Raw genomic sequence first — 51,746 nt, 5'->3', positions numbered from 1 at the left:
GTCACTTCCGCTACATCCAGTTCATCAAGATCTACGATGAGGTGGCTCCGACCATCGACGCGGACGAGCCTGCTGACTGTTTCGCCGGAACTTCTGTAACTTGTACTGCTGAGGTTGAACTGACCTTCACGGCACTTGACGAGTGTTCTGACGCTAACGTTCAGATCGAACTGGACGCTAACTACGTTGCTGCTAACGGCTTCAACGCTGACAACCCCGCCGCTCTTGGTGTAGGTGTTTCCCTGAGCAATGACGGCATGGGTGGTTTCACCATCAACGCTACCAACGTACCAGTAGGTAATCACGCTATCCGCGTTCGCGCATCTGACGGCTGTGGTAACTTCGACGTTGAGATCATCGAATTCTGCGTAACGGGCGACAAAGCTCCAACGCCAATCTGTATCCAGACACTGACCGTTACGCTGATGCCTGACGGCCAGGGTGGTGGTATGGCTGCTATCTGGGCATCTGACTTCATCGCTTCTGATGTTGAAGACTGCTTCGGTAACATCATCGACAAGTACAGCATCTACACGGAAGAAGAAGCTGGCGTTGCTGGTTTCGCTCCTGCTGCTGGTCGCCTCGGTATCGACCTTGACTGTGATGACTTCGGTAACGATGTTCCAGTACGGGTTTACGCCATTGATGATCAGGGAAGCGCTGACTACTGTAGCGTAATCGTTGAAGTACAGGCTTTCCAGGACGGACTATGTGAAGGCACGGGTGGAAACCTGGCTGGTAACATTGCTACGCAGGACAATGACGAAATGGAAGGTGTTGAGGTTAACCTGACTGGTGCCAACGACATGGACGAGATGGTAACGACTGCTGCTAACGGCGGTTACTCCTTCACGAACCTACCACTTGGTCAAGACTTCACGGTTGAGGCTAACTACTCTCCTGAAGTTGACCTGTCACAGGTTAAAGTATCTGACGTAGTGAAGATCGGTAGCGTAATCCTGGGTACGAGTACCTTCGATAATGGTTACGACTTCGTTGCTGGTGATGTTGATCAGGACGGTTCACTCTCTATCTTCGATATGGTAGCGATCCAGCGGGTAATCCTCGGCCGTGACGAAACCTTCACGACTGGTGATACCTGGCGCTTCGTTACTGAAGAGTACGACCTGACGACTTCTAACTGGGCATCTGTCTTCCCAGAAGTTTACAACGTAAACAACCTGGCAGGTGTACTGTCTAACGTAGACTTTGTAGCCATTGAGATGGGTAACGTTGTCCGCGAAGGTGGTCGTTCTGCTCTGAACCTGGAAACTGAAGAGGCTAGCCTTGAGGCTGGTCAGACGCACACGATGACCATCACTGCTGCCAACATGCTTGGCTTCCAGGGTACGATCGAGCTGGCTGCTGGCCTGGAACTCGTTGACGTAACCTACGAAGGTGAAGGTGGTCTTAACCTTGACCAGTCTGGTGAGGGTATGATCGGTGTTCTCCTCCGCGACGCTGCCAGCCTGACGCTGGAAGTACGCGCTACGGAAGCTGGCCTGCTCAGCGAGCTGGTAAGCCTGACCGACGCAGTAGTACTAACCGAAGGTGTTGACCTGAATGGTGCCAGCACCGGCCTTGGTCTTGCTTTCAACGGTACTTCTATCGCAACTGCACAGAACACTCTGCTGCAGAACACGCCGAACCCAGTTGTAGAAGCTACAACGATCCGTTTCGAACTGGCTACTGCTGGTGCTGCTACGCTTAGCGTACAGGACGCTGCTGGCCGGGTAGTTATGGTTCGTGAGCTGGACGCTGTTGCCGGTATGAACCGCGTTGACCTTACGGCTCAGGACCTCGGCGCTGCCGGTGTACTGACTTACACGCTGACTTCTGGTGACTTCGTTGCCACCAAGAAGATGGTTGTTGTTCGCTAAACTGAACCTCCGACAATAGTTGGAGAACTTAAAAGCCCCGTCGTTTCATCCTTGAAACGGCGGGGCTTTTTGATTTCCTATGAATGCCGCCTGACGACAGCGTGGAGCAATGGCAATGAACATAGGACATACATTGAACTGTTCCTAGAGAAATATATACTATGAAGACTAACCATATTTTAGTCCCTTTTCTGTTTTTATTGATGGTTTTCTCTTGTGGAAGGTATAAGGCTTCAGATAGCTTTCCTCCAGAAGGGTATAATGGACCAACACCTATTGAGCTGAGTCAGGAGATTTTGAGGACGCTTAAAGCCGGACAGGACGCCACACCTCTGGTTGATCAATTAGCTGTTTTTGAGCCGCAAGACCTTGTGGCCGCGCTTGACACCAGAAATAAGCAATTGGCTTTCTGGGTCAATACCTACAATGGGATGGTACAATATCTGCTGACCCGTAACCCTGAACTATTTGATGACAGCAGTTCTTTTTTTAGCACTCCCTCTTATACCGTGGCGGGGCATACTTTTAGCCCTAATGAGATGGAACACGGGATTATCCGTGGAGGGGAGAACAGGTTTGGCCTCGGATTTATCCCACAGTTTTTTCCTAATAAGACGGAGCGAACCTTTAAGATTAAGGGAGGAGACTCCCGCGTTCATTTTGCGTTAAATTGTGGCGCGGCGGATTGCCCGCCAGTAGAGATTTACCGGCCAGAGAGCTTTGATGCTCAGGTGAATAACCGCGTGCGGAAGTACCTGGAGAAGCACAGCGAAATCAATGAGGTCGACGGAAAATCCGTAATAACCACGACACCACTTTTTTCCTGGTTTCGTGGAGATTTCCGTGATCATGACGGAATTGACGACTTTCTCGTGGAGTACGGTATTCTAACGGAGGAAAACAAGAATATCAAGCGGGAGTATAAAAGCTACGATTGGACGCTAAAGACAGGTATCTGGGCGGAGGACACGATTTGAGTCGTTATTTCGCACGTTGACTTGAAGTTACTTTGTTAAGTACAGGTATATACCTATGGAAGCGTCAAATTAGTACCTTTGCAACTCTGTGGTCTATCCACGATGTTTTACTGCAACAACTTGACAAACTACCCCATGGCGAATATTCCCGAAGCTGATAATTTCATCGAAGAATTCATTGTCGAAGACCTTCAGAATGGTAAGCATGATGGCCGGATCCATACCCGCTTTCCTCCGGAGCCGAACGGATATCTGCACATTGGCCATGCTAAGGCGATTGTAATCAACTTTGAGATTGGAAAGAAGTTTGGCGGCCGGACTAATCTCCGGATGGATGACACCAATCCTACTACTGAAGAGACCCACTTCGTTACCAACATCGAAAACGACATCAAGTGGTTGGGGTATGAATGGCATGGAGATACAGTGTATGCCTCTGATTATTTCGGAGAGCTTTACGCCCTGGCTCTCAAGCTAATTGATAAAGGGCTGGCCTTTGTTGATGATTCCACCGTTGAAGAGATTGCTGAGCAGAAAGGAGATATTGATGAGCCTGGCACGAACAGCCCTTTCCGCGATCGTTCTATCGCTGAAAACCGGGACCTGTTTGAAAGAATGAAAGCGGGAGAGTTTGCTGATGGGAGTAAAGTGTTGCGTGCGAAGATTGATATGGCGCACCCCAACCTGCTGCTGCGGGATCCGGTTTTATACCGTATCAAGCACGAAACTCATCACCGGACGGGTGATGACTGGTGTATTTACCCGCTATATGACTTTGCCCACGGGCAGAGTGATTCCATCGAAAAAATAACGCACTCTCTTTGCAGTCTTGAGTTTCGGCATCACCGGGACTTATATAACTGGTTGATTGAAGCTCTGGAGATTTTCCCCAGTCGGCAGATTGAGTTTGCACGGATGAACGTAGACTACCTCATCACCAGCAAGCGAAGGCTGAAAAAGCTGGTAGAGGAAGGCGTTGTTACCGGATGGGATGATCCACGAATGGGAACACTTGCCGGTATGCGAAGAAAAGGCTACCCCGCCGAGGCCCTGCGGAACTTCTGTATGCGAACGGGGGTAACTAAGCGCGATAACCAGCAGGAGTTTGACTTTCTCGAGCATTGTGTACGGGAAGTACTCAATACCTCGTCAGATCGCTTCATGGCGGTCCTGAACCCGGTAAAGCTGGTCATTACGAATTATCCGGAAGGAGAGACTGAGATTTTCACTACGGACAATAACCCTGAAGACCCCAGCAGAGGGAGTCGGGAAATTCCCTTTAGCCGAGAAATCTGGGTAGAGCGGGAGGATTTCCGTAAGGAGCCACAGAATCGGAAGTATTTCAGGTTAGCTCCTGGTAAAGATGTACGTCTGAAATCGGCCTATATCATTCACGTCGAAGGGCATGAAGAGGATGCTGATGGCAACGTCACCCAGATTAACGCAAGTTATTACCCGGAATCCCGCTCAGGAAATGATACGTCTGGTATAAAGGCGAAGGGCACCATCCACTGGGTGGCCGTTGGCGAAGGTTTGGACATTGAAGTAAGGCAGTACGACAAGCTGTTCTCCGATCCAACACCAATGGACCATGAAGATGAGGGTAAGGACTTTATGGACTTTATCAATCCGGAAAGTCTGAAAGTCTTGTCAGCAAAGGGAGAGCCCGCTCTGGCCACGACCAAAGCCGGAGATACTTTCCAGTTGCTACGGAAAGGTTACTATACGGTAGACGAGGACAGTACTTCGGATAAAGTCGTACTTAATCTTACCTGTGGCCTGAAGTCCAGCTGGAAAGGGTAGGGGGTCTTGTAGTCCCGCTAGTCTTGTATTCAGGCTATCCTCCGGATTTTTTTACGGACTGGTAGCCTTCTGCCAGAAGGATTTCGAGGATTTTATCTCGCTTGTTTCCCTGAATGATGATTTCCCAGTCTTTGGCGGAGCCACCAACACCACAGCGGGTTTTCAGGAGTTTGGCCAGGGCCTGCATTTGTGCGTTAGTGCCGGAAAATCCTTTGATGATGGTGGCTTCCTTGCCCCTGCGATGCTTGCGATCGAGGTGAACACGAAGAGGCATCTTTGCCTTCAACGAACTCCCCACTGCACCTGCGTCCGCGCCCTTGGATTCTTTCACAGGAAGATTGACAGGTGGTGGCGGAAGTTCTTTACCTAAGCCTTTCAGTGCGGCAAAAGGATTGTCCGCTGCTCCACCATCATCGGTAGAGAAGTCAAATCCTTTCTTGTTTTTTTTCTTGGCCATTGTGCGATTAGTTTTGGCTGGTTGATTTTGGCTCCGGTACGGAAAGCGTACCCTTGTCTACCGCTTCGGTTGCTTCGGGGTGGTACTTAGTGACCAGATGAAAGTAGGCAGATCGGGAAAAACGGAACCACCAGACGAATAAGAGACCAACCACCACCAATAATGCAGCAAAAGATGCTGCGGTGGACCAACCCCAAACCCAGTGCAAAAGCATTACAAAGCCCAGGCAAAAGAAGGCTGAACCAATGTAAGAAAGAAACATCGCTCCGTAGTAAAACCCTGGTTCGGGAAAGTAGTTCTGCCCGCATTTAGGGCAATGTTCATACTGCTCAAAGGGCTTGTTGAAGGTGAAAGAGCCGGTCGGGAAAAGGTCTCCCCGTCTGCAGTTTGGGCACCGAAACCCAAATAAGGAAGACAGAATAGAAGGTTTGGCGGGCATATATGGCGATTTGTGTTGCCCAGGGGGCGATGTTATTTATTGGAAACGACCCTGATTCCTCAAGGTTGACGAAGAAGAAGATTCAGAGCAGGATAAATTTCCTCCGTTTACGGGGGAATTTGCATCCACAAAAAGTATTTTTGGGACTCACTTTCTAATTTGGGTTGGGCAGAAGCCCATAAAGTGGAAAAGGAAAAAATGGTCGTTTGTGCAGCGTTAACTGGCTGTCCAACGTCCTTAAAGGGCCGGTTCGTCGATAAAGGCTGGTCTTACATCCAGTCATTTCGGCCTGGTGGCCTCGGAGCGAGAAACTTTTTCTATATTAGGAGGTATTTATCAGTAAAGAGTTCAGATTTTGTAAAGGATCAACCCCATGCGTCAACTAAAGATCAGTAATAAAATTACCTCCCGCGAGAGCATCGCGCTGGAGAAGTATTTGTCCGATATTGGAAAGATCGACCTGTTGACGCCAGAGGATGAAGCTGCACTGGCAGCTAAGATCCGGGAAGGCGATCAGCTGGCCCTGGAACGATTGACCAAGGCCAATCTTCGCTTCGTTGTTTCCGTCGCTAAGCAATATCAGAACCAGGGCTTAAGCCTGGCCGACCTGATTAATGAAGGAAACGTAGGCCTGATCAAAGCCGCTAAGCGTTTTGATGAAACCAGAGGCTTCAAGTTCATTTCCTATGCCGTCTGGTGGATCCGGCAGAGTATCATGCAAGCCATTGTGGAATACAGCCGCCTGGTACGGATGCCAAACAATAAAGCTGCCGGCTACACGAAGGTGAGTCAGGCCATTGCTAGCTTTCAACAAGAGTTTGAGCGCGATCCCGAGCCGGAAGAATTAGCCGATTTGCTCAATGTCTCTTTATCAGACATAGAGCGGGCGCTCCGTGGGCGTATGCGCCATCTCTCCTTTGATGCCCCGGTGGCCGGAGATGATTCCGACATCACGATGCTGGACACCATGGCTACTGACGGGAGCAATCCCGATAAGAAGATCATGGGGGAGTCTCTCTCAAAAGAAGTTACGGCAAACCTTAATATGCTGGCTCCGCGCGAACGAACGGTACTGGCCTGCTACTTTGGCCTGGACGGAGAACAACAGCTCAACCTGGAAGAGATCGGCGAACGCTTTGACCTGACCCGCGAACGGGTCCGGCAGATCAAAGAGCGGGCCATCCGGCGGCTGCGCCGCAGCCGGAATAAGCATTTGTTGAAGAGCTATTTGGGGTGATGGGCTCCCTCAACGGCTGGCGCCGTTTCGGTCGGCCATCGCTACGGTAGACGTTCCTCCGGGACTGGCCGTTATTCTGAAACAACCACCCTTAAGCCCAGGGCATTTATGTTCTGTAGTGGATTCTCGCGTGTATTTTGCTCTACCGTCAGGGAGTAGGCACCTGGTGATTGGAACCGGGCTTTCTGTAAAATAGGAATGGAGAGCTCACAGGTCCCTCCACCACAATCCCCGTACCACTGGCCGAAGTTGTCGGCCATCTGGAGGCTAAGTTGTTGGCTGCTCCGTTGCCCGGAGGGGAAGCGGGTGTGCAGGTTTACGTAGAAGTTTTGGTGGGGGAAATCGGCACTGTGCGTGAGGTCCAGCAGATACTCGTAGGTAAGAGTAGTGTCTTCAATGGTGAAATTGAAGGATAGGCTATCCGCATACGTCCAGCCGGACTCCTCGATGTCATATTCCTGTTCGTAGACGACGGTCGGCCCACAAGAGGTAAGCAGCAGGCAAAAAAAGACAGAAGCTATGAGCAGACGCATAGACGGTAAAATTGATGTGTCAGAATAAGACGAAAAGCCGTCGCTGATATTGGATGAATGAGCGGAGTAGCGTTATTTTTTGCAACCTGCAACCTGTCCCGCAGTACTGCGGGACAACCTGCCCCTAACTAAAATACTCCTTCATCCGCTCAAAGAATCCTTTATCTCCCTTTTCGTTCTGGGGTTTAAAGTTATCCATGTCGCGCATTCGTTCAAGCAACTCTGTTTCCTCCTTGGTCAGTTTTTTGGGTGTCCAGAGGTTAACGTGGATGAGTTGATCTCCGGTGCCATAGCCTTGCAGTGCGGGTAGTCCTTTACCACGGAGGCGGAAGATTTTGCCGGATTGGGTTCCCGGGGGAACCTTGATTTTTACCGTTCCGCTGATGGTGGGCACTTCTACAGAGGTACCCAGAGCTGCATCGGCGAAGTTCAGAAACAGGTCGTAGATCAACTTCTGTCCGTCCCGCTGCAGGAATTCGTGCGGTTTTTCGGTAATGTTGATGAGCAGGTCTCCGGCGGGGCCACCACGGCGGCCGGCATTCCCCTTGCCGCGCATGCTGAGCTGCTGCCCTTCTTCCACTCCGGCGGGGATGTTCACCTCGATGGTGTCTTCGCCATACTCCCGGCCTTCTCCCTTACAGTTGGAGCAGGTGGATTTGATCTGCGTTCCGGTACCGGAACAGGTCGGACAGGTCGTTGTGGTCGCCATCTGCCCCAGGAAGGTGGAGCGTACCTGACGAACCACGCCAGCCCCGCCACAGGTGGAACAGGTGCTTACACTGCTGGCGTCTTTGGCGCCGTTGCCGTTACAGACTTTACAGGTTTTCTGCCGCTTTACTTTGATGCGCTTGGTAACGCCAGCAGCAATTTCTTCCAGCGTGAGGCTTACCTTGATGCGGAGGTTGGAACCCCGCTCTCCGCGGGCCTGCCGGCGGGCTCCGCCACCGCCGCCACCGAAGAAGGTGCCACCGCCGCCGCCGAACATGTCACCGAACTGAGACATGATGTCTTCCATCGTCATCCCGCCGGGGCCGCCGCTAAAGCCGCCCTGCTGGCCCATGCCAGCGTGACCAAACTGGTCGTAACGCGCTTTTTTATTGGGGTCACTCAATACGTCGTAGGCCTCAGCGGCTTCCTTGAACTTTTCTTCTGCGGCCTTATCATCCGGGTTCTTATCCGGGTGGTATTTCATGGCCAGCTTGCGGTAGGCTTTCTTCAGGGCCTTTTCATCGGCACCTTTGTCTACACCCAGTACCTCGTAATAATCTCTCTTTGCCATCTTGTTGTTGCTCAATATTGTAAAACGATCCGTCAATAGCGGATACTGGGGTTACTTGCCGACCACTACCTTGGCGTGACGGATGATCTTACCGTTCAGGTAGTATCCCTTTTCGGTGGTGTCTACGACTTTCCCTGCCATCTCCGGATGAGGGATTTCGGTAATGGCTTCGTGCAGGTCCGCATCAAAAGCTTCTCCGTTAGAGGCCATCGGCTTCAGCCCCTGACCTTCGAGCGATTTGTACAGTTTTTTAACGATAAGGCCGACGCCGCTGTCCCAGACTTGTTTGGTGGCCTCGTCACTTTCTGCTTGTTTCTGAGCACGGTCAAAATCATCGAGTACGGGTAAGAGGGCCATCATGGTCTTACGACCGGCAGTTTCCATCAGGTCCAGTTTCTCCCGTTGGTTACGACGCTTATAGTTCTCAAACTCTGCATAGAGACGCAGATGGCGATCATCTTTTTCGGCAAGCTGCTTTTCCAGATCGGCAACGATGTTCTCCTGTTCCGTATCCGCATTTCCTTCTGCCTGTGCTTCGAGTTCCTCCTCTACGGGGTCCGCAAGGGTATGCTCTTCGGGCTCTGCACCAGTGGTTTCCAGCAACTCGTCGTCGACGATTGGTTCGTTGGCTTTCTTCTTGGACATTCTAAATAGATTTTTCATTGGTATAAGGGTCCTGCAAATGTAGGGCCATTGGGGCAGAAAGCCACTTTGTCAGGTCGGATTGGCAAAAGCTGACAGGGTGGGGAAGTAGTAGTGTAGTTTTGTAGTAATGTAGGGGAAAAGGAGGAGTGTTTTGGGCGCGGGGCCGCAGGTGCAAGGGGCGTTTTTTTAAGAGCAGGGTGTAGGGGCTATCCTCATCTTATCGACTGTCCCCGGATGAGGAGCTCAGCTCCGAAAACCTGCTGCGTAGCAGCTGTCCTGTAGTTGATTTTCCGAGGTAGGCGGTTGGAGCTTGGATGATAATTAGGCTAGATCCCCCACCCACCCACCCGGACGCTTTCAGGTCGCTTCGCGACGCTAAAAGGTCCTTGATCGAAGGTGTCCTTGAGGATCTTTTTCGATTAAAATTTAAACTCTTGAAAAAGAGCATTTACCTCCTAAAGGAGAACGTTAACATCCTGATTCAAGATAATAAAGGCCTGCAAAAAATGTTTAAAGAGCCAAACAAACTAAACGGCTATTTGGAAGTCCGAAAATTTTTCTGCTATCTTTAAGCCAAACGTTGTACTAACTTTATTCACCCTTCCTATTAACAAATAATATGTTTTCTAATACCCCCCCCCCATTTACGTGTCCTAACGTCTACTTTTCTCTTTCTGCTGCTTTTGGTGGTGGGGAGTTGTGAGAAGGAGGAGTTGGTCTTACTCGAGGATAACAACCTTGTCGAAACGGAAGTAGTACTTCCAGAAAGCGAAATAGAATCTTACACAGATTTTGTCTCACCCGAAAGAGATGCGGCTATCCGAAATTATTTTTCTGATGGCAAAAAAAGCGAGAAGGGAATTGCGGCAATTATCGATTCCATTTTACTTAACCCGGCGAAATTCGTCAGAGACCCATCAAATAATCATGATGTAGTGACCTACCTCGTGGATGGAAAAGACAGCACCAAGCTACACAATCTTGTACTTTCCTTCTCGGGGGATACACTCAAAGAGGCATTACATTATGCTTATGACCTTGGGGCGGAATTCGTGATGGAATTATGATAGATGGAGTCTTGACAAAATTTAATAAGTTGAAAATCGATATTGTCATTCCTGAGGGAGCTACCTCAAGTGATATTGCAGCGAAAATTCAAAAATTTTATACTAGAGTTGCTCGAAGAATCGAGTTGAATGAATCTAGGTATCCCGGAATTGATTACAGGAATATAGAGTCTGTTTTGGACGTTAAAATTGACTTTGGCTATGACTAATTTCATTAAAAGTTTAATCCCCTGGCAATACTCTCTTTCCAAAAAGAGGTTCGCCATAGAATGTTCTTTCCGAACGTCACCTGGTCTATTATTGACTAAGGACGTCCGTAAAATCATTGAAGAAAATTTGATGCTCTTTTTGCAGGAGGGAGGAAAATTTGATGGAGGGCGTATGGTAAGAACGGGAAAGGAACTCTATGATGCAATAGAGGCAGACGTTGCCAATACATTAGGACAGTTCATTGATTTTCCTTTTCGAAGGAATGAAACACGTAAATTCTTCTCCGTCGCAACTAGCGAACATCGAGAATTCGATTCGATAGCTCTAAGAGCCGCCAATAAAGATTTTTCGCTGATAAATCTGGAGTCTATTCTTGCAAGTGTAGATAGTCGTCATTTTCATTCGAGCTATTTTGCAGATGCCGAATATTTAGAATTACAAAAGCAAAATAGCCTCAAACGATATAAATACACCAAAGGGCTAAAACTAAAGGCTAATGCCATTGGAAATGATTGGGTAGACACATCCGGACGCCCGGGTAAGGGAGGCATGCTGCCTGATCGAAGCGGTGGCTTAGAGACGGGAGGAGCTCACTATTGGTTCGGAGACTTAATTTACGACTCAATCTCCAAAGAACGAATTCTAAGTTTTGATCAAGCCCACGATATCCAAGTTTTGGATAATGGTATTATTTATGTTAACCTCTACGAAGGAACTTTCAATGGGCATTTACCAGAAAACCAGGCTAAGCAGCTGGCTTTCAGAGATCATTTGGGCTTGATACAGAGTTGATGATGGCTGGAACTCAGTCCTATAAAAAATCGCCCTAACCAGCTGAAAGCGAGGTTAGGGCGATTTTTATGGGACCGGACTCTAGTAACGAAAATCAGGGATGACTCCTATTTAGTATTGATTAAGTAGCTAGGCGAGAAGCCTGATTCCGACCACTCAGAGCCAGACACCGAGCCTACTTCCCATCCCCCGCCTCAGATTCGGGTACTTCACAGTTCCCTTCGTTGTATTCGGTGACGGCGGCGGCGATGTCATCGATGTTACGGCGGAACTCGCCGGCGGCGACGCGTTGTTCCAGCCCCGCGCAGCCTTCAAAGACCTTGGCAAAGGCTTTCTTCCAGTTCAGCCAGTGGGCGTTGGTGACGGAGAGGGAGATTAGATCACCGTCTTTGGGCTTAAGGAACTCGACTTCCAGTCCGCCGGCATCGGGGTAGGAGGGGATGTATTCGAGGTACTGCATCCGGGGGCCGTCCAGGAGGACGCGCATGAAGTTCGGCCGTCCCTGCAGGCCGCCTTTATCGGCGTATTTCTCAACGATGTAGTGCAGCCCGCCGAAGCCGAAGCCGTCTACCGTGTTGACGGTAATGGCGACTTCCTGTTGGTTGCCATCGATGAAGGTGAAATTGGGCTTGCCCATCAGCTTCACGTCGATGTTTTCCTGGATGATAACGGTGCCGGCCTTGGTCTGTCCGCCGGTCGTGATGTAAGCCGTCAGGGTGTCGAAGACCGGCTTGAAGGGCTCGGGCATACCGTAGGTGACACCGGCGGGGCCGGTGGCCTGGGAGACGTCCCGAAGGGCGAAGTGACGGGTCTGATTAGGGTAGGCGGGGAGCTCTTTACTCAGGGTCTCAGCGGCCCGGCTTAGGGAGCGACTACGGCTTTTGTTCCACTTTACGTTGTCGACCAGGCGCTTGCTGAAATCCATCGCAACGCCAGGGGTTTCCATCAGCATCTGCGCGGTGGCCAGATTGTAGGCGGCGCAGTGGTGGTAGCGTTGGGTCTTTTTGTTGTCAGCCGGGTAAGCAGCCATCTGCTCTCGCCAGAAGGCTAGGTAGGGCTCCAGGGCAGTAGCCAGGTAGGCTTTGGGGAGCTCGGCGTTTGAGTCGATGGTGTCCAGCACGGCCATAGCCGCCGTAGCGTTTTCCAGCCACAGTTCGGCGTTTTCGGCCTTTTTTCCTTTCGGATATTCAAAGTAGTAGTAGTCCTTTTTTTCCTGGACATCAATCTGGTCACGTAGCTGGGCATTCAGGGAGTTGACGTAGGCTAACAGCTGCTTTTTCTGCAGATCGAGGTAGGTTTTGGAGCGTTTTTCGTACCACTCTTTGGTGAGCGCACTGCGGCTGCTGTAAGTCCGGCTACCGGAGGGGTAGCGGATCACGGCGTCATCGACGCCGACGACGGATTCGAAGATGATGCCGCCATCGGGGTCCAGCACTTCCATCACAACGGGAAAGGTGTAGGTGCCTTCTACCCAGTAGACGGTCTTTTTTTCTACGGTGCCGTCTTTTTTCTTGCTCTCGGTAGTTTTGGAGCGAGTCTTGACGTCGTTGGTACGGAAACGGTCAACCTTATAAGATACGAGTAAGTGCCCGCCGGAGGCCAGCTCGCGGAAATTACGCATGGTAAGTTCGCTTTTCAGCCCAAGCTTAGTGTAGCCCGCCCGGCTCACCATGCGGTAGGGATCGGATACCCGGGTGGAATAAGTCGTGAAGGCCGCCGGCAGCTCCTGCGCCGGCATGACCTGATGGGGAACGGCGAAACGAAGATCACCAATACGTTGGGCAGAAAGAAAAACAGTGACGTTGAGGCATAGAAATGCCAGTAGTAGAGTAAATCTCTTCATGGAAGGGTGTTTGAGAAATAGAGTGGTTAGAAAAGTAGAGTAGGTGTTTATCTCTGTTACATCAAGATACGACAAATTTGCATATTATCCAAATTTTGATTACAAAACACCTGTATGTAATTAAAAAGGTTACAAGTTGTTTTTTCGCTGACCCAACTAAGTAGACAGGTTGTTGACAGGCTTTAGTGGGCGCCTCGCGCAGGTGCAAAGGACGGTTGCAGAGAGCAGGGGGATGGGCATCCTCTGCGGTAGTCAGTATTTCTCAAAGCGTACGATATCTATTTAGACTGGTCGTTTGGAAGACATGAGGCTTTCACAAATGCAAAAAAAGCGACCCTGGGGATTTCCCCAAAGCCGCTCTTTCGTGTCCCCTTAGCAGGAAGGAAGAGTTTATCTACTGCAATGTGCCTTTGTGATCCACACCCAGGTTTTTATCTGGATTTCAGGAATGAGGTCGTTGTTGTGTTTCCGCCATTCTCCATTCGCAAAAAGTATTGCCCTTCAGGAAGATCACGGGTGTTTATTACATGATTCCCCACATAAGGAGTTGCTGGAATTACTTGTTGCCCGTTTACGTTGAATACGGCAAATAGTCCCTGTCCTCCTTCAATATGTACTTCATTTTTTGCCAGCGTAGGGAAAATTTTAACGGGGCTTTCATTCAGGTCTTTGATCGTTATGGTAACGATCTGACTGTAGTTAAAAGCACCATCATAATCGACCTGCTTCAGTCGATAATAACGGATTCCCTCCCTTATTTCCGGATCGGTATATTCGTAATGCTGTGTTTCCTGGGTAGTGCCTGCGCCCGCCACAAAATCAAGTGTTTGCCAACTCACTCCATTCTCACTACGCTGTATTTCAAATCCTGCATTTTTTTCTTCGTTAGCAGTTTGCCATTGCAGGTCTACTCCTTTATTGGATAGCTTGCCTTCAAACAACGTCCAGCTAACGGGTAATGCTGGGTCGATAAAAGTACCGGCCCGAACATATTTCAGGTCACTGTTGGTGAAGTCCTGATAAGAAATGGCAGGATGACCATCAATAATGGCCATGCTCAAGGTATTCCCCATCGCCGTAGAACCGTCGTCTATTAGGGTTGGGGGCCACCAGGAAGATCCGGTAGAATTGGTGGCGTAAACATATCGCAAGTCCTGGTCTCCAAAACCGGTGTAATAGCCTATGGCTGGCTGTCCGTCAACGGCCAATAAGTTGATGGACTCACCTAAGGTAGTAGCCGCGGCAACCGGTGTACCCCAACTAGATCCCGTAGAATTGGTAGCCCGTACGTACATCAGATCTTTATTAGTGAAATCTCCATAAGCAATGGCGGGAAAGCCATCAATAATCTCCATAGAAGTATGGAGGCCTACAATACCGGCAGAGGCGACCGTAATGGGCGTCGCCCAACTGTTCCCATTAGTTCTGGTAGCTCGAACATATTTCAAATCTCCATTAGTGACATCCTGATAAGAGATGGCCGGTTGTCCGTCGACTATTTCCATACTTAACCAGTCGCCAACGTTTCCCTGGGAATCGACCAATACTGGTGTTCCCCAGGTGTTTCCGTTAGCATCATTGGCACGAACGAAATAAAGATTCTCATCAATGGTGTTGTAATAAGCTATGGCGGGGTGGCCGTTAACCATTTTTAGGTTCACTATTGGTTTTTGATTGGATGGAGGGGAGATTCCTGTAACCACCGTGACCGTAGAATTCCAGGTAGTTCCGGAGGCATTACCGGCCCTGGTGTAATTAATGTACCCTTCCTCAGTTTGGCTGACAACCACACTAGTAATGGCAGGATTTCCATTTATGATGGTCATTTCTACACCGATTAAGCCCGCAAAAACGGTGGGGTCTACCGTATAAACATTCGAACTGCCGTTAGGCCAGTTCATTCCTTTGGAATCAGATGAAGTGCGGAATTTGATGGAATAGTTCGCATTCCCATCAGTATAGGCCATCGCGGGAGTGCCGTTGACCTCCAATAGCGTACTATTGAGAAATGACGCTCCAGCACTGCTGATGATGGCTGGCCCGGGGTCATCCCAGGTTGCCTGGGCATGTAGGGTAATTAGAGGGAGTAGTAGTAGTGGCAGGACAAACAGTAGGACAGTTAGCCGCGATGTTTTCAGGGTAGATTTCTTTCTCATCCAGGAATGGGTTTTTGAAGTTGAGGTTAATGGTGAGGGCAAAGCTAGATGGGAGGAATCCTCAAAAGTTCCGATTTATCGATCCGGACAGGTTGGGATTTATATTTATTTCTAATCAATTTGTATTGAACTGAAAACAAGTTTATTGGGCCGCTTATGGCATCTTGCGAAAAGACTATAGCAGGTTGGTTTCAAATGTCCTTATTTATAAATGCGGACGCGGAACCTCCCGGACTCCCTGAAGTTCCAACCTCTCGACTGGACGTTTGGAGCCGGTCTTAGTATCTACTATTTATCCAAAGCCTCAGGTTTCATTCTCTCATACTTTTCCTCCTGTTATCTCCGTCACGGACGCGGATATCTTGTTGATATTCCAGCCCGCCGGCATTAGGGTAGGAGGATTGGTATTTGAGAAGCATTTTTGCTCATTACCCCTCCTTGCACCTGCGCGTCGCGCCCTGATCAGCCGGTCTGCAATACCACCATCCGCAACTTTTTACACCGGCATTGAAATTTACTATCTGACTATCTGACTCCCTTACTGTTTGACTATTATCTTCGCGCCTTCTAAAGACACAAGGACATGATCCACCGCCAGGAAATCACCGAACTACTCAAATCGCCCCCCATCGGGGAGGACGTCACCGTAATGGGCTGGGTCCGCGCCTGGCGCGGCAACCGTTTTATGGTACTGAATGATGGCTCCGGTGCGGAGACGCTGCAGGTAGTCGTCAACGGTGAAGACTTTCCGGAGGAAACGATTCGGGCTATCGGCTTCCACGCCTGTGTGGGAGTGACCGGTGAACTGATCGAAAGTCAGGGGGCCGGACAAGCCGTTGAAGTGATCGCCAAAGAGATCACCATTTACGGCGGAACGGACCTGAGCGAATACCCGCTACAGGCCAAGTCTCAGACGATGGAATTTTTGCGGGAGAACGCTCAGTTCCGGATGCGGACGAACACTTTCTCGGCAGTTTTCCGTCTGCGGCACGCGCTGGCTTATGCCATCAACAAATACTTCCACGATCGGAACTTTTACTATCTCCACACGCCCATCATTACGGGCAACGACGCCGAAGGCGCCGGGGAGATGTTTCGCGTTACGACGCTCGACCCCGCCGATCCGCCCCGGACGGAAGAGGGGGCTGTGGATTACAGCCAGGACTTTTTCGGGAAGAGTACCCACCTGACCGTTTCCGGTCAGCTGCAAGCCGAGATTGGTGCGCTGGCGATGGGCAAGGTCTACACCTTTGGCCCCACCTTCCGGGCGGAGAACAGCCATACGAGCCGCCACCTGAGCGAGTTCTGGATGATTGAGCCGGAGATCGCCTTTGCAGATATCGACAACGATCAGGACCTGGCCGAGGACTTCCTGAAGTACCTCATCAACTACTGTCTGGACAACTACCGCGCTGACCTCGAGTTCCTCGACGCCCGCATCAAGCAGGCGGAGAAGAACATGAAGGCCGAGCTGCGCCGCCCGATGGGACTCATCGAAATGCTGGAGTTTACGGTTAAAGATGACTTTGCCCGTATTACCTATACGGAGGCGATTAACTTGATCCAACGCAGTAAGCCTTACAAGAAAAAGAAATTCGAATTCCCGGTAGAGTGGGGTACGGACCTGCAGGCCGAGCACGAACGCTGGCTGGTGGAGAAGCACTTCAAGAAGCCAGTCATTGTGCGCGATTATCCCAAGAGCTTCAAGGCTTTTTACATGCGCCTCAACGACGACAACGAAACCGTTGCCGCCATGGACATTCTGTTCCCATACATCGGCGAGATGGTCGGTGGCTCTCAGCGGGAAGAACGGGAAGACGTACTTCGCACCCGAATGAAGGAGATGGACGTTCACGAAGACGAACTCGCCTGGTACCTCCAACTGCGCACCTTCGGTGGCTGCCCACACGCCGGTTTCGGTCTGGGCTTTGAGCGGATGGTGATGTACGTAACGGGGATGAGCAACATCCGGGACGTGATTCCTTTCCCACGGGCGCCTAAGACGGCTGATTTCTAGACGCAGAAGTCGCTTCGCTCTTCTGCTTTGTAGACGCGCTCCGCGCTTGCAGACGAAAAACGCGCTTCGCTTGTTTTTCTTTTAGACGGCCTTCGGCCTTTTAGAATTTACCAATTACCATTCAGGATGTACTATTTTGGATTGGCTGTCAGGCGGTAAATACTAAATTGTAAATGTTGAATTGCAAATTGTAAATCCTTATGATCATCGGCACAAGAGGCTCCCGCCTCGCCCTCTGGCAAGCTCACTTCGTTCAGGCGCAACTCAAGGAATTGGGCATTGAGTCTGAGCTGAAAATTATTAAGACGCAGGGCGATAAAATCCAGCATCTCGGCTTTGATAAGCTGGAGGGCAAGGGCTTTTTCACAAAGGAGATCGAAGATCACCTGTTGGCCGGCGACATTGATATGGCTGTACACAGCCTGAAGGATATGCCGACCGAACAGCCGGAGGGACTGACCCTGGCCGCCCTCAGTTACCGGGCGGACGTGCGGGACCTCATCCTCATTAATAAGGACAAGGCGGTGGAAGGCAAACCCTTCAAACTGGCGGATGGGGCAACCATCGGCACCAGCTCTAATCGGCGCAAGGCGCAGCTGAAGGAATTACACCCGGGCCTGGTAACGGTTGATATTCGTGGCAACGTTCCTACAAGGTTAGAAAAAGCCCGCAGTGGTGAACTGGACGCGGTCATGTTAGCCGCCGCTGGCCTGGAGCGGCTGGAGCTTGACCTGTCGGACATGGTCGTGGTATATCCGCACCAGAAGGAGTTCGTCCCGGCCCCCGGCCAGGGCGTCATGGCGATCCAGACCCGCAAGGATGCGATGGAGGTGCGCAAGCAACTCATTCCCCTGCACAACGTCACGGTAGGCGAGTGCACCAACGTCGAACGCTCCATCCTCAACCTGATGGAAGGCGGTTGTTCGATGCCGCTGGGCGTCTACTGTGAGCAGGATCAGGTAGGCAATTACCATGTCTGGGCGGCTTATGCCGACTCGGCAGAAAGCCCGGTCAAGCGGGTACAGATGAGCCGGAGTACGCGGGCGGGGCTGGCGGAAGAAGTGGTGGAAGCGCTGCGCGCTTCTTAGACGCCTTCGGCTTTTAGATGAAAAACGCGTTCGCTTGTTTTTCTATCAGACGGCCATCGGCCTTGTAGATGCTGAGCATTTATTCCTTCACTGGCCGCTATTTATGCTAGCCCAATTGGGGCAGTGGGAGAAAATGTTAAAAACACTGTACTAGTACTTTACTTCTTCTCCCCGACGCCGTCGCTCCAGCTCCTGCTGAATGATGCACCGCAGGCGTTTCGCCCGGCTGAGGCTGGAGAAATGCCGGCTTATGTAAGCCTGGGCAATGGCCAGAACGAGCAAGCACATTGGAATGGCCAGTAAGCAGATGCCTACCAATGGTCGCCAACTCGCCAGCGCACAAGCGCAGGCGGCAAACATGAGGAAGGGAATGGCGAGTCCGATGCGAAACATCGAGTCCCGTAGTCGACGCAATTGCTGCCCCTGAATGCGCAGTCGGCGAAGCAGGAGGTGTAGCTCATGGGTAGCAAAGGCTGCTGCCCCACCCGTCAGGATGAGGAGGAAGTCGTCATTGCCGGCCTGTTCCAGGCGGGCAATCTGTCGTTCGAATTTTCGGTTACCCATATTTCAGTCCTCCAAAGTTAGCGAAGGGAAAGGGAGAGGGCCAAGAATTTGAGTAGGAGTTTTTTGTCTTTTGCTGACACCTGACAATAGCTTGAAGCAAGCCCGTAAATTTGCGACATGATAGATGTCATGATTACCGGTGCGGGCTCCGTGGGCTTATCGACTGCACTTCGCTTGCAGAAAGAACGGCCGGACTGGTTCGTTGTTGTGGTGGACAAGGAAGCTCGGGTGGCTGCTCATCAGACCGGGCATAACAGTGGAGTGATTCACTCCGGCGTGTACTATGAACCGGGTAAAACGCGTGCGGTCATCTGTCGGGAAGGGTACCGCCTGCTCTTAGAATTTTGCGAAGAGGAAAGTGTGCCCTATAAACTGACGGGTAAGTTTGTTGTCGCCGTGAAGGAATCCGAGCTACCTGGTCTGGAGAAGATTCAGCAGCGTGGCATTGCGAACGGGTTGGAGGGCTTACAATGGATGAGTGGTGATGAAATGCGGGAGCGGAGCCCGTATACCGGAGGGGTGGCGGCCCTTTGGGTGCCGCAGGCGGGCATTGTGGATTACGCGGCGGTAGCCCGCGCCTACCGGGCAAAAATTGAACGGCAGGGTGGGGAGGTTCGCCTGAATACGGAAGTGTTGGGCTACGAATGGAGTGGAGATCACTTTGCTGTGCAGACTTCACGTGGCATCCTGCGGGCGCGCCACCTGATTAATTGCGCCGGACTGCAATCGGATCGCCTGGCGGCCATGTCCGGAAAAAAGCCGGAGGTGCAAATTCTGCCTTTTCGGGGGGAGTATTATCAACTGTCTCCCGCTGCGGCATCGCGTGTACAGCACCTTATTTATCCCGTGCCAGACCCTGCATTCCCTTTTCTGGGCGTTCACCTTACCCCAACCATTGACGGCAGGGTGGAGGCCGGACCGAACGCCGTACTGGCTTTCGCCCGGGAGGGCTACGACAACCGGACCGTCAACTGGCGGGAACTCCGCGAGACGATTCGCTTCCCCGGCTTTCAGACACTGGCCCGGAATTACTGGCGGAAGGGAGCCGGAGAACTGCAGCGAAGCTTCAGCAAACGGGCTTTCCACCGATCGCTATTGCCACTGATGCCGGACCTCCGGCTGGAAGAACTCGAACCCGGTGGTGCGGGGGTGCGGGCCATGGCCGTTCGCCCTTCCGGCGAAATGGTCGACGACTTTTTATTTTCGGGTACGGACGGACTGATCAACGTCACGAATGCCCCCAGCCCGGCGGCTACTGCAGGCCTGGGAATTGGTGGCCGGGTAGCGGCGATAGTACTCCGGAAAGAGAAAGATTAATAAGTAATTGATTACTCTTGTGCAGTATTAAAAACTACCGTAACTTTGCACGCTCAACCGACAAAACCGGCCGTCCCTTCCCGGGAGGAAACCGGTACTAACTAATCAAGATAATTTGTCATTATGCCAGTTCGTCTTCGTCTTCAGCGCCACGGTCGGCGCAAACGTCCTTTCTACCACATCGTTGCTGCTGATGCACGCGCACCCCGCGACGGTAAGTTCATCGAGAAACTCGGTACTTACAACCCAATGACCAAGCCCGCCACTATCGATCTCGATCGTATGGCCGCTTACAAGTGGATCATGAAGGGCGCTCAGCCATCTGATACCGTTCGTGCTATCCTCCGCTTCAAAGGGGTGATGTACTACAAGCACCTTATGCGGGGCGTTACCAAAGGTGCGCTCACTCAGGAGCAAGCCAGCGAAAAATGGTCTGCCTGGATCGAAGCAAAAGAAGGATCTGTTGAAGCTCGCCGCCAGGAAGAAGCTCAGCGGATTGCTAACTTCCACGTAGCTGTTTCCGGTACTGCACCTGAAATCAAGGAGCCAGAACCAGAGCCCGTAGTGGAGGAAGCCGCTGCTGAAGCTGCACCCGAAGCTGCTGCTGAAGCTGCACCCGAAGCTGCTGCTGAAGTAGTGGAAGAAGCTGCTGCAGCCGTTGAGGAAGTTCCTGAAGCTGCCGCCGAAGTAGCCGGAGAAGCCGTTGCTGAAGCAGAAGCTGCTGAAGCTGCCGGTGATGCTCTCGAAGCTGCCAGCGAAGCAACACCTGATGGTGCTTCTGACGTAGTGAAGGACGCTTAATTAGCGCCTCTCCACTAAACAACATAACAAAGGGAACGCCCCGCTGACTTCGGTTGGTGGGGCGTTTTTTGTTGAGCAGGGAGGAGAGTCAAAGAGTCAGATAGTCAAAGAGTCAGGTAGTCAAATAGTGGCTGCCGCGAGGGGGAGGGCACGCTGCTTCGCAGCTGGGGGGGAAGTAGTCTGGTAGTATTGTAGTCTGGTAGAGCTACCGCGAGGGGGAGGGCACGCTGCTTCGCAGCTGGAGGGGAAGTAGTCTGGTAGTATTGTAGTCTGGTAGAGCTACCGCGAGGGGGAGAGCACGCTGCTTCGCAGCTGGAGGGGAAGTAGTCTGGTAGTATTGTAGTCTGGTAGAGCTACCGCGAGGGGGAGGGCACGCTGCTTCGCAGCTGGGGGGAAGTAGTTTGGTAGTATTGTAGTCTGGTAGAGCTGCCGCGAGGGGGAGGGCACGCTGCTTCGCAGCTGGAGGGAAGTAGTCGGGTAGTATTGTAGTCTGGTAGAGCTGCCGCGAGGGGGAGGGCACGCTGCTTCGCAGCTGGGGGAACTTGTAGCTTACCGGATGGACCTGCAAGTAACCCGAATGCATCCGTCGTTGAAGAATCCTTACCCGAGAGACAGCAGAAAAGCGAGGGTGTCCACTCCGTCCGCATAATCAGCGAGACCCGGCTGTTGTGCTTCGCCGAAGGCGAAGGTGGGAAGGTCTGTTTCCAGAAAACCCGGACGGGCAGCAACCAGCTGGATCTCTTCCCGGCGGGCACTTAGTTCTGCCTCCAGGGCAGCCTTATCATCGTAGTACTCAAAATGCAGCGTAGCGATGCGGGAGGTGATGGCTTTGTCTTCAAACAACATCAGCGGACCGGTCAGGTGGAAACTGACTTTATTGAGGGTGGCCAGGGCGTAATTGTAGTCGAAGTTGTTCTTCCACTTTGTGTGGTTTTGTATCTGTTTCCACTCGTGGAAGATTTCGAGCATCGGCTGGAAGTCGTAACCGGCCGGGGCGTAGAGCTTAGAGACATTGCGGCAGCCGAGGCCGAAATACTGAAAGACATCGCTGCCAAGGGCCCGTAGCTCCTCTTCTGTTTCCTTGCCGGAGAGTACCGCCACGGCGTTTCGGTTCTTTCGGATGATATGGGGCACTTTGCCGAAGTACTGCTCGAAGTAGCGAGCCGAATTATTGGAGCCTGTGGCGATAACGGCGTCGTAGCCTTTTAGGTTGCCGACGATGTCGAAGTAGTCCGCAGCGCGTTCATCGAATCTGGCCAGGAGCTTAAGCAGGTAGGGCAGGATGAATTCATCCTTGCTACTCAGCTTGATCTGTGCCCGGTGGCCAGCGACGTAGACGCAGAGAATATCGTGAAAACCGACGAGGGGGATGTTTCCGGCCAGTACCAGGCCGACGGTTTTCTGACCTTCTCCGTTGGGGCCGGGCTGGGGGATAAAGCCGGGGCCGGCGATGGGGATGATCTTGTAGGCGTTGAGCCAGGCGGAGAGTTTGTCTTCCGCAAGAAATTCCTCGGTGATGGCCTTTAGGGAGGCTTGTTGCTTCTCCAGTGTGAACCAGCCATTGTTGAACTCCGTACGCGTTTGTAGTGCGGTGAGGAACTCGTCTTCAAGGCCACTGAGATGAGCGGCTAGTTGGTGGAGGGTGGCGAGGCGGTCTTTTAGCGTCATGGGCATAAGGGTGCGAAGATAGTGCCTTCCTTAGGAAATACCCGGTATAGGGAGTACTTACTCAGTAGCATGAAATAGTTGGTGCGTCCATGCATTTTGTGGCGATGAGACTTAGGTCTCTTTCACCCAAACAACTCCCGCATCCGATGTACGTTTCGCTCCGGAATACCTTCCACATCGGGGTATGCGGCTACGGCTGCGGCAACGCTGCCCACCCGCAAAAGCTGCAGGGTAGGGTAGGGCGCGCGGTTAGTGAGGTTGCCGGGGTCATCCTCAGCAACGCCGCCAAAGGTGTAGTCGGGGTGAAAGTGGGCCAGCTGGACGAGTTGGTTTGCCCCGGCTTCAAGGAGGGTGTCCTCGAAGGTGTGGACGAAGTCGAGAAAGGTGTCAAAATCAGCCAGCGCATGGGAGAAAACCAGCAGGGTGGTTTCTACACTTTGCTCCTCCAACAAGCTTTGCACCTGCGCCAGCGCCGCCATAAAGCAAGCCTCCAGGTCTTCACTTTCTACTTCGAGAAAAAGCACGTTTCCGTCCTGGAAAGGCTTGGCTGCAAAGGGGCAAAGAGCGTGGCGGATGACAAAATCAGCTACCCATTGCCGGGTGGTTTCGGCCGGACTCATGGGTGAGGATCGCTTTGTTTCCGGTTCTGGATGTAGTTGCGCCAGCGGTCGAGCATACTGGCCATATCATCGGGTAGTTCGCTGTCAAATTTCATGCGCTCCCCCGTGACCGGGTGGGTAAAGGCGATGCTTTTAGCGTGCAGCGCCTGCCGCGGGCAGAGGTCAAAACAGCGCTCGGCGAAGATGCGGAACTTGCTGTAGACGGTTCCCTTCAAAATCCGGTTGCCGCCGTAGCGGGCGTCGTTGAAAAGGGGGTGGCCGATGTGCTTCATGTGCACACGGATCTGGTGCGTCCGTCCGGTTTCGAGCTTCAGCTCCAGCAGGCTGACGTAGTAAAGCGCCTCCAGCGTTTTGTAGTGTGTGATGGCGTGTTTGTGGCCTTCCTCAGGTTCTTCATACACGCGGTATTTCTGGCGATTTCGGGCATCGCGGCCAATGTGCGCATCAATGGTACCCGCCATCGGGTCGGGCTCACTCCAGCAAATGGCCTGGTAGGTCCGCTCAATGCTGTGATCAAAAAACTGCTTCGCCAGGTGGGTCATCGCTTCATCGGTTTTAGCGATGATGAGTAGTCCGGAGGTGTCTTTGTCGATCCGGTGAACGAGGCCCACGCGGCTGTCGTCATTACCCGCCAGGGTGGGTAGCTCCTCTTTATTCAGATAGAAGGTGAGAGCGTTGACGAGGGTCCCGTCGCGGTGCCCGACGGCGGGGTGAACGACCATGCCCGGGGGCTTATGAATCACCATGACGGCATCGTCTTCGTAGCGAATGTCGAGCGGGATATCCTGCGGAATCGGCGTTCCGTCCTCGTCTTCCGGCCGGTAGCGCGGAATCTCGATGGTGATCAATTCACCGGGGCTCAATTTATGGTTCACCTTCACCTCCTTGCCGTCCACCAGGATGGTGCCCTTCTTGATGCCATTCTGCACCCGGTTGCGGCTCACTTTCGGAAGCTTATCGGTGAGGAACTTGTCGATACGGACTGGTTGCTGACCAGGATCAACGCGAATCTCCTGAGTTTCGATGTGATCGACGGGGTATTTTTCGGACATTCTGCAAAGATAAGGGTTAGGGGGTTGGTTCTTTGGTCTTTTGGAATTTTGGTCTTTTGGGGCTGCCGCGTTTTATAGGGGGAGGTCCACTGTTTAGCATGTTATTCACGCATTCTATCATTTTCCCATTCGTTTTTGGGCGCGGACGCGGGTGCAAGGGGGAGGTTTTTAAAATAGCAGGGTTTTGCGAGCAAAGGTTTTCTGGTGAGGTGCTGGTCCGGGCGCAAAATTGAGATGAGGAATTAGCTTTCAGCTTCGACCCGCTCCGGGCGGTCGGTTAAAAGCAAAAAATGACGATCTTGCGACTTGCGGCCGCCTCCTGATTGAGGCTGGCGCCAAAAGACCAACGAACCAAAATACCAAGCTCAGTGACCATAGAATCCCTATCTGTCCGTGACCCTCAAGTTCCCAATTTCAACCCGCCGCACCAAGTGCCCCTGGTAGCTGCTTCGAGCTTCATTTTTGACTCCATTGAAGAAGGGATGGATATCTTTGACGGTAAGAAAAAGGGCCACATCTACGGGCGCTTCGGGAACCCAACCATAGATGCCGCTGCGAATAAGATTGCGGAGCTGGAAGGATTTGGTTTGAAAGAAAAGCCGGGCGGTCTCTTCTGCAGTTCTGGTATGGCGGCGATTGCCACCGTTTTTCTGGGGCTTTGCGAACCGGGGGAAACGGTGCTGACGCAGGCAGATCTTTACGGAGGGACGACCAGTCTGCTGGAGCAACTCCACAAGCGAGGCATCCATACGGAAACCTGTGACCTGCGGGATAAGCGGGCCATCAAAGCTGCCATTAAGCGCAATGACCGCATCCGGATGATCTACGTGGAAACGCCGAGTAACCCAACCCTGCGGGTAACGGACCTGAAGCTGCTGGCTAAAATTGCCCATAAGAACAAAGCTTTGCTGGTGGCGGATAATACCTTCGCAACGCCCTTCATGCAGCGGCCACTGGCCTTTGGGGCGGATGTGGTCGTGCATTCCACCACCAAGTTTATCAACGGTCATGGTACGGGCATTGCCGGGGCCATCGTCTGTCGGGATGCTGAGCTGATGGCGGAGAAACTCGTTCCCGTCTATCGTCTTTACGGCGGAAGCGGTAACCCCTGGGATGCCTGGCTGGTGCTGAACGGACTAAAGACGCTGCCCCTCCGTATGGAGCGGCACTCCGCTAACGCGCTTGCCGTGGCGAAGTACCTCCGGAAGCATCCGAAAGTAACTCAGGTGAATTACCCCGGGCTGAAAGATCACCCCGACCGTAAGACGATTAAGGAGCAGATGAGCCTTCACGGAGGTATGCTCAGTTTCGAGCTCAAAGGAGGGACGAAGAAAGGGATGCGATTTATGAACCGGATCAAGTTCTGTACGCTGACACCAACGCTCGGGGATGTGGACACCTTAGTGCTGCACCCGGCAACGATGAGCCACCGGGGCGTGGACCCGGCCGTGCGCGCTGCGCACGGCATCAGCGACGGGCTCATCCGCCTCAACGTGGGTATTGAGCGCGTGGAGGATATCATTGCTGATCTCAAACAAGCGATTGGGTAGGCCTGGCGTAAGCGCCACTCCGCGCGCGACCGGCCAAAGCAGCTCCCAGCTGCGCTAAAGGAAAAAAACGAAGCGAGGTACGCCTATCTGACGTTAAAGAAATAGATTGCTCTGATTCCGACGGTTTAGCGTTCAATTCAGTTACTGGAAAGTTATAGTATCACCAACGCAAGGTTCCTTTTCGCCGTCTTACGGTGAAACAGATACTTATGCGTTACCTATACCTTTATTTAATCGCCATGCTGCTGGGACTATCCGTTGGTCTTTTTGCCCAGGCGGATCACTTTCGCGTCTCCGTCGGTGGCGGGCCAACCGCTTTTATGGAGGCTAACCGCGGCACCGGATTAGCCGGTGCGCTTACCCTTAATTACCATGTGGTCATAGGGGAGAAAACCTCTTTCTTCTTCGGAGCTGGTCTGCAGTATGGAGCAATACAGAGTGCATCTGCATCCGGCGATCCGGTTCCATGTAATTTCCCTCTTGGCCTAAAGGTGGCCACCTTTTTTCAGTCAGAGACCTATACGACGCATAGCCTTTTGTATACCAATCAACTGGGGCTGGAGAGGCGTTTGGGAAAGTTTGCGCTTCAACTGAGTTTTTTACCCAGCTATCGCCTCCGGGACCGGATTGACTACTCTGAGATCATCTCCTTTGACAGAACCGGGCAACCAGACCAGCGATCCGAAATCAGCATAAAGCCGGGGGAAAGAATTGCCGATGATGCTACGGAATGGACGATTGACTATTCAACGAAATTTCATATTCAGGGAGGCGTGGAAGTCACTTATCAACTCGCCGATCGATTGGCCATCGGCCTCGGCTATCGCCGTGGATTAACGGAATACAGGCTGGTCAATAAGACGGTTTCCGTCTGCGGAGTCGCTGGCTGCGAGGAGGTGGATTTTGAGCGGAGCAGCTTTGATATTCGCTCGGGGAGTGGATTTTTGATGATGCGGTTTAAGCTTTGAGACGGGCACAAGAGAAGTGAATGACCTTGTTGCAAAATACCTGAAAAGAACATAGCTTTGCAATACAAAGCACTTTATGTCTAATTACATCGCTAACCCGATAAATGATCTTAGGGAAATCCGTTCGCTCATGGAGCGCTCGAGTTATTTCATTGGTCTGAGCGGACTTTCGGGAATTGGAGCCGGTCTGTTTGCTTTGAGTGGTGTAGCACTGACCATACTCTATCAATGGGCGGGTGGGCATGACCTGGTGTTCATTCACCGCTCTTTAGGCCTCGCCTCTCACCCCTGGGGAATTGCGCCCTTACCTTTTTTGGTTATGATGGCAGGCTTCGTGTTTACCGGAGCGATGGCATCTGGCTATTACTTTACCGTGCGGCGGGCCAAACGGATGGGACAGAAGCTGCTGGACAAGAAGACTTATAAGCTGGCTTTTCACCTGGCTGTTCCGCTGGTGGTGGGCGGCATTTTCAGCCTGGCCCTGATCTACCATGAACACGGAGGGTTCATTGGCCCGACGACCCTGATCTTCTACGGTCTGGCCTTGCTCAACGGTAGCGGGTACGCCCGCGAAGAACTGAGTTATCTCGGCTATCTGGAGATTGTGCTTGGGCTGATCTCTTGTTTCTTTATCGGTTACGGCCTGATTTTCTGGGCCCTTGGCTTTGGTGTATTGCACATTGGTTACGGCCTGTGGATGTACCGCAAATATGATCGCGCATGAAAGACGTACTAAAAGCAACGGGTAAAATTTCAATCGGAGGGCTGAACAAGCTCTTCAACCACCGTACCCGAATGGGGATCATGGCCATTCTGATGGTCAATGACTGGATAGACTTCGTTACACTGCGAGACACCCTGGAACTAACGGATGGTAGCCTGGCCAGCCACCTCAAAGCACTCGTGAAGGAGAAGCAGGTGGAGGTGGAGAAAAGGTTCGTCAATGATAAACCCAAAACCAGTTACCGGGTAACCAAGGGCGGGAAAAAGGCCTTTGAAGCACACCTGACGGAGTTAGAAGCTTTTATCAAGCTGGTGGATAATTAGATAGATGTAGCCTTTGGTAATGAGCCAACTATAGCTCGTCAGTGAACGGATAGTGAAAACGGCCAGCCATTTTTTACGCAATAAAACTTTGAAAAACAAAGAACTATTAAAAACTTAACAATGAATAACCACCACAAAAAAACCATTGCAATATTAGTGTTGGCTGTAGCCTATGCTGTCCTTTTCTATAAGGGGCAGATGGGCGTCAACCTCCTGATCTTTGACGGACTTTTGCTTACGCTTACTCTCTGGCTACGGCCAGAGTTGGGAAAACATCGTCCATTCGTCTGGTCCGTTGCGGGCCTGTTGTTCTCTGCGGTTAGTGTAGTAATTGTGAATACGGACTTTAGCCTGTTGGCGCACCATGCGACCTACCTGCTCGTCCTGGGCTTCGCCCAGGCGCGCGAGCTCCGGTTTATCTGGTTTGGGCTGTTACTGGGAGGAGTGAGTCTCTTCGCCGGGCCACTGCGCTGGTGGCGCAGTCAGCGGGCCTCAAGGGCCCAACTACAGAATACCCCCAATGGCACACTGTCTCCCTGGCTTAAGCAAGTCGCACTACCGCTGCTGGTTGCGGTACCATTTCTTTTTTTTTACCTGACGGGAAATGGCCAGTTTAGCAAGTTGGTCAGTGGCTTTTTCGGCTTATTCAGTGAGTTTAATATTAGCCCCACCACCTTCTGGGTAATCCTGTTGATGCTGGTGGCCGGCTTTCTGTCGGCGGGCCTTTTATTTCCGACAACGAGGGAGTTCAGACTGATTAAGCTACAATCAGCATTTCGGGATGATATGATTCGGAGCCGGCCTGAACGACAGGCGGTTCCACCTCAGGCAGAGAAGAATTACTACTCCCGTCCTTCATCCACCCCAAACCCAATGGCATTACGCTATGAGTATCGTCAATCCGTCATCACTTTTGGTCTGCTGAATGTGCTGCTGGCAGCAGTTAACCTTACGGACCTCCGCTACGTCTGGCTCAACGCCAGCGAGTTGAGCGCTTCTACACTGAGTCACTACGTCCACGTGGGCACCTGGAACCTTGTTATCTCGATTTTTCTCGCGATGGCCGTGGTGCTTTTTTATTTTCGGGGCAACCTCAATTTTCTCAAAGAGGCTACCGCCCTGCCGCCACTTGCCCGATTGTGGTTGGCGCAGAATTCCATCCTGGCCATTTCGGTAGGGGTGCGGAACTGGCATTATATTGATGCCTACGGCCTGGCCATGGGGCGGGTGTATGTTTTCTTCGTGCTCTTGCTTATGCTGTTCGGCCTCTTCACGCTTTGGCGTAAAGTAGGTCATCGTCTGACGATCAGTTACCTCTTTCAGGCCAACGGGATGGCCCTCTGGCTGGCGCTGATTGTGTTGGGAGCCGTAAACTGGACTAATGGTATCACCCGTTATAACCTGGCGACTCAGGAGTGGGAAGAAGTCGATTGGTACTACCTGGTTAATGTGCTTCCCGCCAGTAATGCTTTTCTGATTGAGGCTTACGATGAGGCACATCCCGGCGAAACCTCAAAAGGGGAAATGCACCGGAAAATGCTGCCGAATACACATCGGATAGCCGACTGGCGTTCCTGGAATTATGCGGACTGGAGGAACTGGCGGGAGTTGCGGTAGAAGGGGAACGGTTGTAGACCATTACCGTCTAAATATTCACCCCAAAGAGGTAACCCACCAGAGCCGTCAGCCCCATTGCTGCCGTACCCCAGAAGGTGATACGGAGAATGGGGCGCCAGATACTGGCGCCGCCCGTTCGGGCGGACAGGAAACCGAGCAGAGCGAGGGCAAGGATGCCAAACACATACTGTGCCGGAACCATGGAACTCAGCGGAACGAAAAGGGATACGAGCACAGGCATTGCACCACCTACGGTGAAGGCGGCCCCGGAGGCAAGGGCTGCCTGCAGCGGATCGGCTTCGGTCATGTCACTGATGCCGAGTTCGTCGCGGGCATGGGCGAGCAGGGCATCGTGTTCGGTCATTTGTCGGGCGACTTCGAGGGCTGTGTCCGGGCGGAGGCCACGGCCTTCGTAGATGGCGGCGAGTTCGCGGAGTTCCTCTTCGGGGGTGTCCGCAAGTTCTTTCCGTTCCCGTTCGAGATCAGCTTTTTCGAGATCGGATTGAGAGCTGACGGAGACGTATTCTCCGGCAGCCATGGATAAGGCCCCGGCAACCAAAGCGGCTACGGAAGCCAGCACGATGGGCTCCCGGCCCACGCTGGCTGCCGCCACGCCAATGGCAACACTGGCCACACTCAGGATACCGTCATTGGCACCCAATACGGCGGCACGGAGCCAGTTGCTGCGGTTGATCAAATGGTCTTCGGGCGTCATAAGCATTGCTGTTTGAGAAGCGGCCATTGCATCCTGCGGCCCCGCCTGAGCCTGCCGAAGAGCTCCGGCGCCCCTAAGGTAGTCAGGACCGATTGATCTCCAGCCCGGCGAGCGGGTTTTTCTAAAGCCCTAAAACCGGTAGCTCAAATACATTCCCTGCCCCATGGGAGAAATCGTCATGCCACGGGGAAGAATGGGCTTTTTGTGTAAAGTAGGTACGAGATAACCAATGGAGGCGCCGAGGGCATACCCCACCAGTACGTCGCTGGGGAAATGCCTGGCGGCCCGAATGCGCAGATAGCCAGTCACCGCCGGAATGGTGGCGGCCAGCCCCCAGACGTAGGGTTTCAACCTGCTGTCAGGATGATAGTCGGCAAACACCCGAGCGAAGAAGAAGGACCCGGCGGCCGAGAGAGACGTATGGCCCGAAAGAAAAGAGGCCCGGTCACCGCTTTTCAGCGGTTGGTTGGGGTCCCAGTCTGGCGCATAAACGTAGGGCCTTACGCGTAGAAAGCCTGCTTTGGTGATACTGGTGATGCCACCGGTAATGGCCATCGTTTCGGCATAGAGCAAAGCAATCTTGGGGAAGTCAGACCGGCTTTTTCTGCTGAGGAGGACCAGTGCCGGCAAGCCGGAGCCCACATTTAGCCCCAGGTCGCTTAGTTTGCGGGGACGATCCCTTCCAATGTGGCTGCCCAGACGGTCAAAACTGTTGATCTGGTCATATTTCTGCAGGCGAAGATCAGTGGCGGTCGGCTCCCCCGCCCGGTTCTGGAGCCAGGTACCCGTTCCGAGGCTTAAGGCCCCCAGGCCACCGAACACCAGTTCCCGCTTCAGGGAAAGATGATAGGGGCTGACCGTCGGAGTGTACTGCGCAAATAAGCCTGCATTTAGCAGAAGGCACAGCAGTAGGGTGAAGAAATTTTGTAGCAAAATAAGTGGCATTTAGTGGATGATGCCGGGGACCTGGTTATCTGTCAATGCTGTTCAAGAACGTACTTTTTTGGCGATTTAGTGAAACCTGACCGGAATTATTTTGCAAAGTGGCCGGCTGGCCGGCGGTCAGATAAAGACAATCTGCCCGTAGTTAATGGGCAACCCTATCCACTTTTACGGGTTTACATCGACTTACTTCAAGGAATTTTTTCTAATGACAACATTAATGAGCTGGCTCTCCGGAAGCTGGCACTGGTCCGTCTCCGGGGCCATGATTGCCGCAACGATGTTCCTGCTGCTCTACGCCGGGCGCACCTTCGGTTTTTCTTCTAATCTGCGGACGATGTGCTCCATCGCAGGCGCTGGCAAACGCCACGCTTTCTTTGATTTTGACTGGAAGGCGCAGCGCTGGAATCTGGTCTTTGCCGCCGGGGCCATCATCGGTGGCTATCTGGCTTTTTTCGTGTTCCCAAATCCGGAACCCGTCGAAATTTCAGCTTCCACCATTAATTGGCTGGCCGGTATGGGCATCACCGCTCCGGCGGATACGGGGAGCTCGTCCAGTTACGTCCCGCCAGAGCTGTACGCAACGGATCAGATATTCACCCTGCGGGGGCTGGTGGCGCTGGTTGGTGGCGGTTTCCTGATCGGCTTTGGCACCCGCTGGGCGGGTGGCTGTACCTCAGGGCACGCCATCACGGGCTTGTCCAATCTCCAACTACCATCCCTCATTGCGGTCATCGGTTTTTTTGCCGGCGGACTGTTGATGACCTGGCTGTTCCTTCCTTTCATCCTCGCAATCTGACCCGACATGAGAATCTTATATTACCTCTTTCTGGGCATCGTTTTTGGTTTTGTGATGACCAAGTCTGAAGCCATTTCCTGGTATCGTATTCAGGAAATGTTCCGCTTTGAGAGCTTCCATATGTACGGCATCATCGGTACGGCCGTCGTGCTGGGGGTCATTGGTATTGCCCTGATGAAACGCTTCGACGTGAAGACCTACAAAGGCAGCGAACTCAACCTGAAAAACAAGGACTGGAGTGTGCCACGCTACCTTTTTGGCGGCACCATTTTTGGGCTCGGATGGGCACTTACCGGCGCTTGCCCGGGACCATTGTTTACGCTCCTGGGGCAGGGCATCTGGGCGATCGGGGTGGTCATTCTGAGCGCGATGCTGGGGACTTATGTGTACGGGGCGGTACGCAGCAAATTGCCGCATTAGTGTAGTGTAATATTAGTTTTTACCTATTTGTATTGAGGCCCTCGGCGCACTTCTCGGCTGGCTTCTCCTTCGAGCGAGCTATGCGAGCCGAGGGATACGTTCGGCAAGCTCAGTGGGGGCAGCACCGAGGGGCCAACAGAATATTCATAAACTTATGTCACACTGTAATAGAAGCGTGGATGAATAAGTGTTATTCCTTGCTGCTTAGCTAAAAACAATAAATGTCCTTCATCGGCTGCAAAACCTCCCGGCCATAAGTCGTGAAGTAGTGATGGTCCTTCAGGAATTTCCGATTTTCCGATTCCCAGGCCTCGTCCGTGTAGGCTTTACCAAGCACCAGGTTCCATTCTTCACGTAAGAGCTCCTGAGACTGCTCGTAGGTAGGCAGTGCCAGGTGGTACATGTCTGCATCGCAGATGATTTCTTCGAGCAGGTCGGTAGGTTCCTGAGGCATCTGAGTGGCCAGAATGCAGCGTTCAACGGTGGTGATCTTAGCGTCCGGAAAATCCTGCGTCAGTAAATATTTTCGGGCAATATCCATGCTGGCAAGTTCGTGTCCGCTGTAAATTTTTACGTGGCCACAGTCATGAAACCAGGCCGCCAACTGCAGGATTTCCATTTCCTCCGGACTCACGCCTTCGGCCCTGCCAATGACCAGCACGCCCTGCAGAACATTTATCGTATGATGAAGATTGTGGTAGAGGCGATCGCGGGGAAGCTCCGTGATCAAGAGTCGGGCTACATAGCGGCCTGCCCGGTAAGAAAGAGAAGAGGGACGTTGGGTCATTGGCGGCTGGCTTAGACTCGTAAAGTACGCAGAGTTCAGCGGTTGTTCATCCTGGCCCGTCGTTCTGGTACCCATTTCTTATGGCAGAACGGGGCGCGGGACCGCAGGTGCAGGGGGAGGTGTAATAGCAGGGGGCGTAACGACTCGTTCTACTTGGTGGGGTAAAACTCCAGCAGACGCTTACTCGTCCGGTGAGCATAAAAGCGGGGTTCTACGCCATAAGCATTGATGTGTATGTGGGGGTGGTCGGAGTCGTCGACGTATTTCGACAGTCTTTCCGGGTCAATCCCCTCCGGCAGCTGTTTTAAAATGGCAGCTTTAGCGACGGACCATTCCGCCCCGATATGTCTGCGCAGCAGCCGGATGAAGATGATGTCAGTTTCGTCGGGAATGTATTTGGGCATGATTCGGCTTAGTTACAGGTTAGGAGGGGAAGGTAGGGAAATTGTAGGCTACTTTTCTCAATCCCCGATCGAGCTACACACAAAGTCCGGCAAAATGCCGGAGGAGCGAATCTCCAGCTCCGCCGTTTCCGGTTGGGTGTTTCCGCTAAGGACGAGCGCCGTGGATACGCCAAAGGTATTGCCCCCGAGAATGTCTGTATGCAGGGTGTCGCCCACCATCAAAATGTCAGCGGGAGTAAGGTCGGGGGCCTGGCCGGCCATACTGTCTATGGCGAACTGGAACATCTGGCTGGCGGGTTTGCCGAAGGAGACAAAGCGGCGCCCCAGTACATATTCCGCCAGCCGGGCGATGCTTCCCGTGGCCAGGGCTACATCGTTAGCGGAGACGGGGTAGAGCAGATCCGTATTTGCCACCACTACCGGCACCTGGCAGCGGCGCAGCAGATTGATGAGTTTGTTCAGGTCGTGGTTCATGTCATAGCCCTCATCATCGAGAAAGGCAACGGCTTTGATCTCGTCCAGGCGGGCCATGTCCACATCCGCAACGGCTACGGCTTCCAGGCCGGCGCTGAAGATGTATTCAGCGGATTGAGGGGTGCCGAGGTAGGCTACCTTTCCCGCCTGAATCTTATGGGTAAGGAAGTGGCGGGTCGTTGCACCGGAGGTGATGATTTCCTCCGCAGGGATGCCGTGCAGGCCATATTTAACGAGGTTCTTCGCCGCCGCTTCCGGAGAACGGGCGGCGTTGTTGGTGAGCACGCGGATAACTTTTCCTTCTTTCCGTAAGCGCTCTACGGTCTCTACCACACCGGGGATGAGGCCCCGGTGGTTACGTAACACCCCGTAGCTGTCCAGCAGGATGGCTTTGTAAGGTGCGGAGATGGCGGAAAACTTTTGGGTGGTCATGTCGGGGAATTTCTGGACGATAGGAGAGGAATATCGGACAATGGGTCAGAACTAAGGCATTGTCTAGAGGCGAAGAGCCGCCAGAAGCCGCTCCGTGTCGATCTTTTCATCGAGCGTAATGAGATGCTCGTTGAGGACTTCGCGCGCCAGCTTTTTAGCAAACTTTGGCCGGAAAAAATAGCGCCCTAACCGCAATACGTAGTTGAGCAGAAAGAAACGATAGGCTTCTTTGATGAAGAGTACCTCCTGGCGGGAAAGAGGGAAAACCTTGTGGTAAGCTTTGAGGAATTCAATAAAGCGGGGCTCCATGAGTCGGTCCGCTTCGTAGGTGAAAACGGTTTTATCGCCCACCTTGGAAACTACCCGGCTGAGGAAATAGAAGTCGGCCACCCGGGTTGACATCCGGAACCAGTCGTAGTCCCACCGGCTGGTCATCATGCCGTCTCCGTCAATGGAGAAATTGCCGATATTCCAGTCCACAAAAATGGGAATTTTCTTAAAGCCGTGAACGTTGATCCGGAAGGTGTTTTCCAGGAAGAGCTGGCAGTGTTTGGCGATCAGCGGATAGTGCTTCGGGTAGTCTTCGCGGGCGCTTACCAGTAGTGCGTTGACGTCGGTGGTCATGTCCCGGCCGGACTGCGGCAGGGTGTTGGACACCAGCGTGCAGTCTTTATGGAAGCGGGCCATCTCGCGGCCAAACTGCCGGACCTGCTTGAGCTTCAGCTTTTTTGGCGGGTTCTCCACGATGTGGATGGGGCGGTAGAAGATGACCCAGGCGTCCTGCTTGTCATCAATGTAGCGGTGGAAGAACAGGTTTTGCCCCTTCATCAGTGCCCGGCTGAGGAAGTTGCCGTAGCGGACGGGCAGGTTGTTGGCCAGCACGTTGATGATGGTGTGGTCTTCGGCGAAGGACTCGAAGTTGCCGAAAATGGTCAGTTTAGCGATGACGACATTGCCGTCCGTCAATTCTACTTTATAGACATGGTTGGTAGACACTTTCGCGCTGATGTCCGTAATCCGGTCAATTGTCCTTGTGTGGTCGTAGGCATGCCAGGCGTAGCGGATGATCTTTTTATAATTTTTCATACTAGCTCAAAGTAACGGCTTCTTTCCCAGTCGGTGACAGCTCGTTGATACTGTTGCCATTCCCATTCCCGACTGCGTACGAAATGTGCGCAAAAGTCATCACCGAAGCAAGCCCTTGCTTTCTCCGAGTTCTTCATGGCACCTGCGGCCGCGCCCAGATCTGTGGGTAGAACGACCCCTATTGTTTGCTCGTAGGCACTGCCCGCTACCGGTGCCGGAGCTTCGAGCTCATGCTCGATGCCATAAAGCCCCGCCGCCAGCGCTGCGGCCATGACGAGGTAAGGGTTGGCGTCCGCTCCCGGCACCCGGGTCTCCAGGCGGGTAGCGCTGCCGCCGCCGGGGATGGCGCGCAGGGCGACGGTCCGGTTGTCAATGCCCCAGTTAGCCCGTGTAGCGGCCCAGGAGCCGGCCACGTAGCGCTTGTAGCTGTTGACGGTTGGGGCAAAGAGGGGTAGAATTTCCGGGAGCAGCGTCAGTTGTCCGGAGAGGTAATGAAGCATCGTCTGGCTGATGCCATCGGGGCTTTGGGAGTCGTGAAATATATTTTCCTCTCCCCGCCAAAGAGACTGGTGCAGATGCCCGCCGCAGCCGGGCAGGTCAGCGGAGGGCTTGGCCATAAAGCTTGCCACGATGCCATGTTGGTAACTGATTTCTTTGACGCCCTGCTTGAAGAGAACGGCCCGGTCAGCTGCCTCCAGCGCCGGCTGGTGAGCGATGGCGGCCTCGAGAGCACCGGGGCCGGTCTCGGTATGCAGCCCTTCCAGCTCCACCCCAAAGGCGGTAAGCTGGGTGAAGAGGTCCTTGAAATAGTCGCCGTTCTGGCTGGTACGCAGGCCGGAATAGCCGAACATGCCGGGCGTGAGCGGGCGGGCATTCTGGTAGTCTTTTGCGGCCAGTTCCGCGGGCGTCTCCCGGTAGGCGAACCACTCGTATTCCGGCCCGAATCGGGCCGAGAAGCCCATCGCCTCCGCTTTAGCGATGACCCGTCGCAGCAGGCTGCGGGGGCAGCCCCGGGCCGCCGGCCCGGCCGGCGCGCCGTGGAAGTCGGCCAGCAGGAAAGGGAGGTTGTCCTCCCAGGGGATATTGCGTTGGGTGCCGGCGGCGTAGGCCGCCGGCCCGTCAGCAAAGCCCGCTTCGGCCAGCCCGTTGCCGTAGAGGGCGTCGCCGATGTCCCATTGAAAAACGACGTTACAAAAGCCCAGCCCTTTTTCCAGCCCGCTGAGGACTTTCTTCCGGGAGAGGTATTTGGCCCGCAGGACGCCGTCGAGGTCGGTGAGGCCGATTTTCAGGTGGTCGTGGGTTTGGGCTTTTAGCCAGGGTAGGAGGTTTTGCATGAGGGGTGGGTTGGGGCGGGGGTAAAGTTAGGGGCTACTCGTTAAGCTGGGGACTTTGATGAGGGTCTCAAAGCGGCTTTCTTTCCGCGAGCGCAGCGCGGAAATAAGAGGGTTCTTTGAGCGCCCGGGACTAAGAATCCGGGCGCTCAAAGAACCCCACTTGCCTGCTTGCTTCGCCGCAGGTGCGGGGCCGCTTTGAGACCCTGAAGGGCAGGGTAAAGATAATGGTTAGGACCGGTCAATAATGCGTACCTTGGCTCGCACCGACCGCTCAAGAGACCACCTCATGAACCAAAACCCGGAGCAAATTGCTCGTGACCAGATTGATGAACAACTTCGTGCCGCGGGCTGGGCCGTGCAGGGGAAAGACTAAGCGGATCTGTATGCAAATTGCAAGGTCGTAGTCAAGGAGGAAGTACCTGCCAAAATGATACATTCATGTCAATAAATGATGAAAATGAGTAACGATACTGTCCCGGACTTTCAGAGCTTTTTTCTGCCTTACCTGCAGGCGATAAGTGATGGTAAGATTTACGCGGTACGAGATATTTATGAGACATTGGCAGATACTTTTCAACTAAGCGACCAAGCAAGGGAAGAGCAAATACCGAGTGGTCGTCAGAAATTATACCACAATCGGATAGCTTGGTCAAAGACATATTTGAAAAATGCTGGTTTGCTAGAACAGCCTGAACGAGGACAGGTGACAATAACATCAAAAGGAGAGCAACTTCTTGAGCATCCGCCGGAAAAATTAGATGTACGGTTTTTGAAAGATTATTCAGAGGAATTTGCGGCTTTTCATTCTACGGATTCTAATTCGAGCACTGATGAAGGGGATAATGACGTAAATATGCCACTACCTCAATCTGTTGGTAAGGGCGTCGACACGCCGGATATTGAAATCAAAAACGTATATCTTAGTTTGCAGAAGGCCTTAGCCAAAGAGGTGCTTGAAAAGGTAAAAGCAAAAAGCTTTCAATTTTTTGAGCAACTCGTAGTCGATTTGCTTATTGCCATGGGGTATGGTGGTGCAGATGCTGCTAATGGTACACGTACCCGGTCTGGCCAGGACGGCGGTATTGACGGCCTGATAAATGAAGATACTTTGGGGTTGGATAAGATTTACATTCAGGCGAAGCGCTGGGAAGGGAATGTAGGGCGTCCAGAAATACAGAAATTTGTTGGTGCACTAGCTCAGGAAGGAGCAAAGAAAGGGGTGTTTATTACTACTTCCGATTTTACCCAAGATGCTTGGAATTACATTCCACGTAATGATTATAGCCTCGTTCGGATTAATGGTGAGCGGTTGGCAGAACTCATGATAACTCATAATATCGGAGTATCCATAAAAGACACTTATTTAGTAAAGCGAGTAGATACTGATTACTTTGAAGGAGAGGTGGTCTGATAGAATTTCAGGATATCAAAGCGACGCCCGCTCTATTCGCTAGCTGCGCGCGAATGTTTCGGCGATTTTGAGCACCTACGATCTCTTAAAAGGTTTTCAAAGAACCTGCACTATTCGCAGGGAAGGAGGCTTCTTTGGGCGCGGCCGCAGGTGCAGGGAAAAGACTCTTCGAAGAGCAGGGATAACAAGAAAAACGAATCCTGCTCTTTGTAGGGGCGGTTCAGATTCCAGTTCCGAGACTGGCTTTCCTTCAGCCTGTCAACTCCTTTGGAAAAGGACCACGCTGGGTGGAGCCCGATTGTGCGTAGCGGATGCCGGCTTGTATTCAGGAGCCCCGAAGCTCTTGCATTGTATATTTTTTCGGAGGAGCGGGAGGCGAAAAGGAGTTGAGGGAAAGACCTTTCAGTTTCTGAAAACCTTACTTCAAGTCTTCAAGATCAGAACACCAGAATCATTTGGGAAACCTCCGGAGACTCCTCTCTGGTAACAAAAAACTGGTCTCAATGCTTTTGTTTTCGGTAGTGGGCTCTTCTGGCCTTTAAGGAACAATGTGTAATCTCTTTCGCGTAAAACCGTACCTTGTCAAACTAAACATTTCTGCCAGCATGATTAAGTTTTTGCTTTCCATCGGAGTACTTCTTTGCACCTGCGTCGGCGCCCACGCCCAGCTCCCCGACAGCTGCAAACTCGCCATGGGTACTAACCTGGCCGGTCTGGCGGACTACGGCACTGAATTACCCTTCGTGGATCTGATGCGGAACAGCCGGGAGTGGTACACAAAGTCGGTTGGCGACCCGGCCTCCCCCTTCAATTCTGAATTTGCGGACAGTCTCAGCTACCGGCCCGACGGTTACCCGACCCATGCGCCACAGATGGTGAACGGCTCGGTGTATCCGCAGCAGGTCGCTACCATCTGGGGCAAAACCGATGGTTGGCCGCTGGGTCAATATACTGTTCTCTGGGACGGAGACGGAGAGCTTTCCTTCTTCGGTACCTACGAAAACCTGACCGTCCTGGCTGATGACCGTCGGGCTACATTTGATCTCGTTAACCGCATTGACGGAGTGGTGGAAATCAAGATCGTTCGCAGCGAAATGGCTGATCCTATCCATAATATCCGCCTGCTCATGCCCGGCTCCGAAGCCACTTACTTGGAGCAGCCCTTCAACCCCGTCTGGCTGGAGAAGGTGGATGTATTTCAAACGGTCCGCTTTATGGACTGGGGATCCACCAACGGCTGGGGCACTAAAGCCGGAGAAACGGGGGATGGCAGCCTGACCGACTGGGCTGGCCGCAGCCAGCCAGATTTCTACACCTGGACGCACAGCAAGGGCATTCCCTACGAAATGATGGTCCGCTTCATGAACGATTACGACAAAGACGGATGGGTGTGTGTGCCACATACCGCCAGCGAAGACTATGTCCGGGAAATGGCCCGCTTCTTTCGCGATAACCTGGAGCCGGAGCGCCACCTCTACGTTGAATACAGCAACGAAATCTGGAACTGGATCTTTCCGCAGGCCCAGTGGGCCAATCGTTATGGTTGTGAGATCCCCGGAATTTCCTGGCCGGAGGGGACAACCACTTTCATTCAGAATATGCTCGACGTATGGACGGAGGAATACGCCGGGGTGCCCGAGCGGACCAGCCGAGTGGTGGGGGTGCAGGCCGGTTGGCTTGATGTGGCGCAACGGGTAGCTTTTAACGTCGACTCGGCGTCCTTTGATTTCGTTTCTCCCACCTTCTACTTCGGCTTCACGGATGAGGCGGAGGCGGAGCTTGACGGCTTAGGGGCCGGTGCTACGGTAGCGGATGTGGCCCGGCTCGCACGGGCATCAATGCCTACGGGTTTTGCTTATCTCTCCGACATCAAAACGGAGGTAGCCGACCGGATCAACAAGCCGCTGGCTTGTTATGAAGGCGGGCAGCACCTGACGCCTAATCCCTTTGGCGTTGTTCCCAGCTACGAGCAGGCCCTGATTGATGTTCAGCGGGATACATCCATGTACAATCTGTATAATGAGTGGTTTGATCTTCTCCGCACACTGGTTGACGATAAAGGAAGACCGCTGGAACTGATGAACTTCTCCTTCGTTGCTCCCCGCAGCCCCCAGTTCGGGAGCTGGGGTATGCTGGAGACGATGGATCAGGATACGGCGCTGATCCCCGCTCCGAAGTACAAGGCCATTCTGGAGAATATGGCGGGGAGCTGTTCCGCTACGACTTCGGCTACGGATATTGCTTTTACCCCGGGCGTATTAACCATTTATCCCAACCCTAACGACGGGATGATGCGGATGGAAGGGGTTGAAGGTTTGCACAGCCTTCGGGTATATAACGCTACCGGGCAGCTGGTAATGGCCCGGGAGAGGAGATCAGGCAGTGATTTGTCTTTGGGTGCCTTGCCCTCAGGTAGTTACTTTTTACTCGTCAGAGAGGAAAGTAGCGGGAAGCTGTTTCGGGCCAGGGTTGTTTTGCTGGAATGAGAAGTATTCTGCTGTTGCCCGTTGGCCATTCACTATAAAAGAGCTTCTGTTCCCGGGAAGAACGGTCGCTTTTCCTGAGAAATTTCCACCCTGAAATTGTGCGTCGATATATTTGATACATGATCGATTCAGGCATCGTTCCAGTATGTGCAACCACAGGCTACCATGTTCTTATGGTGGAAAAAGACGCATTACAGGGTTACCTGCTTGAAGAAGCACTAAAGGAGGCTGGCTGGAAGGCTTACAGGGTTGAAAACCCTGAAAAAGCGCTTTGGTTATGTGAACGTAACCTTTTCGATGTTGCGCTGATTAATGCTAAATATCCGGGGGGGACAGACGGCCTTGAGCTGGGGCAATACCTGGCTAATCACTATGCGCTGCCTAGTCTGATGATTACGGCATCTCGATATACAGAACTTGAACGCAATCGATACTTTAGTGGGCGGCAGGAAATTTTGTTTAAGCCTTATCTTCTGCAGGAATGCTTGTTGCGTTTGCAGGACATTCTGAGTAAAGGCTAATAAATGAGTAACTTTGTTTATATTGTACTGATCGTTGCTGTGAAAAAAGTTCTTAATGAACGGCATTAGTCTCTCCTCCCTGATACTTTGTTTTCTGCTGACTACTTTCCTGTCCGGGCAGTCGTACTCTGATCGGTTGGAGACAATACTTTCCAGCCCCCGGGACTCAGTTCAATTAGAGCAATTGAGCGAACTTCTTGTTGAAGTAATCAATGCAGGGGAGGTAGTTCCGGATTCAATGTTTGAGCATCCGCTGAGGCTGGCACAGGAGTTGAACGATTTCTGGACCCTGGGGATCGTTCATTCTAATCGTGGCGTCTATTACCTCAATACGGGTAGAATTGAAGAAGGCTTAGTAGCGATAGATAAGGCCATTTCTTTTGCTTACAAGAGCAAGCAGGAGGATCTGTTAGCCAGAGCGTATGCCACCAAAATGCAGATGCTGATGGTCATTGGGGATACTGAAGAATGCGCCGAACTCGCTACAGCCCGTGCGAAAATTTATCATGATTCGGGGCAGTTTTACTACGAGGCGGAAACATATCAGATATTAGCCGGATTGAGTTCGTCCTTAGGAGATAATGAGTTGACGGTAAGGTATGATTCTATGGCTATCGCACTGGCAGAGCAAAGTGGATACGTTGATCTTCAGGTTTTATGTTTCAGTAATGCGGCGGAGAATCTCAATATACTGGGGCGTCCGGAAGAGGGCTTGGTAATGGCTGAGAAATCGTTAGCGTTAGCAAGAGAGTATAAGCTGCAGTTTGAGAAGGGAAATGCACTGAGTGCACATGCGGAATCTCACCTAATGCTCGGTAATTACGACGAGGCTCTTAAGGATTATGAACTATTAAAAGACTGGGAGGGAGAAGCCTCTTTTGACTGGTTGAAAATAAATAAAGGTCTGTTGTTACAGCGGATCGGGCGCCATGATGAATCCAGGGGGCTATTGCTTGGGTTGGTCCGCTCTATCAGGGAAAAATCAAATTCCCCGCTGGAATTAAAGAAGGCCTATCAAATGCTGCAAACCGTGGGGCTGAATCAATCGCAATACGATACGGTTGTCTGGTACGGAAAATTAATGAAGGCGCAGCAGGATTCGCTTCAGTCAGTGAAAAACATCAGAAACCTGCTGGAACTGGAAGAGAAGTACAAGGCTGAAGAAAAGGAAGTTCAAATTCAGTTGCAGGAAGAACAGTTGGCCCGTCAGCGAATCAGTCTTTACGCAACGATCTTCGGCTTTGTGCTGGCATTTGTTGCCGGAGTAGTTTTCTATCTGCTGAGCCGGCGACTCAAGAAGAGGAACTTTGAAAACGAACAATTACTGGCTGATAAAGAAACCTTGATCGGCGAGATCCACCACCGGGTTAAAAACAACCTTCAGGTTATTTCCAGTCTGCTTCAGCTGCAACAGCGCGGGCTGGATTCTGATGACGCCAAAGGGCGCGAGGCCCTGCGGGAAAGTCAGACCAGGGTGAACGCCATGGGCCTTATTCACAAAAAACTGTATCAGGGAGATGAAGTAACGACGGTTCAAATGTCCGATTACCTTAATGATCTGGGAGATACCCTGATCAGGACCTACTTGCTGGAAGGACAAGTCGACATTTTCTATGATGTGGAGGAAATTATCCTCGATGTTGACAAGGCGATTCCATTAGGGTTGATTGTGAATGAGTTGGTCACGAACTCTTTGAAGTACGCCTTTCCCGTAGGTCGGGAAGGAACAATAGAGATTGTATTACACCAGGAAAAGGACCAATTCCGATTAGCCGTAATTGATGACGGGGTGGGAGTGACCTCGGCAAAAGAACATGCAGATAGCACTTCCTTTGGTAATAACCTGATCAGATTGCTGACTAAAAAACTAAAGGGAAACGTCCGCGTTATGGCGGGCGAGGGCTACGGAGTAGAAATTTCTTTTGCAGCCTAAGCTGATCCTCTCGGGCTGAGATTCTCACATCTTGTTTACCAATACAAGGATTTCAGGTCGCTTTGAACGACTCAGCGGGACTTTTTGCCCGCCGAGAAAAACATGGGTCTCGCTAATCTCGGTAATTCGCTTTATGTTGACCACATAGGAGCGATGACAACGAAAGAAGGGGCCATCCGGTGGCAACTGTTCACTAAGCTTTTTCAGTGTTTTGGTGGCCAGGTAGCTATGATCCTCTGTGTGGACCTTACAGTAGTAGTCGTCCGCCTCCAGGTATAAAATGTCGGTAAGCATTAATCGGATCAACCGATCTTTAACCTTGATGAACAAACGATCGTGAGAAGCCTGGGGCGTATTCCCCTGGAGTGTATTAGCTGAAGGCAGATGAGTTGAAGAATCTATGGAGCCTTCCCCAATGGCAAGGGCAATAGCGTGGAGTAAATCTCTCCCCCGAAAAGGTTTAGAAATAAAGGCATGTGGCCGTGCCTCCTTCGCCCGCTGAAAGGTTGGCTCATCAGAGTTGCTGGTAAGAAAAATGAGAGGAGTGTCGGTTATCTTCCGCATGCGGATCGCCGTCTCAACGCCATCCAGTTTTCCCGCAAGATGTACGTCCATCAGGATCATGTCAGGCACTTCCTGCCGGATTTTTAGCAGTGCTTCTTCTCCGTTGTCGATTACATCGATTACCTGGTAGTCCAGGTCCATCAGGCGATCCTGAATATCCGCGGCAATAATGGGCTCGTCTTCAACGATTAAAATGGTCTTTTTCTTCATGATTACCAGCGTTAAAGGAGGTGAACATGCGCCAGATTTTTTGACTTAGATGCAGGTCAAAGATTCACGGAGCTCCCTCCTTTTGGGACACGATCTTGGGCCCCACAAGATATTGGTTTGTCCGACATTATGGTAACTACTTTGACGTAATGAAAAAACCGGAGCAGGCTAAGAAGCCTGCTCCGGTTACCGAATTGTTCATATTGTCTCTAAAAAAGTAAAAAATGTATTCTCAAAAAACTATTCCTTTTGTTTCAAAGACCCAATCTAGGCTGTTTAATTAACAAATCACATTGTTTTCAGGCAGTAACAGGGTGACGTCAGGGAACGGTCTGTTTATACAGTAAAGGTTTTTGAAAAAAGGAGGTTTTTCTCCCTGATTGCGGAGTCCCGATTACCGCATCGGGTGCCGAAGGAGGCTTTTTATAGTGGGGGAATCGCCATTCTGCCTTGTAAAAACCCGCATTTCATCACTAACGATCAGTTAAGTCGGGGCAGGGAATTCCCCTTGCTCTTTTACCTCCCACTGCACCCGCGTTAGCGCCCGAAAAAAGGTTGCCGTAAGGAGGTTTTATGGCGCACTAACTGAGTCTTGCCGCATGCCGCAAAATGTTGCCGGACAGGAAGGTGTAAAAGCTGCTGCCAGCGATGAATCTGAACGCAAACCGATACTCTTCAAAAAGGATAGGCTAGGGCAAAGTTTCCGGGATTCGTATGCCGGCCAGTACACTGCGGGCAGGGAATTCACGGAGAGGCCCGCTTTTTAACGTGTTATCTCACCAAAACAAAATCGCCCTGCTCCACCGTCCGGGAGCCATCGCGGTAGCTGGCGTCGAGCACCCAGATGTAGGTTCCCGCGGGCATTGGCTCTCCGTTTAAAAGACCATCCCAGCCGAGGGAGGGGGCATTAGTCGGCAGTTCACTGGCTTCGTACATCTGTCCGCCCCAACGGTCGTAGATACTTAGCCGGTGGATGGTCACCACGTCTCCGCCGTCCTGCGGAAACCAGCGGTCGTTAACCCCGTCTCCGTCCGGGGAGAAGGCGGTAGGAAGGTAGACCTGGTGGCAGTTCTCAAAGATTACATTTACCTGGTCAGTCAGCGTTCCACAGGGATGTTCCACGTAAGCGCGGTAGCGGCCCGGGCGGGAAATGTAGAGAGTGTCGAAGGGGCGCCCGTCTTCAAAAAAAGGATCTCCGAGCTCAAAAACTGCGGTTAGCTCCAGTAAGTCTCCACGGCAGAGGGTAGTATCCGTTGGCCCAAGGTCAAAATCCGGTACGGGCAAGTGATCAATTTCAATACGATCTGAGGCTTCACAAATGATGTCCTGGCGGGTAACGGTTACTTCGTAAATACCAATCTCGCTGGCAGAAATTACGGGCCCGCTAAGGGTCGGGTCTGACCACTCATAAACAGCCGTAGGGGTGCTTACGTCGAAGAGGAGAAAGTCCTGAGGGCAAATGGTCGTATCCGGGCCTAGTTTCACGAAGGCACTATCGCCTTCCACGGCAATTCGGACGGTATCCAGCAATGGAATGCCGCAGGCATCAAATATGCTAACGGTGTACACTGTCGTCGTATCCGGGGAGGCAATTACACTGGGCGCCGTTGGGTCGTCAAGCCCGGCAACGGGCGTCCATTCATAACGGTCTCCGCCAAAAACATCCAGCAGTACCTGACCGCCCGGGCACATGGTCACGTCTTCCAGTTGCTTCAAAAGGGAGTTGAAGCGGAAGCATACTTCCTGCCGGTTGAACAAGCCCCCCGTAGCAGCAGCGAAACCGTAGAAAACGAAGGGGTCTCCGCCAAAAATGTCGTTTATAATATCACCGGTATACTCCAGCCGCAGGCTACAGTCAAAGTAAACTTTCAGCGTTTGCGCTGGCGCATCCCAGGTGACGCGCAGGGGCATAAAACGACAGTTTTCGATGTTGGCAGCCGTCGCACTGGCCTGTACCGGCCCGGCCAGATTGTTGGGGCCCGAATGAGTGACGGAGCCGTTAGCCATAATGGCTACGTGGTCAAAAGTCGGGTCGTTGCGGTTAGTATTCTGGAAAGTGTCAAACTCAACGCCCAGGGCGGGGCTCACTCCGCCAATGCCAAGGCCTTCTCCGGCTTCGCCTACGCTGGCGCTTACGGGCTGCAAACCAAAGACGATGCCATCCGCTCCCTGAGTGTCCGAACAGCCAAAGAACATGTCCATTACCAGGTCAAAGCTGTTTCTCAGGTCTATTTTTTCCGGAAACCAGATGGAGCCTACCTCGAATAATGTTTCAGAAGTCAACTGAAAACAACTGTCATTAGTCTGCACTGCTGCGCCGTTCAGGAAGTATTGTGCGGACAGACTGCCGGGCAAAAGAGAAAAGAGTACCAGCAGCAGGTGACTCAAAATTTGAATGAGGCGGGACATGAGGGCAATTTACGGAGAGAATGCAGCTCTCCGCGTCTTTGTAACACTTAGTCAGTCGTCTTGTCCCTTAGCGGACGGACCAGGCCGTCCGCGTTCACTCAGATGGCCCCGGTTCTAGATAGATAAAATACTGGCCATCTCAATCAGCGAAGATTTCGGCTTTTTCTCCTTATGAATCGCATCATCAAAAGAGGTGGTTTCAACTTCGTTACTGATAACGCCAACGGCAACGTTCTCTTCACCTAAGAGCAGCCGGTTCACGGCAGCATGGCCGAGCCGGCTGGCCAGCATCCGGTCAGCCGCCGTCGGGGCACCGCCCCGCTGCATATGACCAATCACGGTTACCTTCGGCTCCATGCTGGCGAGTTCGTCTTTGATCTGAGCAGCAATGCCGGCAGCGCCACCCATGGGGTGGCCCTCAGCTACGATAACGACACTAAAGAGTTTGCCCCGGGCTTTATTCTTACGGAAGACGGCCTTGAGCTCTTCCAGGTCCGTCTCCGCTTCGGGAATCAGGACACTGCTGGCGCCCGATCCGATGGCGGTGTACAGCGCAATGTAGCCGGAGTGCCGGCCCATCACTTCTACAAAGAACAGGCGGTTGTGGCTGTCCGCGGTATCCCGGATTTTGTCCACGGCTTCAATAGCCGTATTGACGGCAGTATCAAAGCCGATGGTGTAATCGGTTCCGTAGAGATCGTTGTCAATGGTTCCGGGGACACCAATGAAGGGGATACCGTGCTCTTCGCTAAAGATTTTCGCTCCGGTAAACGTACCGTTTCCACCAATGGCAATGCAGGCATCAATATCATAGGCCCGCAGGTGGTCGGCGGCCATAGCCCGGCCTTCCGGCGTCATGAATCGCATAGAACGTGCTGTACGCAAAACCGTTCCGCCACGTTGGATGATGTTGGCTACATCCCGCCTTTCCAGCCGTTTGAAGTGGCCATCGATCATTCCCTCATAGCCACGTTCAATACCGTAGACATGGAGTTTGTTCCAGGCAGCGGTTCTCACTACTGCCCGTAGGGCGGCATTCATGCCGGGGGCGTCGCCACCGGAGGTAAATACGGCAATCCGTCGGATATCTTTTCTTTCCATAGCTTCTGTCGAGCGGGCAAATGTATAAAATCAGTCTTGTTTACAACTCATTCTGGTGAAAATCCGCCAGTGCTTCAATCGGCTTTTGTACGAAGCGCCCCGCGCGAAGATCGCGCTCATTGAGGGCCGCCAAAAGAATCGATTTGAAGTGAAAGGCAATGGAACCGATGAAATGAATCGGAACTCGGAGGTGACCGTGGTACTTACGGACGTGGCGATCCAGAAACTCTCCGAAGCTTTCAAAAACAATCTTCTGAATCAACGGATGACTAATGTTCTCGCCCATAAAGCGGGTGAAACTGGCCAAGTATGTATTGGGCATGTCCGATTCATAAATCTTATCCAGCACCATCGATTTGTCAATCGTCGTGAATTTCTCAAAGGCATCGTTGAGCTCATCGTCCAACTCCCGGTAAAAATAGGCCCGGAGAAAGGCCTTACCTAAGTGAGATCCGCTTCCTTCGTCGCCCAGCATAAAGCCCAGGTTCGTGACGTTGTCGGTTACGTCTTCACCGTCGTAAAGGCAGGTGTTGGAGCCCGTGCCTAAAATACAGGCAATCCCCGCATTACGACCACAGGTCGCACGGGCGGCGCCGAGGAGATCGTGCATGACTTCAATTTTGGCGGAGGGGTAAACAGACACCAGTGCATCGTAGATCACTTTCTTCCGCCGATGATCCCAGCAGCCAGCTCCGTAATAATGAATTTCCTTCGGGATTAATCCGGGCAGCAAGTCTTTAGAGAGCTTTTCAACTTCTCCCAGTAAGATTTCCTGAGGATGCACCACGGGGTTAAAACCCAGGGTGTTTACAAAAGTATTCTCTCCGTCTTTCGCAACCCAGGCCCAGTCAGCCTTGGTCGAACCGGCATCAGCAATCAGTAACATCGCACATGTTTTTTTCCTTCCAGACGAAGGTAGTGTATTTTTTACACTAAGTGCCTTTTGGCGCGGACGCAGGTGCAAGGAACACCTAATGAGCAAGGAGGGTAGGGGAATGTGTTTTTAAACAAAAAATGTTGTTTTGTTTTTAAATCAAAACAATTTACCTATTTTTGTTTTAACAATTTACAGTTTTCCCTTTTCCTCCCGGTTGCAAAAAAATATCATGACTCCTTCCACCTCCCCTTCTCCCACCGCTATTGGACGCTACATCGGAAAGCTGTTCGATTATGCTGTTTACTATGCCGTTGAGCTACTGCTCATTGCTCTAATCCTTTATATATGTATCAGCCGGGGGCTCACCTTCAGTGTGGACATGTATGATCCCCTGGAGCCCGGCCCCGCTCAGATTTCGGAGGCTTCGCTATCGGGAGGTTGGACGTTTAGCTTCAGCGACCCCGCTTCTGCTTTTTTGGCGGCCTTTCAAAACATGCTCCCCGCTAATGAAGCTGCCAGCTTCGCCCCAGGCGAAACAACCGTAGCCATTGATGCGAAGCATAAAGGCTTCAACGAAGTCGCACTCTCTGATGATCCCGCTCCGCATATCAGTAACCTGACACTGGTGCTTAGCCCCGACTATGGGGAGCGGAAAGGATTAGCCCCCGCCATCATTAAGGCTAAAAAAGACCGGGTTCAGCATTATCTGCGTCGGTATGCAGGTATCGCTCAGCAGGAGATGAGAGAGTTTGGTATCCCCGCCAGCATCACGCTGGCGCAGGGCTTATTGGAAAGTAACGCCGGAGACAGCAAGCTGGCCGTTAACTCCAACAATCACTTCGGCATCAAATGTCGATCAAAATGCCTGGGCTGTACCTGCCGCAATTACGGAGACGATACCCGCTACGATATGTTCCGGGTGTTTACCTCCGTCGCAGAGAGCTTCCGCGAGCATAGTGAACTCCTCAACAGCCGCCGCTACGCGCGACTGAAATCCTATGGTGTCGATTATAAAAAGTGGGCGCACGGCCTGAAGTCCTGTGGCTACGCTACCGACAAGCGTTACGGACACAAGCTGGTCACCATCATCGAAAACCTCGGGCTGGACGCTTATGATCGGGTAGAAGCCTAGGGGCTAGAGGAAAGATTAGCGGCCTCGGCAGGAACCGCGCCCTCACCGCGCAGCACCCCCTAAGGGAAAGGAACTCTGGGTTACAATCCGCTTCGTGCTGAGCACCTTTGAGGGGCTGTTGGTTGAGGTAACCTTCTACAAAGGGCCTGCTTCCCCTGCTGGTCAGGAGACTTGTTTTTCAGGAACTGCGCCGGAGGCTATACTGCCCTTCCCCAACCAATCCAGCACGATCTTATTAAATCCTTTTCGGTCCTCCAGATTGCAGAGGTGGCCCCGGCCTTCCATCACGATCAGTTCTGCCAATGGGGCGTGCTTCCTGGCGTACCGCTTCGCGGCATCAAGAAAGACGTGATCCTGCTCTCCGTTGATGAGCAGGCTGGGGGTGGTTAATTTGGTGTCGTAAAATTTTCGGACAACGGAGAAGAAGTCTTTGTATAGCCCCAGCCACTTGAGGAATTCGTTAGGAGCGAGCTTCAGCGATTGCTTCCGATATTGTTTACGGCTGAAGGCGTGGTTTTTGCGCGGCATCACAATCAGGATGAAACCGTCATAAATCCAGCGGAAGGGGACGAAGTAGCTCATGAATTTGCCAGCATGCGCAAAGGAGCTAATGCGCCAGTCTGCTTTGAACACCCCTCCACACATGATCATGGTGGTCATCATTTCCGGACGACGATCATTGAGTTTCTGAAGAATAATACTTCCCAGGGACAGGGCAATGAAGTGGGCCTTTTGTACACCGACGTGATCGATCGTACGGAGCAGATCATTGGCAATGATGTCGAAATCATAGGTGTCATATGCCGGCTGGATGTGCTTACTATATCCATGGTCCCGCATATCGATAAGCAGCAGGTTGAAATGCGGCTCAAAAGCTTCTACCTGGTATTTCCAGGTAAGTGAACTTCCTCCCGCTCCGTGGATGAAGAGCATCCAGTCAGCATCGTCTGCAGTATGGTGAATAGTATGGTGAAGAATATCAGCCAAGGTAGGGGAGTTGTGAAGTTCTGAGGTTATGGAACGTGTACCTGCATTAAGTGTTTGTTAGCTGCGGCGAAACTAGTCGCTTTTATCATTAAGCAGGTATTAAATCCTTGTTGCGCTGACTTTATATCCTTGAATTTGCCTTGCGATTTGTTTTGGAGAGGACGTTATTGTTTGTATTCCAGCTTACTGTTGCCAAACGATCTCTCTTGACTATGCTTTTTTCTCCCCGCCGGTCCCGCCTCAAAATTGCTATGTTTCGCCTTCAGGATGTTTGTGTTTATGTTCAGGAAGACCTGTCTTCTTACATCCGCACGGCTTCACTTGATCGTAGCCCCGGTATTGAGGCTACCTTTCGCTGGCTCAATAAAAAAGGAGTAGAAGTTGCTTTAATCAGCGACCTTGACCCGGCCACGACCACCGTGCTGTTGCAGCGGTTGAATTGGTCGATAGGGAAGGGAGAGCTCGTCCAGGCGGTCATCTACGACCTGTTCGAGTCCGTTAACCCATTCGCACGGGCAATGGAGCAGCGAGGCATTATGCAGGGAGATAGCGTGCTTACCCTGGCGGATACGCCGCGCTTATTGAAAATGGCCCAGGATTGCAAAATTTACTTTAATCTTGGAACGACCAGTGGCAGTAACTCCTATCAGGTACTTAGGAATGCGCCGCATCTTGCTCTGCTGGACCAGCCAGTGCAGTTAGCTAACTTCCTGCTGACCTACCAGCAAAATACCTGGACCAATCCGGACTTTCCCTCCGAAAGCTTAGACGGAGAAGATTTTTTACTTCACTGAAGCCTGTTTCGTGGTGAGCGTACGGTACCTGGCAGCTGTTGGCTCACAGGCATGGGCTTGAAATTGCCTGGGGCAGTTTATTAATTGTACATCTCGTTAGTCCCGAGCTGCTGCAGGGCAAACGCATCAAATCTAAAACTGTAATCTAATAGTTGATTTTTGTTTCGATCGAACGCAGTGAGCTGTCACTTGCGGTAGCAAATCAAGAACCCCGAAGGGCTCAGCGAAGTTATACTGATAACAAGCAAGCATCTGCCGACTTATTTTTAGATTTACAACGAGACTAGGATGATCCCGTACT

General features: G+C 52.2%; 47 protein-coding genes. 24 read left to right on the top strand and 23 right to left on the bottom strand.

Annotation, left to right across the window (positions count from 1 at the left end):
• The 3 genes from BM123_RS22485 to BM123_RS22475 all read left to right on the top strand — a co-directional run.
• On the top strand, window positions 1–1,880 hold a 1,880-nt coding region (locus BM123_RS22485), incomplete at its 5' end, for a T9SS type A sorting domain-containing protein (RefSeq protein WP_090173168.1).
• Between the two features lie 161 nt (window positions 1,881–2,041).
• Window positions 2,042–2,857 carry a DUF547 domain-containing protein gene (locus BM123_RS22480; protein ID WP_090173166.1) on the top strand — a complete coding sequence of 272 codons (816 nt, stop codon included), beginning with the start codon at window positions 2,042–2,044 and terminating at the stop codon, window positions 2,855–2,857.
• 135 nt (window positions 2,858–2,992) lie between these two features.
• On the top strand, window positions 2,993–4,660 hold the full coding sequence (locus BM123_RS22475) for a glutamine--tRNA ligase/YqeY domain fusion protein (protein ID WP_090173180.1): 1,668 nt from the start codon (window positions 2,993–2,995) through the stop codon (window positions 4,658–4,660).
• Window positions 4,661–4,694: 34 nt separating this feature from the next.
• Here BM123_RS22475 and BM123_RS24470 read toward each other — a convergent pair whose 3' ends face one another.
• Together BM123_RS24470 and BM123_RS22465 are read right to left on the bottom strand one after the other, a co-directional pair.
• Window positions 4,695–5,117, bottom strand: a complete 423-nt coding sequence (locus tag BM123_RS24470) for a translation initiation factor (RefSeq protein ID WP_217642207.1) — start codon at window positions 5,115–5,117, stop codon at window positions 4,695–4,697.
• A 7-nt stretch (window positions 5,118–5,124) separates the two neighbouring features.
• Window positions 5,125–5,556, bottom strand: a complete 432-nt coding sequence (locus BM123_RS22465; RefSeq protein ID WP_090173164.1) for a DUF983 domain-containing protein — start codon at window positions 5,554–5,556, stop codon at window positions 5,125–5,127.
• Between the two features lie 373 nt (window positions 5,557–5,929).
• Here BM123_RS22465 and BM123_RS22460 point away from each other — a divergent pair, with 373 nt between their 5' ends.
• Window positions 5,930–6,793, top strand: a complete 864-nt coding sequence (locus tag BM123_RS22460) for a sigma-70 family RNA polymerase sigma factor (RefSeq protein ID WP_090173162.1) — start codon at window positions 5,930–5,932, stop codon at window positions 6,791–6,793.
• Window positions 6,794–6,864: 71 nt separating this feature from the next.
• Here the strand turns inward: BM123_RS22460 and BM123_RS22455 are convergent, their stop codons facing one another.
• The 3 genes from BM123_RS22455 to BM123_RS22445 all read right to left on the bottom strand — a co-directional run bounded on the left by BM123_RS22455 (window position 6,865) and on the right by BM123_RS22445 (window position 9,250).
• Window positions 6,865–7,326: a gliding motility lipoprotein GldH gene (locus BM123_RS22455; RefSeq protein ID WP_090173159.1), complete on the bottom strand. Its 462-nt coding sequence runs from the start codon at window positions 7,324–7,326 to the stop codon at window positions 6,865–6,867.
• A 124-nt stretch (window positions 7,327–7,450) separates the two neighbouring features.
• Window positions 7,451–8,605, bottom strand: coding sequence for a molecular chaperone DnaJ (dnaJ, locus tag BM123_RS22450; RefSeq protein ID WP_090173157.1), 1,155 nt, complete (start codon window positions 8,603–8,605; stop codon window positions 7,451–7,453).
• A 51-nt stretch (window positions 8,606–8,656) separates the two neighbouring features.
• On the bottom strand, window positions 8,657–9,250 hold the full coding sequence (locus BM123_RS22445) for a nucleotide exchange factor GrpE (RefSeq protein ID WP_090173155.1): 594 nt from the start codon (window positions 9,248–9,250) through the stop codon (window positions 8,657–8,659).
• 713 nt (window positions 9,251–9,963) lie between these two features.
• On the opposite strand from BM123_RS22445, the gene BM123_RS22435 reads away from it, so the two are divergent.
• Genes BM123_RS22435 through BM123_RS22425 form a run of 3 tightly spaced genes read left to right on the top strand, consistent with a single transcriptional unit; the run spans window position 9,964 to window position 11,319 of the window.
• A complete protein-coding gene (locus tag BM123_RS22435; protein ID WP_139212064.1) occupies window positions 9,964–10,317 on the top strand; it encodes a hypothetical protein in 354 nt (117 codons plus the stop codon).
• Window positions 10,318–10,346: 29 nt separating this feature from the next.
• On the top strand, window positions 10,347–10,526 hold the full coding sequence (locus BM123_RS22430; protein ID WP_139212063.1) for a hypothetical protein: 180 nt from the start codon (window positions 10,347–10,349) through the stop codon (window positions 10,524–10,526).
• Window positions 10,519–11,319: a hypothetical protein gene (locus BM123_RS22425; protein WP_090173147.1), complete on the top strand. Its 801-nt coding sequence runs from the start codon at window positions 10,519–10,521 to the stop codon at window positions 11,317–11,319. Before BM123_RS22430 ends, BM123_RS22425 begins: the two co-directional genes overlap by 8 nt.
• Before the next feature lie 175 nt (window positions 11,320–11,494).
• Here the strand turns inward: BM123_RS22425 and BM123_RS22420 are convergent, their stop codons facing one another.
• Entirely contained in the window at window positions 11,495–13,162 is a 1,668-nt protein-coding gene (locus BM123_RS22420; protein ID WP_139212062.1) for a hypothetical protein, read from the bottom strand.
• A 431-nt stretch (window positions 13,163–13,593) separates the two neighbouring features.
• Window positions 13,594–15,318, bottom strand: a complete 1,725-nt coding sequence (locus BM123_RS22415; RefSeq protein ID WP_090173143.1) for a T9SS type A sorting domain-containing protein — start codon at window positions 15,316–15,318, stop codon at window positions 13,594–13,596.
• Window positions 15,319–15,901: 583 nt separating this feature from the next.
• Between BM123_RS22415 and asnS the strand changes: the two genes are divergently transcribed.
• Window positions 15,902–17,335: an asparagine--tRNA ligase gene (asnS, locus tag BM123_RS22410; RefSeq protein WP_175489514.1), complete on the top strand. Its 1,434-nt coding sequence runs from the start codon at window positions 15,902–15,904 to the stop codon at window positions 17,333–17,335.
• 200 nt (window positions 17,336–17,535) lie between these two features.
• A complete protein-coding gene (gene hemC, locus BM123_RS22405; protein ID WP_090173141.1) occupies window positions 17,536–18,423 on the top strand; it encodes a hydroxymethylbilane synthase in 888 nt (295 codons plus the stop codon).
• A 150-nt stretch (window positions 18,424–18,573) separates the two neighbouring features.
• Here hemC and BM123_RS22400 read toward each other — a convergent pair whose 3' ends face one another.
• A complete protein-coding gene (locus tag BM123_RS22400) occupies window positions 18,574–18,987 on the bottom strand; it encodes a hypothetical protein (protein WP_090173139.1) in 414 nt (137 codons plus the stop codon).
• Between the two features lie 117 nt (window positions 18,988–19,104).
• Between BM123_RS22400 and lhgO the strand changes: the two genes are divergently transcribed.
• A complete protein-coding gene (gene lhgO, locus BM123_RS22395) occupies window positions 19,105–20,304 on the top strand; it encodes an L-2-hydroxyglutarate oxidase (protein ID WP_090173136.1) in 1,200 nt (399 codons plus the stop codon).
• A 123-nt stretch (window positions 20,305–20,427) separates the two neighbouring features.
• Window positions 20,428–21,105, top strand: a complete 678-nt coding sequence (rpsP, locus tag BM123_RS24950; protein WP_090173133.1) for a 30S ribosomal protein S16 — start codon at window positions 20,428–20,430, stop codon at window positions 21,103–21,105.
• A gap of 600 nt (window positions 21,106–21,705) precedes the next feature.
• On the opposite strand, the gene BM123_RS22385 is transcribed toward rpsP, so the two are convergent.
• From BM123_RS22385 to BM123_RS22375, 3 genes are all read right to left on the bottom strand, one after another.
• Window positions 21,706–22,779 (bottom strand): uroporphyrinogen-III synthase, encoded by a 1,074-nt coding sequence (locus tag BM123_RS22385; RefSeq protein WP_245748657.1) that lies wholly within the window; start codon window positions 22,777–22,779, stop codon window positions 21,706–21,708.
• Window positions 22,780–22,895: 116 nt separating this feature from the next.
• Complete coding sequence (locus BM123_RS22380; protein ID WP_090173131.1) at window positions 22,896–23,393, bottom strand: DUF1415 family protein; 498 nt, start codon at window positions 23,391–23,393, stop codon at window positions 22,896–22,898.
• The gene (locus BM123_RS22375; RefSeq protein ID WP_090173129.1) at window positions 23,390–24,445 is read right to left on the bottom strand and encodes an RluA family pseudouridine synthase; all 1,056 of its coding nucleotides are present in this window, start codon (window positions 24,443–24,445) and stop codon (window positions 23,390–23,392) included. Before BM123_RS22375 ends, BM123_RS22380 begins: the two co-directional genes overlap by 4 nt.
• 368 nt (window positions 24,446–24,813) lie before the next feature.
• Here BM123_RS22375 and BM123_RS22370 point away from each other — a divergent pair, with 368 nt between their 5' ends.
• The 5 genes from BM123_RS22370 to BM123_RS22350 all read left to right on the top strand — a co-directional run bounded on the left by BM123_RS22370 (window position 24,814) and on the right by BM123_RS22350 (window position 29,627).
• Window positions 24,814–25,995: a trans-sulfuration enzyme family protein gene (locus tag BM123_RS22370; protein ID WP_090173127.1), complete on the top strand. Its 1,182-nt coding sequence runs from the start codon at window positions 24,814–24,816 to the stop codon at window positions 25,993–25,995.
• Between the two features lie 209 nt (window positions 25,996–26,204).
• On the top strand, window positions 26,205–26,963 hold the full coding sequence (locus tag BM123_RS22365; protein ID WP_090173125.1) for a hypothetical protein: 759 nt from the start codon (window positions 26,205–26,207) through the stop codon (window positions 26,961–26,963).
• A gap of 76 nt (window positions 26,964–27,039) precedes the next feature.
• Window positions 27,040–27,687, top strand: coding sequence for a hypothetical protein (locus BM123_RS22360; RefSeq protein ID WP_090173123.1), 648 nt, complete (start codon window positions 27,040–27,042; stop codon window positions 27,685–27,687).
• The gene (locus tag BM123_RS22355) at window positions 27,684–28,010 is read left to right on the top strand and encodes a winged helix-turn-helix domain-containing protein (protein WP_090173121.1); all 327 of its coding nucleotides are present in this window, start codon (window positions 27,684–27,686) and stop codon (window positions 28,008–28,010) included. Before BM123_RS22360 ends, BM123_RS22355 begins: the two co-directional genes overlap by 4 nt.
• A gap of 120 nt (window positions 28,011–28,130) precedes the next feature.
• Window positions 28,131–29,627, top strand: a complete 1,497-nt coding sequence (locus BM123_RS22350) for a DUF4153 domain-containing protein (protein ID WP_090173119.1) — start codon at window positions 28,131–28,133, stop codon at window positions 29,625–29,627.
• A 28-nt stretch (window positions 29,628–29,655) separates the two neighbouring features.
• On the opposite strand, the gene BM123_RS22345 is transcribed toward BM123_RS22350, so the two are convergent.
• Both BM123_RS22345 and BM123_RS22340 read right to left on the bottom strand, forming a co-directional pair.
• Window positions 29,656–30,342: a VIT1/CCC1 transporter family protein gene (locus tag BM123_RS22345; protein WP_245748656.1), complete on the bottom strand. Its 687-nt coding sequence runs from the start codon at window positions 30,340–30,342 to the stop codon at window positions 29,656–29,658.
• A 129-nt stretch (window positions 30,343–30,471) separates the two neighbouring features.
• On the bottom strand, window positions 30,472–31,287 hold the full coding sequence (locus BM123_RS22340; RefSeq protein WP_090173116.1) for a phosphatase PAP2 family protein: 816 nt from the start codon (window positions 31,285–31,287) through the stop codon (window positions 30,472–30,474).
• Window positions 31,288–31,492: 205 nt separating this feature from the next.
• Here BM123_RS22340 and BM123_RS22335 point away from each other — a divergent pair, with 205 nt between their 5' ends.
• Window positions 31,493–32,083 carry a YeeE/YedE family protein gene (locus BM123_RS22335; protein WP_217642205.1) on the top strand — a complete coding sequence of 197 codons (591 nt, stop codon included), beginning with the start codon at window positions 31,493–31,495 and terminating at the stop codon, window positions 32,081–32,083.
• A gap of 6 nt (window positions 32,084–32,089) precedes the next feature.
• Complete coding sequence (locus BM123_RS22330) at window positions 32,090–32,503, top strand: YeeE/YedE family protein (RefSeq protein WP_090173112.1); 414 nt, start codon at window positions 32,090–32,092, stop codon at window positions 32,501–32,503.
• Between the two features lie 208 nt (window positions 32,504–32,711).
• On the opposite strand, the gene BM123_RS22325 is transcribed toward BM123_RS22330, so the two are convergent.
• From BM123_RS22325 to BM123_RS22305, 5 genes are all read right to left on the bottom strand, one after another.
• A complete protein-coding gene (locus BM123_RS22325) occupies window positions 32,712–33,290 on the bottom strand; it encodes an HD domain-containing protein (protein ID WP_090173172.1) in 579 nt (192 codons plus the stop codon).
• A gap of 149 nt (window positions 33,291–33,439) precedes the next feature.
• Window positions 33,440–33,694: a hypothetical protein gene (locus BM123_RS22320; protein WP_090173110.1), complete on the bottom strand. Its 255-nt coding sequence runs from the start codon at window positions 33,692–33,694 to the stop codon at window positions 33,440–33,442.
• Window positions 33,695–33,751: 57 nt separating this feature from the next.
• Window positions 33,752–34,600 carry an HAD-IIA family hydrolase gene (locus tag BM123_RS22315; protein WP_090173108.1) on the bottom strand — a complete coding sequence of 283 codons (849 nt, stop codon included), beginning with the start codon at window positions 34,598–34,600 and terminating at the stop codon, window positions 33,752–33,754.
• 63 nt (window positions 34,601–34,663) lie between these two features.
• Entirely contained in the window at window positions 34,664–35,686 is a 1,023-nt protein-coding gene (locus tag BM123_RS22310) for a hypothetical protein (RefSeq protein ID WP_090173106.1), read from the bottom strand.
• On the bottom strand, window positions 35,683–37,020 hold the full coding sequence (locus BM123_RS22305) for a glutamine synthetase family protein (protein ID WP_090173105.1): 1,338 nt from the start codon (window positions 37,018–37,020) through the stop codon (window positions 35,683–35,685). Before BM123_RS22305 ends, BM123_RS22310 begins: the two co-directional genes overlap by 4 nt.
• 457 nt (window positions 37,021–37,477) lie before the next feature.
• Here BM123_RS22305 and BM123_RS22300 point away from each other — a divergent pair, with 457 nt between their 5' ends.
• From BM123_RS22300 to BM123_RS22285, 4 genes are all read left to right on the top strand, one after another.
• Window positions 37,478–38,431: a restriction endonuclease gene (locus BM123_RS22300; RefSeq protein ID WP_090173170.1), complete on the top strand. Its 954-nt coding sequence runs from the start codon at window positions 37,478–37,480 to the stop codon at window positions 38,429–38,431.
• Window positions 38,432–39,036: 605 nt separating this feature from the next.
• A complete protein-coding gene (locus BM123_RS22295; protein ID WP_175489513.1) occupies window positions 39,037–40,917 on the top strand; it encodes a T9SS type A sorting domain-containing protein in 1,881 nt (626 codons plus the stop codon).
• A gap of 119 nt (window positions 40,918–41,036) precedes the next feature.
• Window positions 41,037–41,438 carry a response regulator gene (locus tag BM123_RS22290; RefSeq protein WP_090173101.1) on the top strand — a complete coding sequence of 134 codons (402 nt, stop codon included), beginning with the start codon at window positions 41,037–41,039 and terminating at the stop codon, window positions 41,436–41,438.
• A gap of 55 nt (window positions 41,439–41,493) precedes the next feature.
• Window positions 41,494–43,371 carry a sensor histidine kinase gene (locus tag BM123_RS22285; protein ID WP_090173099.1) on the top strand — a complete coding sequence of 626 codons (1,878 nt, stop codon included), beginning with the start codon at window positions 41,494–41,496 and terminating at the stop codon, window positions 43,369–43,371.
• A gap of 24 nt (window positions 43,372–43,395) precedes the next feature.
• On the opposite strand, the gene BM123_RS22280 is transcribed toward BM123_RS22285, so the two are convergent.
• The 4 genes from BM123_RS22280 to BM123_RS22265 form a co-directional block, all read right to left on the bottom strand.
• The gene (locus BM123_RS22280; RefSeq protein ID WP_090173097.1) at window positions 43,396–44,145 is read right to left on the bottom strand and encodes a LytR/AlgR family response regulator transcription factor; all 750 of its coding nucleotides are present in this window, start codon (window positions 44,143–44,145) and stop codon (window positions 43,396–43,398) included.
• Between the two features lie 771 nt (window positions 44,146–44,916).
• Complete coding sequence (locus BM123_RS22275; protein ID WP_090173095.1) at window positions 44,917–46,554, bottom strand: lectin-like domain-containing protein; 1,638 nt, start codon at window positions 46,552–46,554, stop codon at window positions 44,917–44,919.
• A 114-nt stretch (window positions 46,555–46,668) separates the two neighbouring features.
• Window positions 46,669–47,655 (bottom strand): 6-phosphofructokinase, encoded by a 987-nt coding sequence (gene pfkA / locus BM123_RS22270; protein ID WP_090173093.1) that lies wholly within the window; start codon window positions 47,653–47,655, stop codon window positions 46,669–46,671.
• A 40-nt stretch (window positions 47,656–47,695) separates the two neighbouring features.
• Entirely contained in the window at window positions 47,696–48,541 is an 846-nt protein-coding gene (locus BM123_RS22265) for a hypothetical protein (protein ID WP_090173091.1), read from the bottom strand.
• A gap of 220 nt (window positions 48,542–48,761) precedes the next feature.
• Between BM123_RS22265 and BM123_RS22260 the strand changes: the two genes are divergently transcribed.
• Window positions 48,762–49,664: a glycoside hydrolase family 73 protein gene (locus BM123_RS22260; protein WP_139212060.1), complete on the top strand. Its 903-nt coding sequence runs from the start codon at window positions 48,762–48,764 to the stop codon at window positions 49,662–49,664.
• Between the two features lie 162 nt (window positions 49,665–49,826).
• Here BM123_RS22260 and BM123_RS22255 read toward each other — a convergent pair whose 3' ends face one another.
• Window positions 49,827–50,651 (bottom strand): alpha/beta fold hydrolase, encoded by an 825-nt coding sequence (locus BM123_RS22255; RefSeq protein WP_090173087.1) that lies wholly within the window; start codon window positions 50,649–50,651, stop codon window positions 49,827–49,829.
• A gap of 206 nt (window positions 50,652–50,857) precedes the next feature.
• Between BM123_RS22255 and BM123_RS22250 the strand changes: the two genes are divergently transcribed.
• Entirely contained in the window at window positions 50,858–51,445 is a 588-nt protein-coding gene (locus BM123_RS22250) for a hypothetical protein (protein WP_139212056.1), read from the top strand.
• The last annotated feature ends 301 nt before the right edge of the window (window positions 51,446–51,746 follow it).

Source organism: Neolewinella agarilytica (assembly GCF_900110645.1).
Taxonomy (GTDB): Bacteria; Bacteroidota; Bacteroidia; order Chitinophagales; family Saprospiraceae; genus Neolewinella; species Neolewinella agarilytica.
Note: the sequence above shows the minus strand (reverse complement) of the source record. Positions and strands in the feature narration are given on the sequence as shown.

Excerpts from the sequence above, each read along its gene's own strand:
- BM123_RS22480 (WP_090173166.1), top strand. The coding sequence starts at position 2,042 with ATGAAGACTAACCATATTTTAGTCCCTTTTCTGTTTTTATTGATGGTT.
- BM123_RS22475 (WP_090173180.1), top strand. The coding sequence starts at position 2,993 with ATGGCGAATATTCCCGAAGCTGATAATTTCATCGAAGAATTCATTGTC.
- BM123_RS24470 (WP_217642207.1), bottom strand. The coding sequence starts at position 5,117 with ATGGCCAAGAAAAAAAACAAGAAAGGATTTGACTTCTCTACCGATGAT.
- BM123_RS22465 (WP_090173164.1), bottom strand. The coding sequence starts at position 5,556 with ATGCCCGCCAAACCTTCTATTCTGTCTTCCTTATTTGGGTTTCGGTGC.
- BM123_RS22460 (WP_090173162.1), top strand. The coding sequence starts at position 5,930 with ATGCGTCAACTAAAGATCAGTAATAAAATTACCTCCCGCGAGAGCATC.
- BM123_RS22455 (WP_090173159.1), bottom strand. The coding sequence starts at position 7,326 with ATGCGTCTGCTCATAGCTTCTGTCTTTTTTTGCCTGCTGCTTACCTCT.
- dnaJ (WP_090173157.1), bottom strand. The coding sequence starts at position 8,605 with ATGGCAAAGAGAGATTATTACGAGGTACTGGGTGTAGACAAAGGTGCC.
- BM123_RS22445 (WP_090173155.1), bottom strand. The coding sequence starts at position 9,250 with ATGTCCAAGAAGAAAGCCAACGAACCAATCGTCGACGACGAGTTGCTG.
- BM123_RS22425 (WP_090173147.1), top strand. The coding sequence starts at position 10,519 with ATGACTAATTTCATTAAAAGTTTAATCCCCTGGCAATACTCTCTTTCC.
- BM123_RS22420 (WP_139212062.1), bottom strand. The coding sequence starts at position 13,162 with ATGAAGAGATTTACTCTACTACTGGCATTTCTATGCCTCAACGTCACT.
- BM123_RS22415 (WP_090173143.1), bottom strand. The coding sequence starts at position 15,318 with ATGAGAAAGAAATCTACCCTGAAAACATCGCGGCTAACTGTCCTACTG.
- asnS (WP_175489514.1), top strand. The coding sequence starts at position 15,902 with ATGATCCACCGCCAGGAAATCACCGAACTACTCAAATCGCCCCCCATC.
- hemC (WP_090173141.1), top strand. The coding sequence starts at position 17,536 with ATGATCATCGGCACAAGAGGCTCCCGCCTCGCCCTCTGGCAAGCTCAC.
- BM123_RS22400 (WP_090173139.1), bottom strand. The coding sequence starts at position 18,987 with ATGGGTAACCGAAAATTCGAACGACAGATTGCCCGCCTGGAACAGGCC.
- lhgO (WP_090173136.1), top strand. The coding sequence starts at position 19,105 with ATGATAGATGTCATGATTACCGGTGCGGGCTCCGTGGGCTTATCGACT.
- rpsP (WP_090173133.1), top strand. The coding sequence starts at position 20,428 with ATGCCAGTTCGTCTTCGTCTTCAGCGCCACGGTCGGCGCAAACGTCCT.
- BM123_RS22385 (WP_245748657.1), bottom strand. The coding sequence starts at position 22,779 with ATGCCCATGACGCTAAAAGACCGCCTCGCCACCCTCCACCAACTAGCC.
- BM123_RS22380 (WP_090173131.1), bottom strand. The coding sequence starts at position 23,393 with ATGAGTCCGGCCGAAACCACCCGGCAATGGGTAGCTGATTTTGTCATC.
- BM123_RS22375 (WP_090173129.1), bottom strand. The coding sequence starts at position 24,445 with ATGTCCGAAAAATACCCCGTCGATCACATCGAAACTCAGGAGATTCGC.
- BM123_RS22365 (WP_090173125.1), top strand. The coding sequence starts at position 26,205 with ATGCGTTACCTATACCTTTATTTAATCGCCATGCTGCTGGGACTATCC.
- BM123_RS22360 (WP_090173123.1), top strand. The coding sequence starts at position 27,040 with ATGTCTAATTACATCGCTAACCCGATAAATGATCTTAGGGAAATCCGT.
- BM123_RS22355 (WP_090173121.1), top strand. The coding sequence starts at position 27,684 with ATGAAAGACGTACTAAAAGCAACGGGTAAAATTTCAATCGGAGGGCTG.
- BM123_RS22350 (WP_090173119.1), top strand. The coding sequence starts at position 28,131 with ATGAATAACCACCACAAAAAAACCATTGCAATATTAGTGTTGGCTGTA.
- BM123_RS22345 (WP_245748656.1), bottom strand. The coding sequence starts at position 30,342 with ATGACGCCCGAAGACCATTTGATCAACCGCAGCAACTGGCTCCGTGCC.
- BM123_RS22340 (WP_090173116.1), bottom strand. The coding sequence starts at position 31,287 with ATGCCACTTATTTTGCTACAAAATTTCTTCACCCTACTGCTGTGCCTT.
- BM123_RS22335 (WP_217642205.1), top strand. The coding sequence starts at position 31,493 with ATGACAACATTAATGAGCTGGCTCTCCGGAAGCTGGCACTGGTCCGTC.
- BM123_RS22330 (WP_090173112.1), top strand. The coding sequence starts at position 32,090 with ATGAGAATCTTATATTACCTCTTTCTGGGCATCGTTTTTGGTTTTGTG.
- BM123_RS22325 (WP_090173172.1), bottom strand. The coding sequence starts at position 33,290 with ATGACCCAACGTCCCTCTTCTCTTTCTTACCGGGCAGGCCGCTATGTA.
- BM123_RS22320 (WP_090173110.1), bottom strand. The coding sequence starts at position 33,694 with ATGCCCAAATACATTCCCGACGAAACTGACATCATCTTCATCCGGCTG.
- BM123_RS22315 (WP_090173108.1), bottom strand. The coding sequence starts at position 34,600 with ATGACCACCCAAAAGTTTTCCGCCATCTCCGCACCTTACAAAGCCATC.
- BM123_RS22310 (WP_090173106.1), bottom strand. The coding sequence starts at position 35,686 with ATGAAAAATTATAAAAAGATCATCCGCTACGCCTGGCATGCCTACGAC.
- BM123_RS22305 (WP_090173105.1), bottom strand. The coding sequence starts at position 37,020 with ATGCAAAACCTCCTACCCTGGCTAAAAGCCCAAACCCACGACCACCTG.
- BM123_RS22300 (WP_090173170.1), top strand. The coding sequence starts at position 37,478 with ATGAGTAACGATACTGTCCCGGACTTTCAGAGCTTTTTTCTGCCTTAC.
- BM123_RS22295 (WP_175489513.1), top strand. The coding sequence starts at position 39,037 with ATGATTAAGTTTTTGCTTTCCATCGGAGTACTTCTTTGCACCTGCGTC.
- BM123_RS22290 (WP_090173101.1), top strand. The coding sequence starts at position 41,037 with ATGATCGATTCAGGCATCGTTCCAGTATGTGCAACCACAGGCTACCAT.
- BM123_RS22285 (WP_090173099.1), top strand. The coding sequence starts at position 41,494 with ATGAACGGCATTAGTCTCTCCTCCCTGATACTTTGTTTTCTGCTGACT.
- BM123_RS22280 (WP_090173097.1), bottom strand. The coding sequence starts at position 44,145 with ATGAAGAAAAAGACCATTTTAATCGTTGAAGACGAGCCCATTATTGCC.
- BM123_RS22275 (WP_090173095.1), bottom strand. The coding sequence starts at position 46,554 with ATGTCCCGCCTCATTCAAATTTTGAGTCACCTGCTGCTGGTACTCTTT.
- pfkA (WP_090173093.1), bottom strand. The coding sequence starts at position 47,655 with ATGGAAAGAAAAGATATCCGACGGATTGCCGTATTTACCTCCGGTGGC.
- BM123_RS22265 (WP_090173091.1), bottom strand. The coding sequence starts at position 48,541 with ATGTTACTGATTGCTGATGCCGGTTCGACCAAGGCTGACTGGGCCTGG.
- BM123_RS22260 (WP_139212060.1), top strand. The coding sequence starts at position 48,762 with ATGACTCCTTCCACCTCCCCTTCTCCCACCGCTATTGGACGCTACATC.